The sequence below is a fragment of the Duganella sp. sic0402 genome, from assembly GCF_019219065.1.
Taxonomy (GTDB): domain Bacteria; phylum Pseudomonadota; class Gammaproteobacteria; order Burkholderiales; family Burkholderiaceae_D; genus Rugamonas.
Genome location: NZ_JAHUWK010000003.1, coordinates 339,830 through 397,500, shown reverse-complemented (window position 1 = coordinate 397,500; position 57,671 = coordinate 339,830). Strand labels below are relative to the sequence as shown.

Below are 57,671 nucleotides of genomic sequence, written 5' to 3'. Positions count from 1 at the left end.
ACTGAATGCTGCCGAGATTTCGCGCCGCGCGCTGGCCGGCGAATGCCCGCTGTGCGACCAGGCGATCGAGGCCTTCTGCTGCATGCTGGGCACCATCGCCGGCAATCTCGCCGTCACGCTGGGCGCGCAGGGCGGCATCTACATTGGCGGCGGCATCGTGCCGAAACTGGGCCAGCGCTTCGACCGTTCCGGTTTTCGCGCCCGCTTCGAAGCCAAAGGCCGCTTCCATCAATATCTGTCCGAGGTGCCAACTTGGGTGATCACGGCGGAATACCCGGCGTTCGTTGGAGTTTCGGCAATTTTGTCTGATCGGCTTGCCTCCGCGTAAGCTCAGTTACATTTCGATGACGCGAAATGCGCGTTTTGCGGTTTTATCAGGTACAATTCGCGTTGTTGGATGAAACGTCTGGCTTCCTGCCCACGTTTCACGTAGAAAGCAGCGGCTTCGGCCGTTGCCGGCATGTCCCTCTCTCCCGCCAGGTGCGCATAGACCTTGGCGTCGGAAAAGCAGCTTCAGCGAGTACTCCCGCCAGCCTCACTGAATGTGATTGATTTCTTTCGATTTTGCTTATGGATACTGTTGAGGCTAAAAAAGTCCTCGAAACCGCCTTGCTATGCGCTCGTGAGCCGCTATCGATCCACAGTCTGAAAAAACTGTTTGTCGAGCTGGATGATCAGGACCGGCCGCGCGGCGCCGGCGTGGGCGCCGATACGATCAAGGAATTGCTGGAAGAGTTGCGGCTCGACTGGGCCGGCAAAGGCGTGGAAGTGATCAGCCTGTCGACTGGCTGGCGTTTCCAGAGCCGCCCCGAGATGAAGCTGTATCTGGACCGGATGAATCCGGAAAAGCCGCCGAGGTATTCGCGGGCAACGCTGGAAACACTGGCCATCATTGCGTATCGCCAACCGGTCACGCGGGGCGATATTGAAGAAATACGCGGCGTTGCCGTCAATTCGCAGACGATCAAGATGCTGGAAGACCGTGGCTGGGTGGATGCAGTCGGTTACCGCGACGTCGTCGGCCGTCCTGCCCTGCTGGGCACGACAAAACAGTTTTTGGATGATTTGGGCTTGAATTCGCTGTCCCAGTTGCCGCCGTTGCAGCAAATCAGTGATGGTCAGAGCGCTATGGAAACACTGGAAGCGGCTCTACAAGAGAACTTTGAGAAGGCTGCGCAGCAGGACAGCGCTACCGAGCAAGAAGAAATTGAGCAAGAACAAGGCCCTGCGCCAGATTTAACGGTTGACGCTGAGCACAACCAAGAAACGAATAATGAACAAACCTGATACCCCTGAGACGAACGACGCAGCTGCGGCCGATGTGGTCGCCAAGCCTAAACGCCGCACCAAGGCCCAGATCGAGGCCGATAATGCCGCCGCCGCATCCGGCGACGCGCCCGCCGCCAAGCCGAAGCGCAAGGCCAAGGCGGAAGCCGAGAATACCGAGCCGGTCGGCGCCAACACGCTGGCGCCAGTGAAGAAAGCGCGTGCCAAGAAGGCCGACGCTGCTGCCGCCGCGCCTGTCGCGGAAGGCGAGGCGCCAGTCGCCAAGCCGGTCAAGCCGCGCGCCAAGAAGGCTGCGCCAGCCGCCGAGCCGGGAGCGCCGGCCACCGAAGCCGCCGCGCCAGTGGTTGCGGCCGAAACGCCGGCCGCCGCACCAGCCGAAGCCGGCGAGCGCAGCCCGCGTCCACGTGGTCCGCGCCAGATGCGCGAACTGCGCGCCGCGCGCCAGGCCGCCAATCCACGTCCGGAAGTTGTTGCCGCCGAAGCTGGCGATACCCCAGCGCCGAGCGCGGAAGAGGGGGCAGCGCCAGTGGTCGCCAAGCCACGCCACGAGCAGCGCAATGGCCAGCGTAATAATGAACGCAACGGCAAGAAAAAGAATGGCAAGCAACGCCAGGGCGGCCAGAGCGCCGGCGGCGCCAAGGGTAGCGATGCCGATGCGGCCTTCTCCTATGTCACTTCGGATGCGTTCGACAGCGACGAAGGCAAGGGCCGTCAGCCAGCCAAGGCAGTGCGCCGCGACCTGACCTCGGAAGATGACGCGCCGAAGCTGCACAAGGTGCTGGCTGAAGCCGGCCTGGGTTCGCGCCGTGACATGGAAGAACTGATCGTTGCCGGCCGCGTGTCGGTCAACGGCGAGCCAGCCCACACCGGCCAGCGCATTTTGCCGACCGATGCGGTGCGCATCAACGGCAAGCTGATCCAGCGCCGCGTCAGCAAAAAGCCGCCGCGCGTACTGATTTATCACAAGCCGGCCGGCGAAATCGTCTCGATGGACGATCCGGAGGGCCGTCCATCGGTATTTGATCGTCTGCCGACCATGAAGGCGGGCAAATGGCTGGCCGTCGGCCGTCTGGACTTCAACACCGAAGGCCTGCTGCTGTTCACCACGTCGGGTGACCTGGCCAACCGCCTGATGCACCCGCGCTACGGCATCGACCGCGAATACGCGGTGCGTACCCTGGGCGAGCTGGAAGAGGGCATGCGCCAGAAGCTGCTGGCCGGCGTCGAGCTGGAAGATGGTGTGGCGCAGTTCTCCAAGATCGCTGATGGCGGTGGCGAGGGCATCAACAAATGGTATCGCGTGATCATCGGTGAAGGCCGTAACCGCGAGGTGCGCCGCATGTTCGAGGCGATCGGCCTGACCGTGTCGCGCCTGATCCGTACCCGCTACGGCGCCATGACCCTGCCAAGCAGCCTGAAACGCGGCCGCTGGGAAGAGATGGAAGAAAACGCAGTGCGCGGCCTGATGGCTGCCTACAGCGTCGAGAAAAAGGGCGGCGCGCAGCAGCCGGCGCAGCCTGCCGCCAAAGCGCAGCAGCAAGCCAAGCCGGCGCAAAACAAGGGTCCGGAAAAACGTGGCCGAAATGCCAATAATGGCAGCCGCGACCAGCATGCCGAACGTGGCAATCGCCGTGACGAGCGTGATTTCGACGATGATGACGAAGACGACGACAACGAGCCGAACTTCAACCGCGCCGACCTCAGCAACGCAAATGCATTGCCGTTTGGTAAGCCTGCCCGTAATGGCGGCCGTGGCCAGGGTGGCGGTTTCGGTGGCGGCAACGGCGTCGGCAATGGCAACCGTGGTGGCAAGGGCCGCCCAGGCGGCCAGGGGCAAGGCCAGGGTTCCAGCCGTCCAGGCGGCCGGCCGCAAGGCATTGGCGGCTACGCCGGTGGACGTCCGCTGGGCGAAGGTCCGGCGCCGCGCGCGCAAGGCCAGGGTGGCCGTCCGCAAGGTCAGGGCCAGGGGCAGGGTCAAGGTGGGCAGGGCGCGCAAGGTCGTGGCCAGCAGGCCAAGGGCCCAAGCCGTGGTCCGCGTCAGCCAGATCCGTTGCAAACCACGTTCGGTTTCGGCGCCGCCAGTGGCGCGCCGCGTCGTGGCCAGCAACCGCGTGGCGGTGCGGCTGACCACGGTATGCCGCGTCGCCGCAAGGGCTGACCGATCAGCTTTCGCCTTGTTGTAAGTCTGCTATGCCGCCCGTGCGGCATTGCAGCGAAGTTCATATAAGGTTATAATATCCAGCCTAGTAGAAGTTCCTGATTGCGTCACTGCCAAGGAACTTTTCATCTGGCTAGGTGTTTTAGAAAGATGGGCAGATGCCCATTTTTTTTTTGTTGAACCGTTTTAAACGGCTTGTTTTGCACAAATTAACAAGCCTTAAACTGGAGAATTTCTTGCAGCTTCTGGATTTAATTGAAAAGACCGTGATTGGTCTGGGCTATGAGCTGGTTGATGTCGAACGGGCCGAGCGTGGACTGCTGCGCGTGTTTATCGATTTCAGCGCTGAAGATGCCGAAGAAAAAGGTCCGATCACCGTAGAGGATTGCGCCACGGTCAGCCATCAGCTGTCGCACGTGCTGACGGTCGAGAACGTCAATTACGAACGTCTCGAAATCTCGTCGCCGGGCCTGGACCGTCCGCTGCGCAAGCTGTCGGATTACACACGTTTTGCCGGCTGCGAGGTAGTCATCAAGCTGCGCGCAGCCATGCCGGGTACGAACAACCGGAAGTCGTTCACGGGGGTCCTGCTGGAACCCGAGGGCGAGAATTTGTCGTTGGAATTTGAAAGCAATGAAGGTCCGGCGCAGTTGGATTTCACACTCGCCGATGTGGATAAGGCACGCTTGGTGCCGCAGGTGGATTTTAAGGGACGCAAAGCATGAGTCGCGAAGTTTTGTTATTGGTAGACGCGCTGGCGCGTGAGAAGAACGTCGATAAAGATGTCGTTTTCGGCGCACTGGAGTTCGCGTTGGCGCAAGCCACGAAGAAACGTTATGAGGGTGAAGTAGACATCCGCGTTTCGATCGACCGCGAGTCGGGTGAGTTCGAATCCTTCCGTCGCTGGCACGTGGTGCCTGACGAAGCGGGCCTGCAACTGCCGGACCAGGAAATCCTGCACTTCGAAGCGAAAGAACAGATCGCTGACATCGAAGTGGATGACCACATCGAAGAGCCGATCGAATCCGTCGAATTCGGCCGCCGCTTTGCGCAAGACACCAAACAGGTGGTCCTGCAGCGCGTGCGTGACGCCGAGCGCGAGCAGATCCTGGCCGACTTCCTGGAGCGCGGCGATTCGCTGGTGACCGGTACCATCAAGCGCATGGAGCGCGGTGACGCCATCGTCGAATCCGGCAAGATCGAAGCCCGCCTGCCGCGCGACCAGATGATCCCGAAAGAGAATCTGCGTATCGGCGACCGCGTGCGTGCCTACATCCTGCGCGTGGACCGCAATATGCGCGGCCCGCAAGTGATCCTGTCGCGCACCGCGCCGGAATTCATTGCCAAGCTGTTCGAACTGGAAGTACCGGAAATCGAACAAGGCATGCTGGAAATCAAATCGGCGGCCCGTGACGCCGGCGTGCGCGCCAAGATCGCGGTCTACACCGCCGACAAGCGCATCGATCCGATCGGCACCTGCGTCGGCATGCGCGGTTCGCGCGTGCAGGCCGTGACCGGTGAACTGGGCGGCGAGCGCGTGGACATCGTGCTGTGGTCGGAAGATCCGGCGCAGTTCGTCATCGGCGCACTGGCCCCGGCCAATGTATCGTCGATCGTGGTCGACGAAGAGAAGCACGCGATGGACGTGGTGGTGGACGAAGAGAACCTGGCGATCGCCATCGGCCGCTCCGGCCAGAACGTACGCCTGGCTTCCGACCTGACCGGCTGGAAGATCAATATCATGACGGCCGAGGAATCGGCCGACAAGGCAGCCCAGGAAACCGCCGCGATCCGCGCGCTGTTCATGGAAAAACTGGACGTCGACCAGGAAGTGGCCGACATCCTGGTGGAAGAAGGCTTTGCCAGCCTGGAGGAAATCGCTTACGTGCCAATCTCGGAAATGCTGGAGATTGAATCGTTTGACGAAGATACGGTCAACGAACTGCGCACCCGCGCCCGTGACGCCCTGGTCACCGAAGCCATCGCTTCGGAAGAAGGCCTGGAAGGCATGGACGAGGCGCTGGTCGGTCTGGAAGGTATGGACCGCATCACCGCCGGCAAGCTGGGCCTGGCTGGTATCAAAACGGTAGAAGCTTTTGCCGGCCTGGCTTATGACGAGTTCGGTGCCATTCTGGCCCTGTCGTCTGACCGTGCACGAGCACTGATTACGAGTGAATTTGAAGATGTGACCGACGATGAGATGAAGTTGGTTGATGCGAAGTACGACGACCGCGCCAAAGGCCTGCAAGCCAAAGCCTGGAGTCTGACTGAATCTGCAAAGGCTTAATTTGAGTATTTTTATCATCTCCGCGACACATAGAAAAGAGGACTGAATGGCGAGTAACAACGTAGCCCAATTTGCCACCGAACTGAAGATGCCTGCAGATCTGCTGCTGACGCAGCTGCGTTCTGCCGGCGTCGAAAAAAGTTCGACGTCAGATCCATTGTCGAAAGATGATAAGGATAAGCTGCTCGATCACCTGCGCCGCACCCACGGCGCCGGTGCTGAAGAGAAGAAGAAAATTACGCTGACGCGCAAGGAAACCACCGAGATCAAGCAGGCCGACGCCAATGGCAAGGCCCGCACCATCCAGGTCGCCGTCAAGAAAACGCGTACCTTCGTACAGCGCGACGAACCGCTGACCACCACGCCGGCCCCAGCGCCAGCGCCGGTGATCGACGCGGCGGAAGTCGCACGTCGCGAAGAAGATGCACGCAAACAAGCTGAACTGATCGCCCGTCAGGAAGCGGATCTGCGCGAGAAGCAAGAGCGTCTGGCCAAGCTGGAAGCGGATAAAGCCGCCCAGGAAAAAGCCAACGCCGAAGCCGAAGCCGCCGCCAAGAAGGAAGCGGAAGCCGAAGCCAAGGAAGAAGCGAAGAAAGCTGCTGCCGCCAAGGCCGCTGCTGCGACAGCGCCGGCTGCTGCCGCTGCGCCTGCCGCCGACACCGCCGCTGAAGAAGCCAAGAAAAAAGCTGCTGCTGAAGAAGCCAAGAAAAAGACTGCCGCTGCCGCCAAGGAGGCTGCTGAACAAGCTGCCGCCACCGAGCGCGCGCGCCAGGCTGTGGCAGACGAAGTCGCCCAGATCAAGGCCATGATGAACGCGCCGCGCCGCGCCATCAAGGCGCCGGAACCGGCGCCGGCCCCGGTCAAGCCTAAAGTTGCCGAAGGCACGCTGCACAAGCCGGCGACTGCCGCTGGCGCCGCCAAGCCGGGCGACAAGAAAGACGACAAGAAGCCAGCTGCTGCTGGCGACAAGAAATCGATCAAGTCGGCCAATGTGTCGTCGACCTGGCAGGATGACGCGAAAAAACGCGGCGCCCCGGGCGGTGCGAACAAAGGCCGTGGTGCTGGCGCCAGTACCGGTCGCGACAGCTGGCGCGGTGGCAAGGGCGGCGGTCGCCGTCATCACCAGTCGGATGACCGCGAGACCAACTTCCAGGCGCCTACCGAAGCCGTCATCAAAGACGTGCACGTGCCGGAAACCATCACTGTCGCCGAACTGGCGCACAAGATGTCGGTCAAGGCTTCCGAAGTCATTAAACAGCTGATGAAGCTGGGCCAGATGTGCACCATCAACCAGGTGCTGGACCAGGAAACCGCGATGATCGTGGTGGAAGAAATGGGTCACAAGGCGCATGCTGCCGAGGAAGATGATCCGGAAGCGATCCTGGCTGACCAGGGTGAACACGCGCACTTCGAAGCCAAGCCGCGCGCGCCGGTGGTGACCGTCATGGGTCACGTCGACCACGGTAAAACCTCGTTGCTGGATTACATCCGCCGCGCCAAAGTGGCGTCGGGCGAAGCCGGCGGCATTACCCAGCACATTGGTGCATACCACGTGGACACCCCGCGCGGCATGATCACCTTCCTGGATACGCCGGGTCACGAAGCCTTTACGGCCATGCGTGCCCGCGGTGCGAAAGCAACCGACATCGTGATTCTGGTGGTGGCGGCTGACGACGGCGTGATGCCGCAAACCAAGGAAGCTATCGCTCACGCGAAAGCAGCTGGCGTACCGCTGGTGGTGGCGATCAACAAGATCGACAAACCAGGTGGCAACGTCGACCGTGTGACCCAGGAACTGGTCGCCGAGAGCGTGGTGCCGGAAGAATACGGTGGCGATTCGCCATTCGTGCCAGTGTCGGCAAAAACCGGCGTCGGCATCGACACCCTGCTGGAGCAAGTGCTGCTGCAAGCCGAGGTGCTGGAACTGAAAGCGCCGGTGGAATCGCCTGCGCGCGGCCTGGTGGTTGAGGGCCGTCTGGATAAAGGCAAGGGTCCTGTGGCCACCGTGCTGGTGCAGTCGGGTACGCTGAAGCGCGGCGACGTGATTCTGGCAGGTTCGTCCTTCGGCCGCGTTCGCGCGATGCTGGACGAAAACGGTAAGCCGATCACCGAAGCCGGCCCATCGATCCCGGTCGAAATCCAGGGTCTGACCGAAGTGCCGCAAGCTGGCGAAGAAGTCATGGTCATGGCGGACGAGCGTAAAGCCCGCGAGATCGGCCTGTTCCGTCAAGGTAAGTTCCGCGACGTGAAACTGGCGAAGCAGCAAGCGGCGAAACTGGAAAACATGTTCGACCAGATGGCCGAGGGCGAGGTGAAAAACCTGCCGCTGATCATCAAGACCGACGTGCAAGGTTCGCAAGAAGCGCTGGTGGCCTCGCTGCAGAAACTGTCGACCTCGGAAGTGCGCGTACAAATTGTGCACGCTGCAGTTGGTGGCATCACCGAATCGGACGTCAACCTGGCGGTCGCTTCGAAAGCAGTCATCATCGGCTTCAACGCCCGTGCTGATGCCCAGGCGCGCAAGCTGGCCGAGTCGAACGGTGTGGACATTCGCTACTACAACATCATTTACGATGCGATCGACGAGATCAAATCGGCGTTGTCAGGCATGTTGGCGCCAGAGAAGCGTGAAACCGTCACCGGTCAGGTTGAAGTACGCCAGGTTATCCTGGTGTCCAAGGTCGGCGCCGTGGCTGGTTGCCTGGTCACCGATGGTGTGGTCAAGCGTTCGTCGTCGGTACGTCTGCTGCGCAACAACATCGTGGTGTGGACTGGCGAGATCGACTCGCTCAAACGCTTCAAGGACGACGCGAAAGAAGTCCGCGCCGGTCTGGAGTGCGGCCTGTCGCTGAAGAACTACAACGACATCCAGGTGGGTGACTCGCTGGAAGTGTTCGAAGTACAGGAAATCGCGCGTACCCTGTAATTTACGGGTAGCACAGCAGTATCTGGTAAAGTGGACGGGCCTTCCCGTCCACTTGCCGTTTAGGGAATCATCATGGCAAAACATAGTAAAAACATCCCACAGCGCGGCTTGCGCGTGGCTGATCAGATCCAGAAAGATCTGTCCGAACTGATCGTCTTTGAATTGAAAGACCCGCGCATCGGCATGATCACGCTGGCCGAGGTGCAGCTGACCCCGGATTACGCCCACGCCAAAATCTACTTCACCATGCTGAAGGATGATGCGGAGTCGGTGAAAAACACGCTGGCCGGCCTGCATGCCGCCGCCGGCTATCTGCGCAACCAGCTGGGCAAGCGTCTGCACATCCACACGCTGCCGCAGCTGCATTTTGTGCACGATACCTCGGCCGCGCGCGGTATGGCGATGTCGGCGCTGATCGACCAGGCCAACAGCACCCGCTCGCTCGACGACGGCGAGGAATAATGAATCAGGCTCGTGTGAAACGCGTCCGCGATCTGGTGGACGGCGTACTGCTGCTCGACAAACCTGTCGGCCTGTCGAGCAACGATGCGCTGATCAAGGCCAAGCGCGTGCTGAACGCCAAGAAGGCCGGCCACACCGGCACCCTCGACCCGTTCGCCACTGGCCTGCTGCCGCTGTGCTTCGGCGAGGCCACCAAGTTCTCGCAGGACTTGCTGGAAGCCGATAAAAGCTACGACACCACCGTCCACCTCGGCCAGACCACCGACACCGGCGACACCGAAGGCCAGGTGCAGGAAAGCCGCGACGTCAACGTCACGCTGGAGCAGATCCATGCCGTGCTGGCGCAGTTCCGCGGCCCGATCAAGCAAGTGCCGCCGATGTATTCGGCGCTGAAGCGCGACGGCAAGCCGCTGTACGAATACGCGCGCGAAGGCATCACGCTGGAGCGCGAGGCGCGTGACGTGATCATCCACAAGCTGGAACTGATTTCCTACGAAGCGCCATTCCTGAAACTATCGGTCACCTGCAGCAAGGGTACCTACATCCGCGTGCTGGGCGAAGACATCGGCAAGGCGCTTGGCTGTGGCGCGCACCTGAACGCGCTGCGCCGCACCCAGGTTGGCGAGCTGACCACCGATCGCATGATTACGCTGGAAGAGCTGGCCGCGCACGCAGCGCCATTGACGCTGTTGTCGCCGGTGGACGCACTGTTGTCCAGCTTCCCGCGCGTGGATCTGGGCGAGGCGCTGGCCAAACGATTCCTGCAAGGCCAGCGTCTGCCGCTGGGCAAGGAGCCGGCGGTTGCCGTGCCGTCCGCCCATATCGGACGGGTGCGTGTCTACGATGGCGAGCGCTTGCTGGGGACCGGGCTGTTGCAGGAATACGCCATCCTTGCCCCCGAACGCCTGATCGCCGCCAGCCACACTTAAGCCACAGTTCAGCCACAGGAGCATCCATGGCCCGCAGTCTTGTCTCGTTTGTTGTGATACTGGCCTGCGCAGCGCCGGCCATGGCCCAGCTGACGCCGGAAACGGTGCTGCAAGTCGACGCCATTGCCACGCAAGTGCTGGCCGAGACAGGCGAGGCCAGCGTGTCGCTGGCCATCGTCCGCGACGGCAAGGTCGCCTACGCACAGGCTTATGGATGGGCCCGGCTTGAGCCGCGTTTGCCGGCCACGCCGCAGATGCGCTACAAGATTGGCTCCAACAGCAAGCAGTTCCTCGGTGCCGCCGTACTGCTGCTGGCGGAGGAGGGCAAGCTGTCGCTGGATGACAAGGTGGCGCGCTACTTCCCGCAGCTGAGCCGCGCCCAGGACATCACGCTGCGCCAGCTGCTGTCGCACACCGCCGGCTATAGCGACTACTACCCGCTCGACTACATCGCGCCATTCATGGCGGTTGCCACCACGCCGCAAGCCATCATGGCGAGGTGGGGCCGCCAGCCGCTCAATTTCACGCCCGACCAGCGCTGGGAGTACAGCAACACCAATTATGTGATCGCCGGCCAGATGGCGGAAAAGGCGGTGGGCCAGTCGCTGACGCAGATTATCCGCAGCCGCATCACCGATAAGCTGGGCATGCGCACCGCGATTGACATCAACAGCACCCCATGGAGCGCGGACGATCCGCTCGGCTACCAGCGCTACGCGGAAGGTCCGCTGCGGGTAGCGGTTTCGGAAGGGCGCAACTGGGCCTATGCGGCCGGACAACTGGCAATGAGCGCCGGCGATCTCGCGCTGTGGGATATTGCGCTGTTGCAGGGCAAGCTGCTGAAGCCGACGTCGCAGTCGCAACTGCTGGCCGAAGCGCGCCTGAGCGACGGCGGCGCTACCGGTTATGCGCTTGGCCTGGTGGTGGACCGCAGTCCCGAAGGGCGCGCGCGCTGGCATCACTCGGGTGGCATGTCGGGCTTTATTTCTTTCAACCGTATGTATCCCGATGACGGCATGGCGCTGGTGGTGCTGACCAATGGCCCCGGCCCGGCAGCGGGCAAGACCGTCGATCAACTGGAGCGACTGCTGCTGGCCCTGCCGAAGGCTGCGGCCACCACTGCGCCGCTGACGTCCAGCGCCGCCAGCCTGGCGGTGGTGCGCCAGCTGTTTGCCCAGTTGCAGGCGGGCCAGCCTGACCGCAAGCTGATGAGCAGTGACTTGAGCAGCTATTTCACCGCCACCGCCGTGGCCGATTTCGCCGCATCGCTGCAGCCATTGGGTGCGTTGCAGGACTTGTCCGAAAGCCGCAGCGAGGAACGCGGCGGCATGACCTCGCGCGGCTATCGCGGCATCGCTGGCGGCAAGCAGGTACGCATCAACACCTATTTCCGGCCGGATGGGTTACTGGACCAATTCCTCGTAAATATCCGCTAATGCGATATTTACGTTGAGTTGCAACGCAACATGCTATACTAGTGGGCTTTACGTACCTCCTGTACGTACCCGCAGTTTTTCCCCAAGATAACTACCATGTCTACTACTAAACGCGCAATTCGCAATATTGCAATCATCGCCCACGTTGACCACGGCAAAACCACGCTGGTTGACCAACTGCTGCGCCAGTCCGGCACCTTCCGCGAAAACCAAGCGGTTGATACCCGCGTCATGGACTCGAACGACCTCGAAAAAGAGCGCGGCATTACGATTCTGTCGAAGAATTGCGCTGTTGAGTACGAAGGCACCCACATCAACATCGTTGACACCCCAGGCCACGCCGACTTCGGCGGCGAAGTGGAGCGTGTACTGTCGATGGTGGACTCGGTTCTGCTGCTGGTTGACGCCCAAGAGGGCCCGATGCCACAGACCCGTTTCGTGACCCGCAAGGCGCTGGCCCTGGGCCTGAAGCCTATCGTGGTGGTCAACAAGGTGGACCGTCCAGGCGCGCGCGCTGACTGGGCTATCAACCAGACCTTCGAACTGTTCGACAAGCTGGGCGCTACCGACGAGCAACTGGACTTCCCTATCGTTTACGCTTCGGGTCTGAACGGCTACGCCGGTCTGACCGAAGACGTGCGTTCGGGCGACATGAAGCCGCTGTTCGACGCCATCCTGGAACACGTGCCAGTCCGTGACGACAATCCAGACGGTCCGCTGCAGATGCAAATTACCTCGCTGGACTACTCGTCGTATGTCGGCAAGATCGGCATTGGCCGTATCAACCGCGGCCGTGTGAAAACCGGCCAGGACGTGATCGTTCTGAACGGTCCGGATGCAACCCCGATCAAGGGCCGCATCAACCAGGTGCTGAACTTCAAGGGCCTGGAGCGCGTGCTGGTGGACGACGCTGTTGCCGGCGACATCGTGCTGATCAACGGTATCGAAGAAATCGGCATCGGTTCGACCGTGTGCGCACCGGATACCCCGGAAGCGCTGCCTATGCTGACCGTCGACGAACCAACCCTGACCATGAACTTCATGGTCAACAACTCGCCGCTGGCTGGCCGCGAAGGCAAGTTCGTGACCTCGCGTCAACTGCGCGATCGTCTGGACAAAGAACTGAAAGCCAACGTGGCACTGCGCGTTGCCGCTACCGAAGATGACACCACCTTCGAAGTATCGGGCCGTGGCGAGCTGCACCTGACCATCCTGATCGAAAACATGCGTCGCGAAGGTTTCGAGCTGGCCGTTTCGCGTCCGCGCGTAGTGTTCAAAATGGTGGATGGCGTGCGCCACGAGCCGTTCGAGCAACTGTCGGTTGACGTTGAAGAAGCCAACCAGGGCGGCGTCATGGAAGAACTGGGCCGTCGTCGTGGCGACCTGCAAAACATGGAATCGGACGGCAAAGGCCGTGTGCGTCTGGAATACCGTATTCCAGCACGTGGCCTGATCGGCTTCCAGGGTGAATTCATGACCCTGACCCGTGGTACCGGCCTGATGTCGCACGTGTTCGACGCGTACGCACCAGTCGACAACACCAAGGGTGAACTGGGTGGCCGTCGTAACGGCGTGCTGATCTCGCAAGATGACGGCGCAGCAGTTGCTTACGCTATCTGGAAACTGCAAGATCGCGGCCGTATGTTCGTGGTCCACAATGACCCAGTGTACGAAGGCATGATCATCGGTATCCACTCGCGTGACAACGATCTGGTGGTTAACCCGATCAAGGGCAAGCAGCTGACCAACGTGCGTTCGTCGGGTACCGACGAAGCCGTGCGCCTGGTGCCGCCGATCCAGATGTCGCTGGAATACGCAGTGGAATTCATCGACGACGACGAGCTGGTGGAAATCACCCCGAAATCGATCCGTCTGCGCAAGCGTCACCTGAAAGAGCACGAGCGTAAGAAAGCTTCCCGCGAAGCATAATCTTTCGCTGATCGCCAGATCAAGAAGCCGCCTTCGGGCGGCTTTTTTCATTTGCGTTTTCCTCCTTGCTGGGTTACTTTGGTGCATGGCAGCAAAACCGCATGGAGGATGATCTTGAGTGACGACAAGCAGAATTCCTGGCTCAACACCTGGCCTGGCAATCCCTTTAACCTGGCTCAGCAGGCGACCGATTACTGGGTCGATGCAGTCCAGCGCAGCGTCCTGTTCATGGACGTGCTGCGTGACCGTGGCGACGAGCGCAATCACCGCGCCGAGCAGACCGCTCCCCATGTATTGAGTTTCGCATTTGAAGTCGTGATGGATGGCCGCCACCTGGAGCGTCCTGTCAACTACGGCCTGCTGAAAATCCTGCAACCGGACGGCGTCGAGCCGGATCCGACCAAGCGCCCCTTCATTGTGTTCGATCCGCGTGCCGGTCACGGTCCCGGCATCGGCGGCATGAAGCATGACAGTGAAATCGGCGTGGTGCTGAAAGCCGGCCACCCGTGCTATTTCGTCGGCTTCACGCCGCATCCTGTGCCAGGCCAGACCATTGAAGATGTCTGCAAGGCCGAGGCCAAGTTCATCGCCAAGGTGGCCGAGCTGCATCCGCAGGCCGACGGCAAGCCTGCGCTGATCGGCAACTGCCAGGCCGGCTGGCAAATCATGATGACCAGCGCGCTGAATCCGGACCTGGTCGGACCGCTGGTGCTGGCCGGTGCGCCGCTGTCGTACTGGGCTGGCGTGCGCGGCAAGAATCCGCTGCGCTATCTGGGGGGGATCCTCGGCGGCACCTGGATGACGGCGCTGGCCGGCGACTTGGGCAACGGTGTCTTTGACGGTGCGGCACTGGTCGCCAACTTCGAGAAGATGAATCCGTCCAACACCTTCTGGAGCAAGAACTACAACGTTTATTCGAAGATCGATACCGAGGCGCAGCGCTTCCTCGACTTTGAAAAATGGTGGGGCAATCCGGTGCTGCTGAACGCCGAAGAAATCCAGTACATCACCGACTCGCTGTTTGTCGGCAACCGGCTCAGCGATGCGGCGTTGCTGGACAGTCAAGGCCACCGCATCGACCTGCGCAATGTGAAGTCGCCGATCGTGGTGTTCTGCTCGTGGGGCGATGACATCACGCCGCCGCAGCAGGCGCTGGGCTGGGTGCTGGATCTGTACGAGGATGACGCGGCGCTGGTGGCTGGCGGCCAGACCATCATCTACTCGATGCACCAGAGCATAGGCCACCTGGGCATCTTTGTGTCGGCCTCGGTGGCCAATAAGGAACACGAGGAATTCACCGCCGCCATGGACATGATCGACATCATGCCGCCGGGCCTGTACGAAGCGGTATTCCTCGACAAGGATGAGGAAATGCTGCAGGCGGAAATCGCCTCCGGCGATATGGCGGCTGGCGATTATGTGATGCGTTTTGAGCGCCGCAACCTGGATGCGCTGCGCGCGCTGGGCGGCAACGATGTGGCGGATGAACGCCGCTTCGCCACCGTCGCGCGCGTGTCGGAAATCAACAAGGGCCTGTACCAGACCTTTGCCAGTCCGCTGGTCAAATCGCTGGTGAGCGAGGACGTCGCCGAGCGCCTGCGCGAGGCGCATCCACTGCGCATGCGCTATACCGCTTTCTCCAGCAAAAATCCGCTGCTGAACCAGATCCCCGCGCTGGCCGAGAAGGTGCGCGCCGAGCGCAAGCCGGTGGCCAAGGACAATATCTTCCTGCATATGCAGGAAGCCTGGTCCAAGCAGATCGTTGATGCGCTGGATCGCTACAGGGATGCGCGCGACCAGGCGACCGAGAACATTTTCCTCGGCGTGTATGGCTCGCCGCTGCTGCAAGCGCTGGTCGGCCTGAGTACGGACGGCGGCAAGCCGCGCCGCATCGGCCGCGACATCGCCCGCGAGGCGACTTTCAACGCCAACCGCGCGGCGGCAGCGCTGCGCACCAAGGAAGGCGGCGTGACTGAAGGGATTATTCGCGGCTTGCTGTACATCTTCCGCAGTCCGGAAATGAGCGCGGCCGACGAACGCGCGTTTGCCGCGATGCGCCAGCTGCGTTTGCGTACTTCGGACAACAAGGAAATGAGCGTCACGCTGCTGAAGAAGATCTTGCGCGAGCAGTACCTGATCTTGCAGGTGGATGAAGAGGCGGCGCTGAATGACCTGCCGCTGCTGCTGCCGGAAGATCCGGAAGGCCGCGCCACCGCGCTGGGCATCGTGCGCCAGGTGGCCGGCGCCACCGGCACGCTGACCGGCGAGGCGGCAACGCGGCTGGACCGTGTCGCCGCCATCTTCGGGCCGCAGGCGCCGAAGCTGGCCGTGGTGCGTAAAAAGAAAGGCGCTTAACTAAGCGTTAGCGCGGCGCGCCTGGCGGAGCAGGGCGCCGCTATTGATGTCGGCGATGGTGGCGCAGCCCGCCATCGCCATGCAGATTTCCAGTTCCTCGCGCAGCAGCTTGAGCATATGCGCCACGCCCAGCGCGCCGGCCACGCTCAGCGCATACACTTGCAGCCTGCCGATGGCCACTGCATTCGCGCCTAGCGCCAGCGCCTTGAAGGCGTCGCTGCCGGACAGCACGCCGCCGTCATACATGATGGGGAAGTCCGGGCCGATTGCGGCGCGTATTGCCGGCAGCACGTCCAGTCCCGACGGCGCGCCATCCAGGCTGCGGCCGCCATGATTGGAGACGGCGACACCGGCCACGCCCGCATCGCGCAGTGCTACCGCATCGTCCGGATGCAGCACACCTTTGACCCATACCGGCAGCGTGGTCTGGCTCATCACCCAATGGATATCGTCCCAGCTTGGCGCGCCGCGCATGGCGCCCTGGAAGAAACGGCTTTCGCCAGGGCCGTTGCCGGCAAAGCGCGGCGTGGTGTCGTAGCCGCGCAGATTGAGGTTGACGCAGTCGGCCGGCAGCTGGAATTGCGCCGCCAGCGCACGGCGGTTGGCCACCTGGATCGGTGCGTCGACCGTCAGCACGATGGCGCGGTAGCCGGCCGCTTCGGCGCGGCGCAGCAGGTGCAGCGTGTCCTCCCGGCGCGGCAGCAGGTAGAGCTGGAACCAGCGCTTGGCAGCGACCGTCTCTTCCAGCAGACAGGACGATTGCGTGCTGGCGATCATGCAGGTATCGGTGGCGTCGGCGGCACGCGCGGTGTCGATCTCGCCGTTCGGATGCGCCAGCTTGTGGAAGGCCAGCGGCGCCAGGAATAGCGGATGCGCGTGGGTTTCGCCGGCCAGCGTGATGCGCGTGTGACCCTGGCTGACATCACGCAGCAGACGCGGATAGATCGCCCATTGTTCAAACGCGGTCACATTTGCCGCCACGCTCTGCCCGTAGCCACTGCCTCCCGCAATGTAAGCGTGGTGCGACGGCGGCATGAAGTGCGGCGCCAGCGCGGCGTAGTCCTGGGCGTTGCGGATCTCGGCGGGAATTGAATTGAGCGGCGGTGAAATGGTGGGCGCGGACATTTTTGATCAATGGAAGGCTGCGGGATTTTGAGTATATCGCGCAGCCCGGTTTTTCCATCGTTAAGCGATTTTCCCCAGCGGCTTGCGCATGAATACGCTGTGTGGATCGTCTGGATAGTCGCCGTAGGGACCGCACCGCTGGAAGCCGCTGCGCGTGTAAAAGGCCAGTGCTTCCGGCTGCGCCGGGCCGGCTTCCAGCACCATTTCCGGGCAGGCGGCGGAGACTGCGGTCTGCTCCAGCAGCCCGATCAGCTGGCTGGCGGCGCCGGTGCCGCGCGCGGCGGGACGCACGTACATGCGCTTGATCTCGCCATATTCCGGCGTCAGCAGCACGGCGGCGCAGCCGATGGCCGCGCCGTCGCTGTCGCGGGCCACGGCGAAACGGACGTTGGCTTGCAGCAGTGAACGGATGTCCAGCGCGTAGACCGACTCGGCCGGGTAGAGGGCGTACAGATACGCGTCCAGCTCGGCGATCAGCGTGTGGACGTCGGGCTGGTCCGGCGTTTCAAAAGCGATAGGCATGGCGTGTTAATTTATTGGATTTTAATCCAGTATAATGGAAATCATGGATATCAATCAACTCATTGCGCGCCGCGTGCAAGCCTTGCGCAACGCACGCGGCCTGTCGCTGGCGGCCTTGGCCGAACGCAGCGGCGTCAGCCGGTCCAATATTTCGCTGATCGAAAGGGGCGAGAGCAGCGCCACCGCCACCGTGCTGGACAAGCTTGCGGGCGCCTTGGGCGTCGCGCTGGCTTCGCTGTTCGCGGCTGACAGCGCGGCGCCGTCACGGCTCAGCACGCCCGACACGCAGCCGGTGTGGACCGATCCCCCCTCCGGCTACACGCGCCGCCAGCTGTCGCCGCCGGTGCGCTCCCCGCTGCACATGGTGGAAGTGGTGTTTCCGCCCGGCCGCCGGGTTGCCTATGACCAGACGCACAACGACGCCGACATCTACCAGCAGCTGTGGATGCTTGAAGGCCGTATCGAAGTCACCTCCGGCGAACAGCGCTGGCAGTTGATGCCGGGAGACTGCCTGGCCTTGCGCGAAGGCCCTGGCATCAGCTACGAAAACAAGCATGACCAGCCAGCACGCTACCTGGTCAGCCTGGTGACGCTACCGTTCTTGGCTTAAGGGCTGGCTGGCGTAATCGCCCTGGTGATCTTGCCAGTCTCGTCCAGCATGCGGATCTCCGGTGCGCCGTCCGCGCCGACGATCAGCATCATGCGCACGCGGCCCTGGGCGTCTTTGAGTTGCAGCGCCGAGCCTTTGTCGCGCGTGTTGCCCAGCCAGATGCGGTTGACGCTGAGGCGGCCTTCGCGGTTCAGTTTCTGCCAATAAGCCTCGCGTTCGCTCTCCGGCAACTGGCGAGCTTGCTCGCCATAGCGTTTGATGTCGTCCATGGAGGCGTGCTGGAAGTAGGGCACGTCGTTGATTTTGATGGCGGTCTGCTGCGCTGTGGCGCTATCGGTGTTCAGCAACTGCAGCGCCTGGTCCTGGCGGAAGCGGTCAAAGGTTAGCGACAGGCCGGACGACACCTTGCCATCTTCGCTGATACTGCCTTTCTGGATCAGACCGCCGTTTTCCGTGCCTTCCTCGTTCACGAAGATCATGCCGGCGAATGAACGGCGGTCGGGCCGCGCGCCTTCCTTGCCTTGCATGAAATCGCCAGGGAATTGGGCGCGGTTGGAAATCACCAGCCGCTTGGTGCCGTCCGGCTCAACGATGTTGATACGGCCGACTGTGATTTCGTCGAACTGCGGGTGGCGGTCTTCGCGCGCTCCGGTCAGCAGCACGACGGCGGCGAGGGCGCTGGCCATGGTGGCGGCGCCGGCGAAGAAGGTTTTAAGCTGCGGCATGCTGGCCTCCCGTGGCTTTGCGCATGCGCCATTCGACCACCAGCAACAGCAGTCCGCCAAACATCAGCAGGGCGCCGACATATCCCATGATCTTGTTCTGCGGCGGACGCACATAGGTCACGTCAGCCAGTTCAAATTTGCGCTGGCCGTTGGCGGCCGGCGCGAAGTACATGCTGCCACGGTTGCCCCAGACCTCGATGGTCTGCACCTTGACCCGGCTGGCATCGGGAGCTTGTTCAAATGTCTGGTCGGATTCGCCTTCCAGCAGCACGCCCTGCGATTTGTATTTATACAGATTGTTGGCGTAGAAGATGCCATCGTTGGCCGCCAGCATCAGCGCGAAACCCAGCAGTCCGGCGGCGGCCGCGCCCCAAATGTATTTGCGCGCATCGTGCAGGCGGCGTTGCACCTCGCCGTTCAGAAACTGGCTGACCTCCGGGATGTGGCGCAACGAGGTGTGCAGGACTTGGCGGTCTATGTCGGCCAGAAAATCGGCCGGTGCCAGTTGCAGCGATTTGATGATGCTGCTGAACATGTCCGCCGAAGGCTGCGACTTGTCATTTTCCAGCTTGGACAGATAAGACTGCTCGATGCCGATCGCCTCGGCAAACTGCGGTTGTGTCAGATTTCTCTGGGTGCGGAGTTGTTTTAACTTGTCGCCAAAATTCATCCTCAAGACCTTTCTGTGGGGAACTTAAAGCGTATTCTTGGGTATTCTTGCAAGAATAACCAGTTGAATATGGCGGAATATGCAAGAATTTTGGCAGAAGGGCGATCCCATCGCACAGCTTGAGGCAGCTTAGGGGAAGCGAAGTTGCGCTATAATGTCGACCCCAATCGATCAGCCTTGTGCCGCCATGACCACCATTCATCCGCCGACCGCCGACCAAGCACCTGTAGTGCCGAGCCGCCGCCTGTCCGTCGCGCCGATGATGGACTGGACTGACCGCCACTGCCGCGTGTTTCACCGCCACATCAGCAAGCACACCTGGCTGTACACCGAAATGGTGACCACCGGCGCGCTGGTGTATGGCGATGTGGAGCGGCATCTGCGCTTCAACGAGGAAGAGCATCCTGTGGCGCTGCAACTGGGCGGCAGCGATCCGTCCGACCTGGCCACCAGCGCCAAGCTGGGCGAGCAGTGGGGCTATGACGAGATCAACCTCAACTGCGGCTGCCCGTCGGAGCGGGTACAGAAAGGCGCTTTCGGCGCCTGCCTGATGGCCGAGCCGCAACTGGTGGCTGACTGCGTCAAAGCCATGCGCGACGCGGTGTCGATCGATGTCACCGTCAAGCACCGCATCGGCATCGATGATGTGCAGAGCTACGATTTCGTCCGCGATTTCGTCGGCCAGGTGGCGGACGCCGGCTGCAAGACCTTCATCGTGCACGCCCGCAATGCGATACTGAAAGGCTTGTCGCCGAAGGAAAACCGTGAAATCCCGCCGCTGAAATACGATTACGCATACCAGCTCAAGCGCGACTTCCCTGACTTCGAAATCATTATTAATGGCGGCATCAAGACCGAAGCCGAGATTGATGCACATCTGCAACACCTGGACGGCGTGATGCTGGGCCGCGAGGCCTATCACAACCCGTTCGTCATGGCCAACTTCGACCAGCGCTATTACGGCGACCACAGCGCGCCCAAGACCCGCGAACAAGTGCTGGAAGCCATGATTCCCTATATACAGGCACAGCTGGCCCAGTATGGCCCGCTCGGCTTGAAGCTCAATTCCATCACCCGCCACATGCTTGGCATCATGACTGGCCTGCCCGGCGCACGCGCCTTCCGCCAGACCTTGTCCGACTCCAAAAAGCTCGCCCTCGGCGACGCCAATTTGCTCCTCGAAGCCGCAGCCCGACTGCGTATTGCTCCGTAGAACTACGTATATTGACAAACTTTCATTGGCTGTGGTGGCATTTCCACACAGAAAGTTCGTTTGCGTATTTTCCGGGCAGTAATTGCTTGCTTTGAGGCAAAATTTGCATCTATAATTCCTGAATATACACACATATCCACCGACCTTCGTGCTGTATTGCGGTTCAAAAAAACTACATGCAAGCTGCTGGTGGAGCCGCAAATTTTGCATTCGCAGTCATTGTTTGCTACTGTCTAGCTTATTACTTAGCAGCAAGGGTTTTGTTTGGATGGCATCCTCAAACGCGATGGCTTCAAAGCAACTTCTATTAACGTGTCACTAAAGAAGAAGACGAAATGAATTTAGCAAAAATGAAAGTCGGTACGCGACTGGGCCTCGGATTCGCCCTGGTGCTCGTATTCCTGGTGGCAGTCACCGCTGTGGGCATCCTGCGCATGTCGCAGATCCAGAACCGCCTGGATCACGTTATCTCCGTCAACAACGTCGTGTCGCGCCTGGTGGTGGACATGCGTAACAACGTGACCGAGCGCGTCAATTCGCTGCGCGTGCTGACCATGATCGCCGATCCGGCCGACATGGAAACCGATATGAACCGCATCAAGGAACTGGGCGCAAAGTACACCGAGTTCCAGAACAAGCTGAGCGCACAATTCGCGGTGGAAGCCACCCCGGAAGAGAAGAACCTGCTGGCTACCGTGAAAGAATCGGAAGCGCTGGCCATGCCGGCCATCGCCAAGGCGTCGGAACTGTGGCTGGCCGCCAAGCCTGAAGAGGCAACCCGCGTGCTGGTGAAAGAAATCCGCCCAGCCCAGAAAAAATGGCTGACCGCGCTGGAACAACTGGGTTCGATGGAAGACAAGATGAATGCGCAGATGCAAGTGGATGCCGCCAACGGCTTCTCCAGCGCACGTACCTTCATGATCATCATGGGCCTGCTGGCCGTGGCAATCTCGGTGGCTGCCGCACTGGTCATCACCCGCAGCCTGCAGAAGCAGCTGGGCGGCGAGCCTGACTACACCTCGTCGATCGCTGGCGCCATCGCTGGCGGCGACCTGTCGATCTCGATCAACACCACCGGCGCTGACAAGAACAGCCTGGTATTCGAAATGCGTGAAATGCGCAACAGCCTGCGCGACATCGTCAGCCAGGTCCGCACCGGCACCGAAACCATCGGCACCGCCTCGCGTGAAATCGCCGCCGGCAACGTCGACCTGTCGTCGCGTACCGAAATGCAGGCTTCGTCGCTGGAAAAAACCGCCTCGGCCATGGATGAGCTGACCTCGACCGTTAAACAAAACGCCGACAACGCCCGTGAAGCCAACCAGCTGGCATCGGCGGCATCGGATGTGGCGGTCAAAGGCGGCCAGGTGGTATCGCAAGTGGTGGACACCATGAGCTCGATCGATGCTTCGGCCAAGAAGATCGTGGACATCATCGGCGTGATCGATGGCATCGCCTTCCAGACCAATATCCTGGCGCTGAACGCTGCGGTTGAAGCAGCCCGTGCCGGCGAACAAGGCCGCGGCTTCGCGGTGGTGGCATCGGAAGTGCGTAATCTGGCCCAGCGTTCGGCTGGCGCAGCAAAAGAAATCAAGATGCTGATCGATGACTCGGTCGAGAAAGTCGGCGCCGGCACCAAGCTGGTCGGCCAGGCCGGTGTGACGATGGACGAGGTAGTGACCTCGGTGCGCCGCGTAACCGACATCATGAGCGAAATCGCCAATGCCAGCCAGGAACAGAGCGCCGGTATTGCCCAGGTCAACCAGTCCATCATCGAGATGGATAGCATGACCCAACAGAATGCCGCGCTGGTGGAAGAAGCCGCCGCCGCAGCACAAAGCTTGCAAGATCAGGCCGGCGAGTTGGCTCGCGTAGTCAGCATCTTCAAGCTGGTGGAAGGTGAAGAGCGCACGGCTGCTGCAGCGCCAGCGCCAGCCGCCAAGCAAGCAGCAGTGGTCAAGCCGATCGCTGCCAGCCGCGCTCCTGTGAAGAAACTGGCCGCAAAAGCAACGCCAGCGTCTGCACCAGCAGCCAAACCGAAAAAAGTCGCCTCGGCAGCCAGCACCGCCGGTAGCGATGAGTGGGAAGAGTTCTAAGCAGTTTTTATTTGCCGCAGTCTGCCGTCCGCCCTTGTGGACATATGGCCCGCTGTGGAGTTCGTTTAACCAGTGTTTAAAAACAAATTGTTGGGAAATCGCATTATGAACAAATCTATTATCGCCGCCATCATCCTGTCCGCTACCACCTCGGCTTTCGCTGCTGAAGTGCCAGCTTCGCTGAACGACAAAAACTGCAAAGCAGAATATCCAAAAGCATCGCTGATGAACGAAGAGCAAGGCGACGTGACCATGGCTTTCCTGGTCGGCGCTGACGGCAACGTCGTCGAGTCGAAAGTGGAAAAATCGAGCGGCTACAAAAACCTCGACAAGGCAGCACTGAAAGCGCTGAGCGCATGCAAATTCAAGCCAGGCACCAAAGACGGTTCCGTGGCACAGACCTGGACCAAGGTTGACTATAGCTGGAAGCTGTAATTCGTCTCAAACGGGCCGTGCATGGGCATGGCCTGCACGCGTAATTCATACACTTGGGGAAATCAGATGTCTAAAAATAAGCGTTGGTTGAGTGTGATTGCAGCAGTTCTGGTGTCGGCCGCTCCGGCTGCCTTTGCCGCCGAAGTTCCGGCTGCGTTTGATGCAAAGACTTGCAAGGCTGAGTATCCGAAAGCCTCCCTGATGAATGAAGAGCAGGGTACGGTGTCGATGTCCTTCCTGGTGAAGGCGGACGGCAGCGTCGCGGATTCGAAAGTCGATAAAAGCAGCGGCTTCAAGAATCTGGACAAGGCTGCCATCAAGGCGCTGAGCGCCTGCAAGTTCAAGCCAGGCACCAAGGATGGCGCCCCGGCCGAAACCTGGACCAAGGTCGACTACGCCTGGAAACTGGACTGAGCTGTCGCGTGCAGAGACAAAAAAGGAACCGCCAGGTTCCTTTTTTTTCGCATGTACGGCCGCGGTGGCGAGTGTAATAATCTGTAATCGGGCGCGAACGGCGCCGCGCTTCCTTATATAGTAATATCTGGACAGAGGAGAACCGCCATGAAAACTATGATTGTCGCCATTGCCGCGCTGGCGGCCCTGACTGGCTGCGCCACGCAGCGCCCGGCCTATTACAGCGCCGCGCCGCGCGTGCAAGATCCTTACCAGTGGCATACCGTTGAGGTGTTGCCGGCCGGCGCGCAAACGCGCTCCGGCACCTGGACCGAGGAACTCCCGCCGCAGCCGCAATCGCGCGTGGTCTACACCAACGAGCCGGTCTATTCGACCTCGACCACCACCTACGTCAGCGCGCCGGTGTATTACGCGCCCGCACCGGTCTACTATGCGCCGGCCCCGGCGTATTACTATCCTCCGGTGTCGCTGAGCCTGGGCTTCTCGTATGGCCGCTGGTGCTGCGGTGGACGCTGGGGCGGACGAGGCGGTTACCGTCATCGCTGATACGTCCAGCGTATAAAAAATCCCGCTGGCCTTCGTGAGGGCCAGCGGGATTTTTCTTTGCTGCGGTGTTTAGCGCAGGGTGTAGATGGAGGCCTTGCTCAGCACGTTCTCCGAACACAGTTCGTAGGTCGACGCGCCAGCCAGCGTAATCAGCAGGGCGCCAAGTGCGATATGGAGATAGCGTGCCATGATGGACTCCTGGAAGAGGGGATCGGTATGTCTCCAGAATAGTCCACGGCCTTGGTTTCAGGCATCAGCCAAATGTCCGACTGAATGTAGGACAATTGCTCATCTGTATCTTTTCCCCAGCTTTACTTTGTTTTCCACAGGGTGATCGGGCTGGCCGGTGCGGTATCCAGCGCATTGGCCATCTCCAGCCAGTGCTGCAGGCGCTCCGGTTGCTTGAGGTGGATGCCCATGCCGTCGATGATGCCGATCTGTTCCAGCATATTGGCGGTGAGCTTGGCTTTGGACACGGTCGGAGCGCCCATCACCATGCGGTCATAGGCTTTGCGGGCCTTGTTCTCCCATTTGTGCAGGCTGCTGTCGTCGAAGCGGTTGGCTTCGAAGTACACGGTCAGCGTGCCGTCGGGATTGCCGAAGCCGACGATGCCCGCACCCTTGCGGATGGCCGCATTATTGCCTGCATCAAAAGTCTCAGTGGGAACAAAGACAGCGGCGCGGCCATCGGTATCCGGGCGGCCAATAGGCGTATCTTTGCTATAAGTGCTGACTTCAGCAATGGTTTTTTCTTGCGACATAGGACTTATACGGGGTTAGGGGATAAGCAGAAGTGGATGGTTTGCATGGGAATGCAAACGATCGTTCTATTGTAACGTTAACGTAGTTCCAACGGGCAATAAACATAGACAAAATATTGTATTGTTACTGAGCCGTAAGGAAACTGTCCGTTCTCTACATCATCCCCGACCCCGCAGTCCTGCCATCAGGCCTTGCGGTGCAGGCGCACGATCTGTTTGAGCTTTTCAGCAACAAAGCGCACGTCCTGTTCGGTGACATTCATGTGCATCGGCAGCGACAAGACTTCGTCGCTGGCGCGAGCGGCGTTCAGGCACTGGTTGGCGCTGTCGCGGTACAGCTGGTAGGCGGTATTGTCGCGATAGTGCACGCCTGGATAAATCTCGAACTCGTTCAGCGCCATCAGCACCTGGTCGCGCTGGGCCACGCGGACCTGGAACAGGTGGCGCGACGATTCACAGCCTGACGTCATCGGGATCAGGCCGATGGCCGGATCGCCGCTCAGGTGCTGTTCATACCAGGTCGCCAGCTGGCGGCGGTAGGCGTTGTCGCGGTCGAGGTAGCGCAGCGACACCAGCGCGACCGCAGCCATGATCGAGTTGCCGTGGTATTTGAAGCCCAGCTCCTCGACTTCGTACATCCATTTGTACGCGCCTTGGTTCATGCTGCGGCTGTAGGTGTCTTTATTGATGCCCAGCCAGGTCAGCTTGCGCGCGCGCGCGTCGCGTTCGGCGTCCTGGAAGCAGATCATGCCGGAGTCGGCGGTCGGCAGGTTCTTGACGGCCTGGAAGCTGAAGATGGTGCAGTCGGCGTCCCAGCCGACATGCTTGCCGTTCGAGCGGGTGCCCGCCATGTGGGCGGCGTCCAGGATCAGCACCAGTCCGCGCTCGCGGCAAATGCGCAGCACGTCCTGGTAGCGGCCGGTGTTGCCGCCCAGGCCGACAAACATGACAGCGCGCGTGCGCGGCGTAATTTTGGCCAGCAAGTCGTCCGGATCGATGCACAGCGTGTCATCGACATCGGCAAACACCGGCGTCAGGCCGGTTTGCAGAATTGCGTGGTTGGTCGAGACAAAGGTCAGCGGCGTGGAAATCACCTCGTCGCCTTCCTGCCAGCCTTTTTCTGTTCTGAACATGTGCAAGGCCAGGTGCAGGCCGGCGGTGTTCGAGCTCAGGAAGTGCGCATAGGGCAGGCCGGTATAGTCGCACCAGGCTTTTTCGATTTCCAGGGTTTTGAATCCCAGCCCGGTCCAGCCTTTTTCCAGGCACTCGCGAATGCCTTCGAGGCACTCGTCGACGCGGAAATTCGGGGTAAATAAGTTAATAGCCATGCAGGAAGCTCCAAGGTTGCGCTGGGCGCGGGATTAGGAAGATTAGCTCATCAAGGTCAGTTCGGCGATCACACGTTCCATCGTTTCCCTGACATGCGCGGCGTTGGCTGCGCGATTGGTAAATTGCATCGACTTTCTGGCGGCGGTCATGTGTACTTCCGGCGGCGCGTCAATAATCTCCTTGACCGCGCGGCCGAAGCCTTCGGTCGGGATGAACAGGATGCCGCTGTCCTGCCATTCGCCGATGACCGGCAGGGTGCTGACTTCTGAAATCACCGGAATGCCCATCGACAGCGGCCGGATGCAGCGGTTCAGCTCCAGGTGGTTGGTGTCGTAGGCGTGCATATTGATGACATAGCGGCAGTCGAGCAGATGGTCAGGCAGCGCATCGCCCCAGACATTCTGGATGACCTTGATACGCACCCCGGCATCGAGCATTTCATCGAACAGTTTCTGGCGGCGCTCGTTGAGCGAGCCATAGAACGCCACGTCATACTCGATTTGCCAGTCGGTGCGGGTGGTCTTGCCCATCGCCGGCGTCGGGAACAGCGGCATTTCAAAAGCGTGCAGCTTGATCCGGTGTTCGATGTCGCGCAGATTGGCTTCCCAGCAGTCGAATACGATGTAGCGCGACAGGAACTGCAAGTATTCATCGGTGATCAGCGCCGAGCCGCTGGCCAGCTGTTCGCCATTGAAGATGACGACATTGCGGGGGAGTGCGAGCGCGCCGATTTCTTCGTAGGAGTGTGCAAATGCGGAACCGACGCCAAACAGGATATTGGTCACAGCCGGGTCCGGATCGACGAAGTTCGCATTGATCTCCGCAGCGTAGCCCGCTTGCAGCAGCGTATTCTGCAAGGTCTTCATCGTATCCTCAAAGGTCCAGACGGTGCGTTGATGATATCGGTTGACCATGACCAGATTGATCTTTTGCATTTCTACCCTGTGTGATAAGTGAGCGGCACGAGCTTGGCGCGAGGCATTTCTCTATATGCCAGTGATTGTAGCCGCTTGGGATTGCCCCGCCTAGCTCAACGGGACGTGGCGATGAATTCCAGCAACATCCCGTTACGGAACATGGCGAAGGCGATGCAGCGGCCGCCGAAGGCAATTGCCGGTACGGGCGCGACGGTGACCTTGCCGCGATTGGTGCGCGCCCATGCCAGCGCTGCCGCCATGTCGTCGACCAGATAGGCAAAATGGTACATCTTGATGCCGGCGTTGAGCCATGGCGTCAGGGTGTCGCGGCCCGGCAGGTTTTCCAGCAGTTCGATGCGCGGACCGTGGCCGCTCAGGAAGCAGCCGGCTACGCCTTGCGTGTGATCTTCGAAAGCCTCTCCTTCCAGCTGATAGCCGAATGCAGCGAACTGCGTGCGTTCGCGCGCCATGTCGGCGCAAGCGTAGCCGATATGGTGGAAGGTATAGCCGGCTGGCAGTTCGGGTAAATCGCTCATGCGGGTCTCCGGCGCCGCATCAGTTGCGCCAGCTTGCTCAGCCGTTCGTTGATGGCGGGCCATTCCGCTTGCGTTACGCGGTGTTCGACCGCATCCAGCTGGCGGCCGCCGAGCGTGAAGTGATGGGGCAGGGTGCTGCGCGTGGTGATGCCGCAGGAGTCGTGGAAGGACACCACTTTAGCGTTCTCGGCCATGGTGCGGGAGTACAGGGTTTGCAGCTTCAGATGCTCGAAGGCGCACTGGTAAATCAGGCGTGCGCTTTCCACCGCAGCCAGCGAGCCTGGCTTCAATATCCAGCGCCCCCATTCGGCGCTGCCGCTGGCAGGGTCGAGGTCGTACACCGAGATCACGCCTTCGGCGGCCTGGTTGTCGCTACGCTCCACGATGAAGTAATAGTCGCCTTCGCGCTGGTAATAGCCAGCCAGCCAGGCCAGCTGGTTCTCCACGCTGGCGGTAATGGGCGGCAGAAAGCGCGTCAGTTCCGGATCGCTGCGCAGTGCGACCACGAAGGCCGCGTCGCTGTCGGTGATCGGACGCAGGCGGTAGCCATGGCCTTCGATGGCGATGTCATGCCGCATGGCGCGCTTCCACGGCGTTGACGATCCTGGCGACGCTGTTGAGTTCGGCCAGTTCCTCTTCGGAGAACTCGACCGACAGCTCGTCTTCCACGGCAAACATGATTTCCACATGCTTCAGCGAATCCCACTCCGGCGTGTTTTCCCGGCTGGTTTGCGCGCCCTCGGGCAGTTCCCGTTTGAGTACGGCGGCGATGGCGGTCAGGACGGTCGTTTCAATATGTGCGCGGTTCATAAGCGTGTTTTATCGTAGGTGAGTGTCAGGTTGGCGTCTGGAGTAAAGGCGCGCACGGTGGCTGCGGGCAGGCGGTGTTCGCCTTCGGCCGGCTGGCCGGGCAGGCCCAGCAGCTTGCCCAGCCAATCCAATGCCGGCTGGTTGCGCGGGCCGTGGCGTACTACGAATGCCACTTCATCGCAGCCTTCCAGCAGCGGCATGGCGGCCAGCGCGCCCAGCACCACGGTGTCTTCCAGCTGGCGGCCCATGGCGCGGCAGCTGATGCACAGTTCTTCCACGCGCAGCACGGCGCCGCTGCGTTCGGCGACCAATACGGCGATGCTGCCGCTGTCGGCCAGGCGATCGCGCATGTGCACGGTTGCCACGCAGGAGGATGGCGCGGCCATGTGCTGCGCCACTTCCGCTTCGTTGAAGCGGCGTAGCGCCAGGTTGAACTGGTTGGTTTTCTTGCACAGGTCGGCGGCGCGGCTTAATTGCTGCGCGGGATCGATGTAAAAGTCCAGCTGCACTTGCAGGCTGCGGAAATAGCTGCCCGCGTCGTTGGCGCCACTGAGCAGCGCGGCGCGCTGTGCGTTGGCTTGCAGGTCCTGTACCCGTTTGGCGTCATCGGCTTCGACGCGCCAGCGCCACAGGCCTGGATACCAGGCAATCGCCAGTTCGGTCAGGTGTGGATCGGCGCCGGCGTGCACTGTGTGCAGACCAGGCAGTTCGGTTTGCACACTGGCCAGCTCGCCGGGATTGTCGTCGACGAACAGCATCGCGTCCGGCGCGATGCGCAGGGCGGCGGCGATGCGGCGGATGGCTTCCGCCTTGGCGTCCCAGGAGACTTCGGTGACGGAGAAGTGCTCCCAGCGTAGCGGATAGTCGGCGCGTTCGGCAAACAGCGCTTCGACGTCGGCGCGTTCGTTGCGCGAAGCCAGCGCCAGGAAGATGCCGCGCTCGCGCAGCTTCGCCATGGCCTGTTGCAGATCGCCGTAGCCGTCGGCTATGGTTACGCCCTGGATGCCTTCCTCGCCCAGCACGCCTGCATGCAGCGTATGGTCGAGATCCAGCACCACCGCCTTGATCGGCGGCAGTGCGGCGCCAGGCAGCCAGTGGCAGGCCAGCTTGCGGGCGATCAGCAGCTGGGCGGCGTTGGCCAGTGGCGTGCCTGCCATCGCGGCGGTGCGCTTATCGGTCAGGTTGATCGCGGCTTCCGCGCACAGCGCCGACAGGTCGGCAAAATAGGCGCCGGGACAGGCATCTGCGGCAGCTTGCAGGACTGCTGCACCATCTGACTCTGCGGGCGCCCAGGTGGCCAGTACGACGGGGGCGCCGCTTACGGCGCGCAATGCGGCGAGGCGCTCGCTCAGCCAGCCAGCCCAGTCGGCAACGCTGCTGGCCGATAGATAGCGCTCGCTGTCCAGCCATAGCAGTTCGATGTCCGCTGGCTGATAATCTGCAAACGACAGGCTGTCATCGTAATGGCCGACATGCGATTGCGTGCCGATGCCGGCGAAGGCGAAGTAGGGTTCCGCCAGGTTCAGCACGTTTTCCACGGCGTGGTTGCGCCAGACGTTGACGCGCATGTTCTGGCGCGGCGCTGCGGCGAGTGCCAGGCCTTGCAGGGCCAGGCGGGACAGCTTGGGTGCGAACAGCAGGGGCTGCGCCTCCACGCGTTGTAGCAGATGGTCGAGCGTAGATTGCAGAGTCATGGAGTCAAGCTGATCAAATCGGAGTGACGATATTGTTGCTCGCATCATAACCCGAAGTCCAGCACCGGGGCGGGCTTTTTATTCCGAAGGCGCTGGACATTGCTGTATAGTTAATACAATAATAGTCGGGAGAATCGCATGCCATCTCACCAGAGACTCAGCGTTTTCATCATTGACGACAACGAAATGACCCGCAGCCTGTTGCGGGTGATTATTCAGGGCGATCAATATGATGTGGTAGGCGATGCGGGCACGGCGGAAGCCGCCCGTACCCGGCTGCGCTCGCAGCGCGCTGACATCATCTGTCTGGATGTGGTGATGCCGGATGGCGATGGCCTGGAACTGCTGAACTGGATACGCGACAAGCTGCCGGGAACCGAGGTGCTGATGGTCACCGCCAGCACCGACCGCAGCACGGTGGAGCAATCGCTGCGCAATGGCGCCAAAGGCTATATCGTCAAACCCTTCAATCCCGGCATCGTCATGGATACGCTGGACAAGATCGCCGCCCAGATCAAAGCGCAGCGCGCCGCCGGCAAGGCCTGGAGATAACGCACGAAAGCGGCCATCGCGCTGATGATAACCACGGCAAAGCCGGCCATGCGCCAGGTAAGCTGATAAACAGCATCGGAAAGTTCCGCCTTGGTGGCAAAGGTTTGTATCGCGTGCGTTTGAAAGGCCTGTTGATTGCTGGCGAGGACATCGATCTTGCCGCTCAGGATGGCAAGTTCTTCCCTGGTGGCATAGTTGGACTTGATGATCTCAATCGATGTGATGAGTTCTTGCATGGCGGAGGCCTTTGCGCCTGAGGATGAACGATCATCCGGCCGGCCCGATTCGATGTCAAGCAAGCTGGTGTGTGGCATAGCGATCTCCTTGCGGCTATCAAGGCAGCGTAGTCCCTTGTAAGCGGGGCCGGGTAGATGCACATCAACAGGGCGGCTAAAACGCAAAAAGCCCAGTCCGGAGACTGGGCTTTTCACTTAATTCTTTGGGGTGGCTGATGGGGCTCGAACCCACGACAACAGGAATCACAATCCTGGACTCTACCAACTGAGCTACAGCCACCGCTGATTTACTACCTGTTATTCAACTAGTGCTGAACAACGAGCCAGAATTATACAAGCCAGTTTCGATTCCTGCAAATTTAATTTCAGCATCCTTTCGATTCCGGCCAGCTGGCTTAAACATCAATCTTTTCAAGCTCTGGCGCCAGTCCCAGCAAATCGCCGAAGGCCTGCGCCAGCGCAGCGGCGTCGCCGGTGGTGTAGCCGCGCAGTGTGGCGTCCGGCTTCAGTTCCGGACGCAGCAGGCCGGCCGCTTCCAGCAGGCGGCCCAGCTGGCGCGCCACGGCGTCGCCGGTGTCGATCAGCGTCACGTCGCCGCGCGCATGCGCGCGCAGCACTTGTTCTATGCCGCTCTTCACGAAAGGGTAGTGGGTACAGCCCAGCACCAGCGTATCGGCGCCCTGTTCCAGCAGCGGCGCGACATATTTCTCCAGCATAGCGTGGATGGCTGGCGCTTGCAGATTGCCTTTTTCGATCTCGTCGACCAGGCCAATCGCCGGCTGCAACAGGAACTCGGCCTGCGTGGCGGCGCTGATCTGCTCGCGCAGTTGCAGGAATTTTTCGCCTTTCAGCGTGCGCGCGGTCGCCAGCACGCCGACCTTGCCATTGCGCGAGGCGGCGGCGGCCGGCTTCAGGCCAGGCTCGACGCCGACCACCGGCAACTCCGGATAGCGCAGCCGCACCGCCTTGATGGCGGCCACGGTGGCGGTATTGCAGGCGACCACCAATGCCTTGGCACCATGGGCCAGCAGGAATTCGGTCACCGCCAGCGCGCGCTCGACGACATACTCTTCGGTCTTGTCGCCATACGGCGCGTGGCCGGAATCGGCCACGTACATCAGATGTTCGTTCGGATACTGCGCACGGATATGGCGCAGTACCGACAGCCCGCCCACGCCGGAGTCAAAGACACCGATAGGCGCACCGGGAGAGCGGGCGCCGAGCATCAGGCCGTTACGACAGGCACGTTCAGCTGCTCGATGCGGGCTTTCCATTCCGCAGGGCCGGTGTTGTGCACCGAGGTGCCAGCCGAATCAACCGCTACGGTGACTGGCATGTCCACCACGTTGAATTCGTAGATGGCTTCCATGCCCATGTCGGCAAAGCCCAGCACGCGCGATTGCTTGATGGCCTTCGACACCAGGTAAGCCGAGCCGCCAACTGCCATCAGGTAAGCCGACTTGTGCTTCTGGATCGATTCGATCGCAGCAGGGCCGCGCTCTGCCTTGCCGATCATTGCGATCAGGCCAGTTTTTTCCAGCATCATGTCAGTGAACTTGTCCATGCGGGTGGCGGTGGTTGGACCGGCAGGGCCGACCACTTCATCACGCACTGGATCAACCGGGCCGACGTAGTAGATGACGCGGTTCCTGAAGTCCACCGGCAGTTCTTCGCCCTTGGCCAGCATGTCCTGGATACGCTTGTGCGCGGCGTCGCGGCCGGTCAGCATCTTGCCGTTCAACAGCAGGGTCTGGCCTGGTTTCCACGAGGCGACTTCTTCCTTGGTCAAGGTGTCCAGGTTGACGCGTTGCGATTTCTCGGTGTCCGGCGCCCACGACACATCCGGCCAGGTCGACAGCGGTGGCGGCGTCATGTAGGCCGGACCGGAGCCGTCCAGCACGAAGTGGCCGTGGCGGGTGGCGGCGCAGTTCGGAATCATCGCGACTGGCTTGGAGGCAGCATGGGTCGGGTGCATCATGATTTTCACGTCCAGTACCGTGGTCAGGCCGCCCAGGCCTTGCGCGCCGATGCCCAGTGCGTTGATCTTGTCGCACAGTTCGATGCGCAGTTCTTCCAGCTTGTTCTGCGGGCCGCGCTGTTTCAGCTCGAACATGTCGATGTCTTCCATCAGCACTTCTTTTGCCATCAGCATGGCTTTCTCGGCAGTGCCGCCGATGCCGATGCCCAGCATGCCTGGCGGGCACCAGCCTGCGCCCATGGTTGGCACGGTTTTCAGTACCCAGTCGATCAGCGAATCGGATGGATTCATCATGATCATTTTGGATTTGTTTTCCGAACCGCCGCCTTTGGCTGCGACTTTCACGTCGACGGTGTTGCCTTCGACCAGTTCCATGTGCACCACGGCAGGCGTGTTGTCCTTGGTGTTCTTGCGGTCGAAGTGCGGGTCGGCGACGATCGATGCGCGCAGCTTGTTGTCATCGTAGTTGTAGGCGCGGCGCACGCCTTCGTTGACGGCGTCGGTGACGGTGCCGGTGAAGCCCTCGAAGCGCACACCCATGCCGATCTTCAGGAAGACGTTGACGATGCCGGTGTCCTGGCAGATTGGACGCTTGCCCTCGGCGCACATGCGCGAGTTGGTCAGGATCTGCGCGATGGCGTCTTTGGCGGCCGGGCTTTGCTCGTGCTCGTAGGCGCGGGCCAGGTGCTCGATGTAATCAGCAGGGTGGTAGTAGCTGATGTACTGCAGCGCGGCGGCAACGGATTCAATCAGGTCTTCTTGCTTTATGATGGTCATGATGTTCTCGCGAGGATTGGACTTAGTGGTGCTTGGAATCGTGGTGCGTCATCGTGGTGATGCGGTCAGTGTAGGCGATGGCCATGGCGGACAACAGGAACACGATGTGGATGCCGGTCTGGGCGATCAGCGTTTTTTCAGTGTAGGCGGCGGCGTTGATGAAGGTCTTCAGCAGATGGATAGACGAAATGCCGATGATCGCCATCGCCAGCTTGGTTTTTAGCACGGATGCATTGACGTGCGACAGCCACTCCGGCTGGTCCGGATGGGTATCCAGGTTCATGCGCGAGATAAAGGTTTCGTAGCCGCCGATGATCACCATCACCAGCAGGTTGGAAATCATCACCACGTCGATCAGGCCGAGGACCACCAGCATGATGGTGGTTTCGTTCAGTTTTTCCGGTATTGGCGCGTTCGGCACGGTCACCGCCTGGATGATGTGCTGCAGCGCGGCGTCGTTACCGAAGGCGGCGCCGATCAGGTCTTTTAGCTCGACCCAGAAATGGAATACATAGACGCATTGCGCCAGGATTAATCCCAGGTACAGCGGCAGCTGCAGCCAGCGGGTCATGAAAATAAAAGCGGGCAGGGGGCGCAGCTTTTGTTTAGGCTCGGTCATTATCGGCAAAACTCCTGGAAATAAGGCAGACTGTAAAAACTGCCGACATTTTACACGCGCCGCCGGGCGACCGCACCGGGAGGCTGCATTGAAATATTGGTAAAATTGTTTTGCAGGCCATCCTCCGCCGGGGATGGGCTGGCTGTAAGGGCGCAGTAAGCGATCACGTTTATGTTGATAGCAAACGATTACTACACTGGAGACACCATGAGCGGCACTACTACCCAAGGACCACAAGAATCCCGTATCTTCGCGCCACCGGCGGCGTTCGCAGCGCAGGCTGCGGTATCCGGCATGGACGCCTACAACGCGCTGTGTGCGGAAGCCGAGGCCGACTACGAAGGCTTCTGGGCACGCCTGGCGAAAGAACACCTGGACTGGCAAACGCCGTTCACCCGCACCCTCAACGAAGACAACGCGCCGTTCTACCAATGGTTTGAAGACGGCAAGCTGAATGTCTCGTACAACTGCCTGGATCGCAATCTGCAGAACGGCAACGCCGACAAGACCGCCATCATCTTCGAGGCGGACGACGGCAAGGCGACCCATGTTTCGTATAAAGAACTGTACGAAAAAGTCTGCAAATTCGCCAACGGCCTGAAAGCGCGCGGCATCAAGAAGGGCGACCGCGTCATCATCTACATGTCGATGTCGGTGGAAGGGGTGGCCGCGATGCAGGCTTGCGCGCGCATCGGCGCCACCCACTCGGTGGTGTTTGGCGGCTTCTCGGCCAAATCGCTGCAGGAGCGCATTATCGACGCCGGCGCGGTAGCCGTCATCACCGCCGACGAACAGCTGCGCGGCGGCAAACACCTGCCGCTGAAAGCCATCGTTGACGAAGCGCTGGCGCTGGGCGGCTGCGACAGCATCAAGGACGTCATCGTCTACCAACGCACCGGCGGCGCGATCAACTTCAAGGAAGGCCGCGACCTGTGGCTGCACGATCTGGTCGATGGCCAGTCGGCGGAATGCGAGCCGGAGTGGGTGGAAGCCGAACATCCGCTGTTCATCCTCTACACCTCCGGCTCGACCGGCACGCCCAAGGGCGTGCAGCACTCCAGCGGCGGCTACCTGCTGTGGGCTGCATTGACGATGAAATGGTCGTTCGACCTGAAGCCATCGGATGTCTACTGGTGCACGGCCGATATCGGCTGGGTGACCGGCCACAGCTACATCGCTTACGGCCCGACCGCAGTCGGCGCGACGCAAGTGGTGTTTGAAGGCATCCCGACCTTCCCGAACGCCGGCCGTTTCTGGGAAACCGTGGCCAAGCACAAAGTCAACATCTTCTACACCGCGCCGACCGCGATCCGTTCGCTGATCAAGGCATCGGACGTGGACCCGAAAGTGCATCCGAAAAACTACGACCTGTCGTCGTTGCGCCTGCTGGGCACGGTGGGCGAGCCGATCAATCCGGAAGCGTGGATGTGGTACTACACCCAGGTCGGCGGCGAGCGTTGCCCGATCGTCGACACCTTCTGGCAGACCGAAACCGGCGGCCACATGATCACCCCGCTACCGGGCGCGACGCCGATGGTGCCAGGCTCGTGCACCTTGCCGCTGCCGGGCATCATGGCGGCGATTGTCGATGAGGCGGGCGCGGATGTGCCGAACGGGCAGGGCGGTATCCTGGTGGTGAAACGTCCATGGCCGTCGATGATCCGCACCATCTGGAACAATCCGGAGCGCTTCAAGACTTCCTACTTCCCGGAAGAGCTGGGCGGCAAGATGTACCTGGCTGGCGACGGCGCGATCCGCAACAAGGACACCGGCTACTTCACCATCACCGGCCGTATCGATGACGTGCTGAACGTGTCGGGCCACCGCATGGGCACGATGGAAATCGAATCGGCGCTGGTGGCGAATCCGCTGGTGGCCGAGGCGGCGGTGGTCGGCAAGCCGGATGACACGACTGGCGAATCGATTTGCGCGTTCGTGGTGCTGAAACAGGCGCGCCCGACTGGCGAAGACGCCAAGAAACTGGCACTGGAGCTGCGCAACTGGGTGGCGAAAGAGATTGGTCCGATCGCCAAGCCGAAAGAGATTCGCTTCGGCGACAACCTGCCGAAGACCCGCTCGGGCAAGATCATGCGCCGCCTGCTGCGCGTGCTGGCCAAGGGCGAGACGATTACGCAGGATGTATCGACCCTGGAAAATCCGGCGATTCTGGAGCAGTTGAAAGAGACATCCTAATAAGTTTTGTACTCTGAGGAATCTTTGCTATAATTCGGCGCTTCCTGATGTTTAGGAAATGCAGGAGAGGTGGATGAGCGGTTGAAGTCGCACGCCTGGAAAGCGTGTATAGGGTCAAACCTATCGGGGGTTCGAATCCCCCTCTCTCCGCCAAGATTAGTACCAATAGGTACAAAGAAGTTCAAAAAACCGCAGTTCTCCTAGGAGACTGCGGTTTTTTTTGTGCGAGGACGTGCGCCAACGTCCGAGGAGGTCCGATACTTCAGGGTCCCAAAATGGGTCCATGCTGACCTCTAGCAAAACTTCATGGACCCAAAACGGTCAAATTCTCCTGTAATGTAAAGGCACCTTTGCCTTCCCAGGGAGACGAACATGAGCAAGCGCGTATTGCCGTTATCCGACCAGCAAGTCCGCACCGCCAAGCCCCGTCACAAGATCTACACGCTCTCCGATGGCGGCGGCCTTTATCTTGAGGTCAGCCCAGCCGGGTCGAAGATATGGCGCATGAAATTTCGCCAACAGGACGGCAGAACCAATCGCCTGACGTTCGGACCTTATCCAGAAATTACCTTGGCTGCCGCGCGCGACAAGCGCCTGGACGCGCGTCGGTTGATGCTGGAAGGAGTCGATCCGGCGGAGCATCGGGAGGAGAAGAAGCGGAAGGCGCTGGAGAAGGCCTCCAATACCTTTGAGAAGGTCGCGCGCGAGTGGCATAGCAACAAGGTGCCAACCTGGAGCGAACGCACCGCGACCAACACATTGCGCCGGCTGGAGCTCGACATCTTTCCGGAAATCGGCCGGCGGCCGATTCACGAGATCACGCATGCGGAGCTGATCGCCACGCTGCGTAAGATCGAGGGACGCGGCGCGCACGAAATCGCCCACCGTCAGAAAGCCATCTGTTCATCGATCTTCAGCTATGGCATCCAGATAGGACTGTTGGAGCGCAACATCGCCGTCGACATGAAAGACGTATTGAAGACGATGCGCGGCAGCCATTTCGCCGCCATCGACAACGACGAGTTGCCGGCGTTCCTCGACGCGCTCAGGCGGAATGAAGCGCGCATGCTTAAGCCCACTCAGATCGCATTGCGATTAATGATGCTGATCTTCGTACGCACGAGTGAACTGATCGAAACGCCCTGGAGCGAGATCGATCTGGAGAAAGGGGAGTGGATCATTCCCTGGCAGCGTATGAAGCGCGGCAAGCTCACGGTAAACCCGGATACCACCGACCATCACGTTTGCCTCTCCAGGCAGGCTCTGGACCTCTTGCGTGAGCTCTATGCGATTACCGGAGGCGGCACTTACGTGTTTCCGAATCAGCGTGATCCAGGCAAGCCGCTTAGCAACAATGCCATTCTGAAATCGTTGGAGCGCATGGGGTACAAAGGCAGAATGACAGGGCATGGATTCCGCGCATTGGTAATGAGCGCCATTAAAGAACGGTTAGGGTATCGCCATGAGGTGATAGATCGTCAGCTGGCTCACGCTCCACGAGACAAGCTGTCCTGCGCATACGACCGGGCAAAGTATTTGGCTGAACGAAAAATGATGATGCAGGCGTGGGCCGATTATCTCGATAGTCTTTAATGTTGTCGATGAGGTCTTACGTTGCGGATGGCGGACACGACTAGGCTGTTTGTTCAGGCGAATTGAGGGGCGTTAATGCTGAGCTTCCGCTTGAAATTTTCAAGCGGATTTACTCTTTTAACGCTAGTGCAGGATAGGCAGTCGCCGGTAAATGTGCTCCACAATTTTTACTTCGGTGAATCAAAGAAATCTAGAGTTTTTAAGCCGGTCCGCATGTCTGCATGTTTTTTTTAAACGCTCGCTATGCTCGCCCCTGATGCGACGACGTACGAACGCAAATGGACCGCGTGGATCGAAAAAAAATCTGCAACGAGATCACGTTTCCAACTGTGCCCAGCCCTATTGGAAGCTTGATATGAATCAGCTTTGCCGCCATCGCGACGGCCAAATCCGCGCACTCGATCTACAGTAATTCCAGCATCGTACCGAGCGAGATTGTCATGGCTAAAATCATCCTACCCCTAGCGGAAATACAAGTCAGGAATGCCAAGCCCCGCGACAAACCGTACAAGCTGTTTGACGGTGGAGGGCTGTTCCTTGATGTCGCATGCAGCGGCTCGCGTACCTGGCGCTTCAAGTTTCGCCAGAAGAACGGCAAGGAAAACACCCTCACGTTTGGGCGCTACCCCGAAATCTCGCTGCTGGAGGCACGCGAGAAGCGCCTTGAGGCGCGTCGTCTGCTGGCCCATGGGATTGACCCGGCCAAGCATCGCGACGACGCCAAGCGCCTGGCGCTTGAACAGGCCTCGAATACCTTTGAGAAGATCGCGCGGGAGTGGCACGCCAACAAAGTTCCCACCTGGTGCAAAAGCACGGCCAAGAACATACTGCGTCGGCTGGAGGTCGACATATTCGACGAGATCGGTGACAGGCCTATTGGCGAAATCAGACACCGCGAGCTAATCGCCGTTCTGCGCAAAATCGAACAGCGCGGCGCCGGCGAAGTCGCGCACCGCATGAAGGCGGTGTGCGCGCAAATCTTCAGCTACGCCATCCAATGCGGCCTTGCCGACCGCAACCTGGTGGTGGACATGAGGGACGTTCTCAAAACCCGGCGTGGTTCCCATTTCGCCGCGATCGACGCCGACGAACTCCCCGCTTTCCTCGATGCGCTTGAACGGCAGGCGGCCCGCATGTATATGCCCACCCGCACGGCCCTGCGCCTGATGCTGCTGGTCTTCTTGCGCACAAGTGAGTTGATCGAAACGCCCTGGAGCGAAATCGATCTGGAGAAAGGGGAGTGGATCATTCCGTGGCAGCGCATGAAGCGCGGCAGACTGACCGTCAATCCCGACATGACGAACCATCATGTTTGCCTGTCACGCCAGGCTTTAGCGTTGCTGCGCGGGCTGCACGCCATCACCGGCCGCAGCAAGCATCTTTTTCCAAACCAGCGCGACCATGAGAGGCCGATCAGCAACAACACTATTTTGGTGGCGCTGGAACGCATGGGATACAAAGGACGCATGACAGGCCACGGCTTTCGCGCGCTGGCGATGAGCACGATCAAGGAGCGGCTGGGCTATAGGCACGAAGTCATTGATCGCCAGCTGGCGCATGCGCCGAAGGACAAGGTCGCCAGTGCATATGACCGCGCGCAGTTCTTGGCCGAGCGCCGCAAGATGATGCAGGGCTGGGCCGACTACATTGATGCTGTTGTCAAGGACTCCCACCGATAGACTCCGTTCCATTTCACGCACCGATAGCGCTCGCCACATTGGTAGTAAAGCTGAGCCGGCGTTTTATCGATGAGACTCGTACTCCTGTACAAGAACGAAGTAAAGCGGCGCACAGGCGGGCTTTTTTGTGCAAACATTGTTTGTAACTTGTAGTGATAGTGCTAAGACTGTATTGTCTAGTGTCACATCACCATTGGAGCAGAACTACGATGGAAGTCTATTCACCCTATGAACGAGTAAGTGAGAATGTCGTAAAGGCCGGACAGATCGTAATGTTCGATGTTGCGGAAAGCTGGCCTTGTTTCTTGTCGTCTCCTACAAGAATGGCAAAGTGGGGTACTTCGGATTGGATGGAGAATGTGTTGGCAAGATCGAGTATCCTACTATTGGCAAGGTATTCCTGTTCAAGAAGGACGTGAAACTAGTGTTGCCGCACGAAGCCTCTGGCAGGTCTGGTGTAAAACAGCCAACGGGACCTTTACTCGTGGCGATCGCTTCAGGGGCCACGTACTTTGTTTACTCGCAATACGATAAGCCGGCTGCGGCCAATATTGTTACTGGTGAAATTACAGACTCGCCGTATCAGGCGAATTATGTGAATTGGGCTATTTTCTCCAGTGCATCTGAACATCCACTTGTTCAGGGAGTTATTCCTGACTAAGCCCAGGGTGCCCATGTTCCGCTGCAAAAGCCGTAGTTTTTTTGGGTGGTTGCCAAGCACGGCGGCGTTGAGCGAAAAGAAAAGCGCCAATTGTGAACGATAAAAGTGGCGATCTGTCTCGACTTGCTAATAGTAGTGGATAGCCGCCGGTCGCATCGTTTAGCCCGGATATGATTGTGACTAACTTAGCGCGAAGGCAGGAGCGACGGCTCATGTCACTTGTCCATCGTAATAAATCTGCTACCCTTGCCTAGGTGGAGGAAATGCGCTTCAGTCGTATTCGGATGTGCGGCCATGAACATGGCCAGTCCTCGTTTTTCGCCCATTCTAGTTTCGTGATTCCCGAAGTGTGCCCAAGCACTTTTGTCTTTAACAGCTCCGCCATATACGCAAATCATGCAAATAGAGAGCACGCCGCAATCCTAAGCCTGAAAGTTGATAAAGCAGAAATATTGGAAATTATTGGCGCTAGCAAAAAAATAGTGTTACCCCATCATTGCATTGCATGCTTGAGAGTCGATGCGATGATTGTCGCTAGCTTTTTATAAAAATAACTAACCCACTCTAGGCATCGATAATGAAATACTGGTGGATAAATCAGAGCGCAACCTATAAAACTGCAATCGCCGCAGGTTTTGTTTGGGCTCCAATGCTTACTAAAAACGGAAGGCGCCACCCCGCAGTAAAGTTTATACGTGAGCTGTCGATTGGTGATATCGTTTTTTCGAACCACCTTGGTGGGATTTCGGCAATAGGACAAGTTGACGGCTTGCCGCGCGCGGCTAAACGACCTTATGATGAGGTTGACAGCAGTGATGGCTGGTTAGTGCCGGTGACATTTATGGAGTTATCAACTCGCATCCGGCCCAAAGATCTTCTCGGGGAGCTTTTACCATTTGTTGAGCAGCGGCCATTTCCTTTAAGTAAAATTGGCAATGTGTTGCAAATCTATCTGTGCCCGATTCCTTTTGGCTTTGCCGAAGTTTTGATTCAGTATATTGGTTCGGAATATGGCGATGTGATAAAAACACTAAGTAATCGCGAAGTCAGAAATACCTACGAAATCGGCGATGTATCGGCGTTTAATAACCCGACCAAGATAAATGTATCTTCGGCGACTGGAATTTTTCCTTATCTTCCGCAAAAAGGAAAGTTTCATATTATTACTGGTGAAAATGGGACGGGGAAGACGCGATACCTTGAAAAACTGTCTGCTGACGTATTGCATGGACTTTCGATTGGGCCGAAATTTTACTCGAGTATGATATGCTTCGCCGGCACCATTTACGACAAGTTTCCGCGGCCACCAAAATCTGACTCTGAGCATGCATACCTATATTTTGGGAATAAGACAAACAATAATATGTTCTCCGAAATATCGCCGTTCAGGCAATTGTACGCACACTTGTTTGCGCCTAAACGGGATTATTCCCAACGCAGTAAGCTGGCAGGGGAAGTTATAGAATCGATCGGATTAGAGCCGACTATTGAATTGTTACAGTCGGCAATAAGTAACAGCGAATCCAATCAGTCCGCCCCGGTAATCTTGCGTACGAAAGTTTCGTTAGATGGTCGTTATAGTCGCGACCCCTTTCCTCAAGAGTTCAACTTAACGAATATCGTGTTTGAAAAAAATGGTTCCAAGGTCAACTTAGAGAACCTCAGTTCCGGTGAGCGGCTGTATGTGCTAGTGGTGCTGGGGCTGTGTTTCTGTTTATCCGAAGATTCATTGGTTCTTTTTGACGAACCGGAAAATTCGCTTCATCCAAAATGGCAAACTAAAATCATTAAGGATATACACGTCATCACAAGCAAATTATCTGGCACATCTACTGTTGTGATTGCAACCCATTCTCCGCTCGTGGTTTCCAGTATCCCCAACGTCAATGCTCTGGTTCGAGACCTGCCCTCGACTGAAGATTGGCTAAGCTCTGATCTCTACGGCAAGAACAGTGATTCGGTGCTGGAGACTCAGTTTGGTCTCTTCTCGCCACGTTCACTTGCCGTGACGTCAGCAATTCAGGCGTGCCTGCACTCCTTGGTGATGTCGGAGTTCGAGCCTGACGCCTTCAAGCTGGCGGCCGACCGGCTGGCAACAATGGAAATCGAGCTCGACACTGCGGATCCACTTTATGCCGCAGTGAAGGAGATCACGCGTATACGGAGTGAAATGGCATGAATTTTGGCCCATCACGCCTATATCCGACCCACAGATACTTGCTGAAGAATGGGGTCAGCAAGCTAGATCGATTACTTGTCTTAAATGGAACAATCGCTTGGAAAGACAACCGATTTAAACGGGTTAAGCTCAATCTGCGTCATGCGCTACGCGAGCAGCAGCAGGGCCGCTGTATATTTTGTCGTCGAATGATCACTATCGAACGCCGGAACGCGCTGGAAGATATCGAACACTATCTGGACAAGTCAAAACCGCATTACAAGAAATGGATCTTTTGTCCGGTAAATCTGACGATTGCGTGTCGGCCTTGTAATTTTGTCAAATCCACCGCTGAACTTGGGGATGCTGCGGTTGTTACCGCGAACGAATATGTAGCGACAATGGGTGTTTTCAAGTGGATACATCCCTATTTTGACGACTATCATCAAAACATCGAAATATTAAATGGCTGGGTATATCGGGTGCGACCGGCTGCACCTAATCCGCAAGCTGCCAAAAATATGATTCGGGATTTGCAGTTGGACAATCTGGCAACCATGCACGCCTACGCTACTGAAGTGAAGGGAAAGATTTTACGGCTCACAGAACTTGCATCTAAGGCAGTGCAAATGAATAATTTGCCAAGAGCCCAAGCGTTGCTCCAAGCGTCAAAAGTCTATCAGCAACAGGTATGGCCGGATTACTGAGTGAGCAGCGCTCCAATGGAGCCTGAGCGTCCGAAATTGGGGGCGATTTCTAAAGTGGACCTGTCAGTAAAGACACTTGCCGGTTAATTTAAGCTGTGTCCAATTCCACTTTATTAGCTGCTCGACGCTGTCCCATCTGCTTTTTTCTACAGCGTCTTGCCGTCGTTGCCGAGCAGGTCACGATCAGCGCAGCGCGGCCAAACCAGCCGTGACAGACTTGGTCGGGCGCCTGGAAGCTCAGCGACGGGTGCGCTCGGCGTTGTAGAAAGTATCAGGCTGCGCTAGGCCTACCTTCAGTTCAGCCATATTTGCGTATTCCTTCAGGTACCGACGCGCCCATGCTATTGCTGATGCGACGGACAGCCCCTTGCGGCTGTGCCAGTCGCTGATAGCCACCAGATACGTGACGCTCCGCGCCAACCGGATGTAGGTGGTATTATTGACCATACTTGGTCGGGCCGCATCACCGGGACGTCGTGCAACAGGTACGGATAGAACTTGTGCCAAGGATGCGTGCGGCTCATGTCAGTCCCGGCGCAATGCCCGCTAGACCGATACTGCATATCAGGCGCTGCGCGCGCTTGCGGTTGACCACGTGGCCCGCCGTGTGCCAGAAAACCAGCATGCGCCTGCTGAAATAGAAAGGCGGGCTAGTGCATTTCCTCGTCAATCAGCGCGCAGCTTCAGCGCAGTCTCGTCCCCACATGCCTGCCGCGATGCCGTATCGATCCCGGAGTAACCGTCGCGCGAGGCGGGCTCGCCGGATCGTATTACCGCCTTAGTGGTAGCCAAGTAAGTGTCGTGGGAAGCAACCTCTTAGCTGGCGATAAACTCACTTTACAGCGGACTTCGCGTCGCGATGTTCTCATTCTGGCTGAATTTATTTACATGAGTTATAGACCGGCTAAACCCAAACGTCTGGTACAAGCCCCCTGCCACGCCATTCCTCGACGAGATGAACGTTGTTAAGTCCGCCCCAAACCTCTTCGTCGGCATGGTCGAGAACAATGATTTGGAGTCGTCCTTTTGTCTTGGCGATGATTTCGTTGAACAGTGTGAAGACCTTCCTAACTGCGACCACGTCTTCATTCTTCCAAGCGGGATCAAGCTCGTCGTCCACCATTTTTCCAGCGCGACGTGCAGGGAAGTAAACTTGGCTTGGCTGATCATAGATCAGTAGCGCGGGAACAGGGTGCTGCGGCAAGCGCAAGAAGTATCCTTGCAGCGCGAGACTGAGCGCAATGTGGTATGCAAGCCAGTTTGCACCGCTACCGATCTCCCAAAGGAAGTCGTCGCGCGTTTCGCGAATAACTTTTACGGTGAGGTCTTGGATGACAAGACGAATTGGTGCATCAGGCCACTCACCGTCGAGCTGTGGAATTAGCCTGCCAGAGATGTCTTGGATAGTGTTGAGCGCGTTCTCCAGCTTCCGTCCAATCTCATGCTCGGACACCAACTTGACCAGTCTTTCGACCTCTACCCTTAACGTCGAAATCTCTTGGTTCAGTTCAGAGGATGTGTCAGCAGCGTCGTACAGCCTGAGAGCCTCCTGCAACCGTCCAAGGAATCGGGAAATTTCCTCCCCTCGCGTGGTGACCTTCCGAGCCTCATCAGATTGTCCCTCCAGCGTGCGAATCTCCGTCCGCACGGCGGCCAAGTTGCTGAGCACGGTGTCGACCGCCTCACGTTGGCGCAGTGTTTCTTTTCCAAGCGATTCTGCAACCTCAGGATAGGACCTCAGCCTCAACTCAATGCCTTCGAGTGCTTGACACAGCTGGTCTATTCGCGCGCGACCAGCTTCGCTGGGCTCAAGAACTGCGGCTGGATGTTCTGAAGCAAGGTCTCGAATCCAAGCCGATAAGCTCAAGCGGTCACGTTGTATGTGGAGGCCATCACGGTACTCGTCGCTACTTTCGTCGAGACGACGCATTTCATGGAGGCGTTGACGGGACTGATTGAGTTCCATCGCCAGCTTCGACTCCGCTGCACGCAGTTCGGTAAGCCGGCTCATAATGACGTCCATCGCAGCCAAAGTAGGCGTAGCGAGCCGCATGTCGCTGTGGAGCGCCTCTCGGAGCAGATCGACAGTAGAGGGCCAGTCATCCGGAACCACTGTGAATGCTGGTAAAAGCCCATATTCAATCGCTAGACGGGCCCAGGCGAATCCTTCGCGCTGCCAAGCGGAACCTGTATCCCGACGCGCTTTCAATTCCCCCTCTTTGCGACGAAGGAGCCGCGACAGCCGGTCAAGGTTATGCCGAGCCTGAAGCAGTTCAGGGCTAATCGCGCCGAGCACGTAAGGGAAGATGGTCTTCAGCTTTTCCCGGTGTTCAGTAGTGTCAGCCTTGAAGAACAGCACATCGGGGTTGGCAACGATGTTCTGGGGCTGGAAGAGGAAGGCCATCAGGTCGCGGAAGCTCACTCGCGACTTGAACCGCTCATCTGTGCTAGCCTCCACTGGCAAATTCGACAGACCCGAGAGCCTGTTCAAGACGGCCTTCACATAATCGACATTCTGGTTTTTCGCCGTGATGGTTGATGGGACCTCAACGACAGGGCTTTCCAGTAGCAGCATTTCGCCGGACGCTTTCAGGCCACCGGGCTCCTTTCGAGCTAGCAGCTTCTGCCCTTCGAGCGTGTCGACTAAAACACCAAACCATGAACACGTATCTCGAATTACGCCCACGGGAATTGCACACTTTTCTGAACCCAAGCAGTAGTCAATGATCGGGATGACAGAAGACTTCCCTGTCTTGGATGCGCCGCTGATGACATTCACCATGCTGGGCTCGAATTTGACTATCCTCGGTTCACCGCCTTTTCGCGGCCACAAAATGACCTGCAACAGTTGGAAGTGCATTAGAACCCTACCTTCAATGTGTGAGCGACCTGCTGGTCGGATAGGCCGGAAAACCAGTACCCGACCTTTTCACAGGCCGGTGCGATTCGTCGAATTCGCTCAGGAAGCGACGGAGCCAGCAGTTCATGGTGCGGACTGAATGCTCGGACCGTTGCGGCACTGGGTTCGATTCTAACCAATCGAGACTGCTCGGCGACGATGAGTGATTCAAACGTTAGTTGACGGAACGCCAAGGCCCGACCGTGCACCGCCAAAAGGTCTTCGCGCTGCTCGCCAAGTTTGCCGGCGAAAAGATGCAAGCCAGAAGCTTTCTGCGTGCTCAGCACCATAGCTAGGGTCGGCCCGTGAAGGACCAGTGGCAAAAGCAAGAATGTGAGAGGTAAGGGCACAGCCTGTCCATCGCGCTCCTGAAATCCAAGACCGAATCGCCAGATCGCGTACGCGCCCAGCGCCTCATTCTGAACAACTGCAGCCTCACTTAGGCGTGATGTGCGAGTGCTATCCGTCACTTCTTGTCCTCCTCATTCAGAAGCGTCTGGTACTCCGCGTGCCAACCCAATTCTCGCCTATCGGCCAGATCGTGGAAGCCACCATGGGTAAAATGACCTGGTACTGCCCGACTATCGAGCGGTACTTCCATACCGGCACAGCGGCTGTAAATGATTCTTCCTTGAGCCTCCTGAGTTTTTTCGGAGTAAGTGTCATTGACCTCGCTCCGAGCCGCATCGTGCTTGCGCAGTAAGGTGACTTCCCAGTCCTCAACGGTGCGGTTAAAGACGAGGCCTTGTTCCGCCCACTTCACCTTATCGCCCGAAGTGCGCATGAGGTCACTGGCCGCTCGGAGCTGTTGTTCTTCAGTCGCCTCTATCAGCTGCAGTTGCCGCACAAATACAGGGCGCCTATTTAGGAGAGCCTTTGCGGCATCTTTGGATGGGGTGGCCGTGAAGGTCGGCAGATAGCCCGCCATGTTGTTCTGCTGGACAAAGGCGTGAAAGTTTGTTTGGAACTCCGCTACGGCTAACAGCGCTGGAACCTTCCTGCGAATGCATTTGTCGGCAGCCTCCTTGGCTTGCCCAATCGCAGAGGCGCAGATCACATCAAGCAACGCCTCTGGGATCGCGGGCCTCAACAGCCGACGAATGGGCTCTACTGGGTCAGTGTCTGTGGCAGAGACGATGGTCTTGCCGATAACCGCTGAGCGCAGGGTGTCAGTTGCATTGATAAACTTCTCAACATAAGGTAAGCATTTTGGCGAATTGGCTTTTTTCTTCAGCTTGTCTTTGATGTGTTTAACAAGCGCGTCAATAGATTTTGCGTCGGCTGCTGTATGAATCGCAGTACTCAGCTTGCCTGACTTCGAAGGTGTCACGTAGAGTTGGAATGATGCTTTAGCACCATCTACCTTCTGCGTTTCCACCGCGTCAAGCCAATTTGCGATCGTCTTCCAAAGATCATCCGACCAGTCAGAAAGCGGGTTGTGCGCCAGAGCACTTTTGCATTGCTCCAGCAATAGCGTACCGTCAGCATAATGGACAGCAACATCGTCCAAGTATTCAAGAGACACGCTTGCGTCACGCGGACTGCTCAGAAGGTAGTAGCATAGCCTCACTGGCTGCAACGCAAATCCAAGATACGGTCCGGCCGCCGCATGTTTAACGAGTTGAGGCAGCGTCTCGCTCATGCGGTAGCTTTCACCAGCGACCGAGTTACGGAATTCACCTTTCGAGACGTGGATTTTTTGACGCTTCCATGCGTGATTTGGTATGACCAGAAGTCATAATCATTGACAGATATGCCGCCCATAGCTAGTCCGTATCGAATGTTTTGTTTATTATATAATCATTTCCTGATGGATATGGCAATTCCTTTTGGTTTTACTATTGGGTATGTGAGGATCTGGAGGTCTTGTAGCTCCTGGCCGTCGCGACTGACGGAAGGCATCTCCCTTACGGCCGCGCCACTGCTTGCACCTCATAATTCCAAAAGGAGTCCAATGGCCATTGATGTCTCCGCAGCAGTAGCCGTCCGCGTTGCTGCCACCGAGGCCGTTTGGGCCCCATCGCGATCCACGACTATTGCGCGGAACTCGAGGCCCTCACGGGCGACGTCGACGCGCTCACGCCCGCTGAGCGACGTGGCTGCTCCGCTGAGATTCAATCGCATCGTTTGTCGGGAAGATGATTGTGCGGCTTTGCATTGGACGATGCAATAATTGGTTGAAGACTTGACCACTAGCGCGGTCAAAAGATTCATAACAATTCAGATTTATCCCGACAACTTCTTAGAGTTTTTTTTGCATGCTTAACAAACCAATTTTGAGCCGTACGGGTCTCAACAGTCATCAAATCAAGGCTTTGCAGGTTGCGCTCGACCAGAAGCGACGCGGGGAAGTTATCGATGTACCTGCCGGCAAGTCGTATGGTGCTGAGCTAGAAGTGTTAGTAAAAATGGGCGAGGACATGACTAAGAGATTTACTCGGGACTTTCAGGCCGAGTCCTGGCCAGTACATTTCGTGCTTCTGGATAGTAAAATTAGTAATGCCTACGCTTACTGGATGGCCAGCTTCGAAGTCATTTGCATGACCACCACGCTTGCGCGCGAAATCGACGAACTGTGCGACGACGTTGCACGTTATCTGGTGAATCACGCTGGTAATGTGAGCGGCTTTTCCTATCTACGGGATATAGAGTTAACAATCGAAGTCAAAAGTGCTTCGCTGAAGGGGCTTTTAGTTCAAGGAGTCATGGCATTTTTTGTCGGTCACGAAGCAGGGCATCTTCTCGCAGGACACAAGCCGGTAGTGCTTGCGGCAGCGGCTGGCGCGGGTGGCGATCTTCAGGGTGAAAAAGATCCTGAGTTTGAGTTTTTCGTGGATGATTTTATTGCGGAGGTAGCCTCTAAAAATGAGGGTGCTGGCGTTCATTCGCTGCGCTTGAATGCACATGAGATTGATGCTGATGTCCAGGGATTCTCTCTGACCGCGAGGTTTTGGTTAGAGCTGCAGGAGGTGACTCAATCAGGGGTTAAATGGCCAGCAGAGGCCGCGTTACTTCCCGCAGTATCTTCAAAACCGGATCGGTTATTGCTACTGGCAAGTACAGGTGCGGCCATAGCGATGTCTCTCATGGGATTCAAGCAGTTCAAAGGTGACTGGAACAAACAGGAGACCCATCCGTTGACGGCCGTTCGATGTGTCGTTGGCTTGGCCGTGTTAGCCAATAGGTTGGCGGACAGACCACAAGAGCGTTTGACGCTGCAGCTTCAGGGAGAATGCATCGAGGCCCTGTCGCTGGTCCATTCACGCCTAGCGAGTATCTTATTAATGGCTGCTAAAGCCGATGGCGAGTATTCTCAAGTAGCCCAGATGTTAAAAGACAAACCGGAAGACCAACAATTGGGCGTAATGTTCCACGCGACAGGCGTAGCACAGGCAGTCGCCCTTTCTAATGATGTGGTTAAGTTCTTAGCGGAACTGCTCAGGGAATTTAAAGCATGTGCTCCGGAGCGAGCTAAGGCGATACGCGTCCCGCAGGAAATGCTGGTTGAGTGGTCTGCCGTGGTGTCCACGCCATGAGTTTGGTAACGCAGCCTTCGGATGCAAATCAATGGAATCGAAGAGACCTTGTCAAGCTACTGTCGTCGCTATAAAAATTTACCGTCTCATACGTTCCGTTGCCGGCGTCGGGCTGATACTGGCGGCCGTGCGTGCTACGCTGGGCGCGTGTTGTTGTGTTGCTGCGCGAAGCGCGCCCAGCGTAGCACGCACGGCCGCCACTGTCAATCCATACGGTATTTTTACTTAAAAGCAATACTGTCATGAAAAAAGACGTTTAGAAACATCATTTCCTATGTTTTTGATGTATCTAAGCGACATTGATGATAGCATGAGAGCCATCTGTCTTATCACTATCAATCATGCGACACGATCAAACCTTTAATTCTATTGCTGTCCAGAGTGCTGCTCAGCGTCTTGGTGAGCGTATTCGCACGGCTAGAAAAGCACAGAAGCGCTCGTTGGTCGATTTAGAAAGCGCGTGCCGCGTACACCGGCAAACACTTACCCGCCTCGAACGCGGCGATCCTGGTGTTTCCATCGGTGTCTTTTTGAGTGTGCTTGAGGCGTTGCGGGAACTGTCCGGTGTCGAATTGCTCGTCAGCCAGCCAAATACGCCTGCGCATTTGCGCTCGGGCGACGATGTGCCTCTTGAGCGAGATTTCTAATGGCGATCGAGTCCTGTATAGTCTTCGACTGCTCCAATCCCGAAGCTTCGATTCCGATCGGACGCTTTGGACTTGATGCGCATGGCAACGGGCGCTTCGGATATGGTTTGCGATATCTGCAAACTTTGGGTGCGTTTTCGCTTGATCCAATACATGTGCCCTTGCAAACGCATGAAATCGCGATCCCCCGCAGAGGAGACGGGACGTACGGCATTTTCTCCGATGCCGGTCCTAACGCCTGGGGGGCCCAGCTCACCCTCAAGCTGTTGCGTGAATCCAATCGCCGCGCGCCGCAGAACGCCGTTGAATGGTTCCTAAGTTCGCTCCATCACGGTTCGGGCTGCCTTGGGTTCTCCACTGATCCCCACACGCCACCGCAGCTCAAGAATGACATCCAATCTTCGCGTGCACTGTCAGCGAGAGCGTTGCGAGAAATGGAGGCCTACACTGCCGATCCGGCGGTGCGAATCGATGCAGAAACGGCACACCTACTTTTCCCCGGCAGTGGCTTAGGCGGCGTCCGTCCTAAAACGGTTGTCATACACGACGGCACAGAACACATTGCGAAGTTCAGCCGGCCAGATGATCTATTCGACGTACCGGCCGCAGAATATGCAACGCTGAGACTGGCGACTAGGGCAGGTATCAATGTGCCCAGTTTCGAGCTCATCAAGATTTTAAACCGGTCTGTTCTGCTTATTGATCGATTTGATCGGGTGGAGGGCAGCCGCGTTCACTATGCAAGTGCGCACAGCTTTCTCGATCCGAAGCCATTCAGTCCAGACGGTCGCGAGTACGTGACCAGCTTTTCATACGCGGGAATCGCCGAGGTACTGCGGCCCTACGGGGCTGATGCGCGCGCGGATGCCCATGAGCTGTACCGGCGCATGGTGCTCAACATCATGGTGGGTAATGTTGATGATCACTTACGCAATCACGCTTTCCTGATGCTCCAACCTGGTAAGTACAGTCTTTCTCCAGCTTTCGATATCGTCCCCCATATCGAAGCGGCCGGCCGACCACAGAGCATTGGTGTCGGTGAATTCGGACCTGCAAGCACTATGGCGAACGCACTCTCCCAATGCGGCCGCTTTCTGCTCACGCAGCCTGAAGCACGTGAGATCATTCGCGAAGTGAAGGACATCGCCTCCACCTGGCGGGACGAATTCCGGGAAGCAGGCATTGCACAACGCGACATCCATACGCTCGCGGGCTGTTTCAGTGTTGCTGACGAAGCTGAACGGCAGCAGGTACAGGTTAATGCCGTGCTTGCTCACGGTCAGGTCGTGGAGTTAAATGAGACAGCGCAATCAATCCGCAAGCGCTCGAAGCCCAGATAATGTGGCTATGCCAATCTAAGTCCGAGATTTCCCAGTGGGCCAAAACGAGAGTCGAGGATACTTGGCTTCTCGTACCTAACGCGAAGCGGACCTAGGAAGGCCAACAGGATATGCGCACACAGCCATCTGTATCAATCCTGGACAGATCTCCTAGCAAGGAGAGAGATATCTCTGATGCCCGCAATCACGTGAGAAAAACTGGAGATCAATGAGTACGCCTATCACTTTGACCGTTGGAGACATCTTACTAACCTGCAATTCGATGGATGTAGGAATTGATCATGGGATGTTATTTCAAGAGTCGGACCGTCGTCGACTTCCAAAAATATTTCCGATCGACGGCAACGCCGAATCTACAGCGATCAATGATCTGGAGGTAGGTGAAATCTGCTTTTGCCGGTCATTGCGATCAATGGTCCCTCGTCTTGAATTTCTTGGCTACACCTTAGGCACAGTGAAAGCTGACTATTCCCGTGTCGTCAAAAGTGATATGGATGCGCGCCTGATCGCACACGAACTTGATCCATCGGAAAAGCAGCAACCAATAAGCTTTGAACAGTTCATCCTATTCATTAAAAGATATTCGGTAGCCAGGCTAAGTGATAAGTACGTGAAGAATTACGACGAAGAACATATAGCTAAGCAAGGAGTTTTCGCGCACGATCCCGCAATTGAACAACTTCCAGAAGGAGGTTCCTATCGTGACACTGGCGGGCACTCTGAGAGGAGCCACTTCGGAAATCTACTGGGGTTCCTTACCCCTTATTCGATACTACGTGTCCTGGCTGAAAACCCCGAAAATTTGGATCTAAACGTTGTTTGGGATTATGGAAATTTTGTAGAGGCTGGCTGGGCGGATGACTACGAATTCATCGCATGCGCAAGAAGAACGCAAACTTACCTGGTAGGGACAGAGGGGAAATCCGACACAAGCATCCTGAAGCGCGCCATTGAATTTCTTCATCCCGAAATTAAGGATTTCTTCCGATTCGTAGACGCTGGAGATTGGCATTCATTTTCCGGTGCCGGCAGTTTGGGAAAGTTTGCCGAAGGGCTTGCCAAAATAGATGTACACAACCGGGCAGTATTCGTTTTCGATAATGATGCTGAAGGTCGAGAGGCTCATCAAAGCTTGTTGCGGCATGCATTGCCGCCTAACATGGCGGCGATGGTTCTGCCGGATATAGAGGAACTTAGGAGTTTTTCCGCATGCGGGCCTGAAGGCGTTTCAAATGTGGATATAAACGGCCGAGCGGCAGCAATCGAGTGCTACCTGGACTTACGACTCAACGATCGCAAACCACCGCAAGTCACATGGACAAATTACAAGGAAAAGCAGCAGGTTTATCACGGGACATTAGATTACAAGGAAACATATGCTGCAGCGTTTTACAACGCGTCCCTTGAATCCATCAAGGCTGGCCAATAGATTGGTTCTCGATACTCTCGTTGAGCAATGTACTCAAATTGCGGAGCGAATGCATCCATTTCATGACACTGACGGGGCCAGATAAGGCCGATACGGTTGCCTGACGTGCAGTCAGGAAAAGCATCCCGGCTGTCAAATTTGATGGAGGGGCAGTCATATCGGCCGGCTCTAGGGTTTCCTCTGACTAGCGGCTGCAAATTCTAGACCGTGCTGGTTAAGTAATTACTGCGTAAATATGGACCAGCTCCTACTGGGTTATGAACGACAGCGAGAAAGAAACATCTTCTTCCTCGCAGCCATCAATCCTGGTTCGTCTACGACACGCTGGTAAGGTGTTCGTTTGCTGGGCGGGCCTCTAACCAAGTAAGCAGCACTGGGGCAGCGATAAGATTGTCGGTCAAAGCTTGTGCAGCTTGAGCACGCCACATCAGATCCCCCTGTTGCCGGAAGTCCCTGCGGAGGTCACGGATGACTATGAGAGCTTGCTCAGCCCATTCGCGGAACTGCACCACGTCCCAATGAGCTACCTGCTTCAGGCTAGGCATAGCGCCTTCTTTTGCTCGTTTGGCAGGCGTGACCAACACCGGAAGGATTCGAGCATCCTTGCAGCCTGGCACATTCTCCCGCATCCAATTAGGATGTGAGGCTGCCTGGCGAGCCTTGGTAGCATCCACGATTGTAGATTCGCCCTTGGCATTTGCATGGTCTTCGAAAACAATTACGATGTCACCAACCATCCACCATGGATCTGGCGATGCATCTTCCTCACGCTTACCTGCGGAAAAGCCAAGGTGCTCGCCGAGAAGAACTTGGGCTTGCTCAAAGCGCTCGCCATCTTGAAGCCCCTCCCTGATCGTTTTTTCGCGCGCAGAAAAGTCTCGGTTATGTAGTGTCCCCAGCTTGACCAGCCGAGCTTCCAACTGCTCAACCTGCATGAGCACTGTGCTGTCCTGGTCAGCGTCACGATCAGGACCAGAGGGGGTATCTCCCCGAGCGAGAGTAATCAACCAAGGAATGCCATTGGCGGCCTCTTTGGCTTTTCTATACTGCGTACGCGCCATAGTATCGAAACCAGAATTTCCAGCCTTCGCAGCGGCTTCCGCTGATGATCCGGCCAGGTAATGCCACAAGGCCCGATATCCTCGCAGTTCTGCGTGATTCAGCCCGCCAAGCACCTCACGTGCGGCATCGTAGGCTTTCTCATAGTCCTGATTCCAGCTCGCGGCCTGCCAAGCGATTTCATGGCTTACCACGTTTTCTAGCTGATCCATTGCAGGGAAAATCTTCTGAGTCGCTGCTGCACGCACTTCAAGAATACCTTCGTTGGCGTCCTCCCATGCTTCTTCATGTTCCAAGAAAATATCGAAGTTATCCAGGAATTCATCTGCGGTCATATTAGTGGACTGCTCAAGCCCGAACCGTAACTCAGCTTGCAACTCAGGATGGAAATAGGTCCGGCGCTCGCGGTCTGTAAGATAAGCAGGGAGTTCATTGCCGGTCACAACCACAGCAGAATAATCATTCAACCCGCGTGTGCATCGACCGATGGCCTGCAAGACGCGCGTCTGAATGCGTTCGTTGAACAGAAGGTTGGCGCCCATCCGGTTGATGAGAAAACGCTCTTGCAAGTTTGTAGTGCGCGACAGTCCTTCGACGAATAGCAGCCTGCAGTCGTCTTCGGGGAAGTCGATACCATCATACCTGTTCGCTATCACCGCGACGGCGTTACGCGAGCCGGTAAATTCGGTCTTGCTTACTTCCAAGTCGGCTGCGGTGAAGGTCGCGTAATTCAAATTTTCCTTTACATCCTCTATCACAGCGTCCGCCTCTGCTTTGCTCGGTGTAAGAACGAGGCTTCTGTGCGCCTTACGCATCAGGCGACGACGCAATTCAACAGTCTCATCCTCGGTCAACGACTTCTCTGGAAACAGGAAAAACCGCCGGCCAATGCCTTGCTTGTCCCAGCCTTCAGGAATCGGCAAGCGCATAATGCTTGGGCGCCCGGTGAGCCGTTCGAGATCGCCACCAGCACCAAGTGTGGCAGACATAAAAATCCGCTGTTTTGCCCCGATAAAAGGCGCGTGAGACCACGTTGGCGGGATCAATGGTCGAAGCATGATCTCACTGGACGAAACGTAGAGCTGGCATGCATGCAAATGGTTCGACAGCATCTTCCACGTGTACCGCTGCTTAGACTCGCTAACATTGGCGTTGATCGTTGCCCGTAGCTCATCTGCGATCTGGACAAGTTCATGGGTCGGAATTTTATCCGTCCAAGACATATCATCCACGCCTTCCCAGACTCCAAGCAGTCGCGAATAATTCTGCGTCGAAAGCAGTGGTTTCAGTACTGCGGCGACCGCCTTATGAAGTACCTCGTCTTTTTCCTCGTAGCGATCGATCCTCATTGTCCATTGACTTGCCATGTAGCTTTCAGCAGCATGGGCATCATCAACGATGATGACGTCTGGGTTCTCAAAGTACGGGTTTGTGTTGAACAGACTGTTATAGGTGGTTACCGCGACCCGATTCGCATCCTCATAAGCTGCCTTAGCATCCGGGCTGTAGTCCCTCCGTGCGCCGGTGAATGGCTGAACCGTTATTCCATATTTCTGGGACGCTTCTTCAGCAACTTGGTTGACCAGTTGCCGTGTGGGGCAAAGATAGAGGACACGTTCGCCGTACTTGCGCCGACGCCATTCTGCCAACAACAACCCAACGAGCGTTTTACCGCTGCCTGTAGGGAGCTGCAGTGCAACGTCCGAAGCTTTAATGGCTTTTGCGGCGTAGTTACGAAGCATCTGCCCTTGGTGATCGAACAAGCTAGCTAATTTTCGACGCGGCAGGTCAAGAAATAGACGGTCCGGACTGTCGGGCACGGTCGCCTGAGTGGTGAGTTTTTTAAATGCCATGAGAGCAATATCCTGGAAGTGAGGAAGACTATCAATTATTTGCTCTATAGTGAACTAGATTGGTATTTTTACCAATTATAATTTCCTTAAGGTAGCCAAAATTAACCAGTAAGAAAATTTTGGAACCATACTAGCGACATGAGCCGCGTAAGGGGATCAAGAAGGATTTTTAGATGGCTTGGGTCATAGTGGATTCGATTCCGTCAGGATCAAGGAAAATCCGCCACCAATTCAGTTATTCGCATCGTTCTAGTTTGCTGGACGCTTGATACGAATCAGCGCTTGGGCTCGTTGGAAACCCATCCCAAGATACCTGATCCAATTGGCGCACGCACCCAAGGACAAGGTTGCGAGTGCATATGACAGCGTGCAATTCCTTGCGGAGCAGCGCAGGATGATGTAGGAGTGGCCGACATTGATGCCGTAGTCAAGGACGCCTGCCGATAAAATAGGTCCGTGCCTGTTGCATCAGCGTTGCGCACGCCTTGAACGCTTTACCAAAGCAAACCTGCGGATGAACGGGAATTACGCGCAGCCCCCTCAAGGTTTAGTTGTGCTTCTGTAGCATTTAGCGTTTCTATTGCGGCTTAGAACATATAAAAAGGTTTATTACATTACGCTGTGGCCACAATGACTTCTGGTTAAAAATCGGGTTGTCACAAGCAATTTATTCTGCGATTAAGTTTATATTAACTGGCTGTTTGTCGAATTTATTACATAAAATTCTACTGCTGAGTGCATTTATCAAAATATTGTTTGAACAATGCGATTTGGGGGCGCGATTGGGGTGAAATCTGAGTCTGACTCGCTGGGAAGCCTAATTTAGAGCGGCCTACTGCTGAGATAGGACTCCCCCTCTCCCAGGAACACAAATGTAAAAAAGGCCACCTTCGGGTGGCCTTTTTGCATTTGTTTCATGGCGGAGAGAAGTGAGCCCCCCCCCCTGCAGGGCTCACGCGGGGGATTCGAAGGCATCGCCCCTGCTGGGACGAGCCGCTCCGAATCGTCCGATTGCCACCGCTATGCGGTGGCGCGCCGAAGGCGCTGCGTGCAGCGCCTATAAAATTTCCCGTAGGTACTATTTAAAATCAAGAGCGCTTCAGCTGCCCAATCACGCTAGCCACCTTGGTGGTAATCATATCCACCGCCGGGCCATTGGCGCCGTGGGGAATGATGATGTCAGCGTTGCGCTTGGTTGGCTCGATGAATTGCTTGTGCATGGGGCGCACGGTTTCCAGGTACTGATTGACAACACTCTCGACCGAGCGGCCACGCTCGGTGATATCGCGCTGCATACGGCGAATAAAGCGGATGTCCGAGGCAGTATCGACGAAGATCTTCAGCGACATCATGTCGCACAATTGCGGGTCGTACAGCGCAAACAGGCCTTCAATCACGATCACCGGCGCCGGCTTAACCGGGATGGTGCGGTCGGAACGGTTGTGGATGGTGAAGTCGTACTCTGGCATCTCGATCGCCTGGCCAGCGCGCAAGGCTTGTATATGTTGCACCAGCAGCGACCATTCAAAAGCTTGTGGATGGTCGTAATTGGTCTGGTTACGGACTTCAGGGGGGAGGTGAGT

General features: G+C 57.8%; 48 protein-coding genes, 2 tRNA genes and 1 pseudogene (2 of these 51 running past the window's edge). 29 read left to right on the top strand and 22 right to left on the bottom strand.

Annotated elements, in window-relative coordinates; genetic code table 11:
* The 11 genes from KW842_RS10855 to KW842_RS10805 all read left to right on the top strand — a co-directional run.
* A protein-coding gene (locus KW842_RS10855) for a glucokinase (RefSeq protein ID WP_218304092.1) crosses the window boundary here: on the top strand, positions 1–328 show its end. The gene continues 698 nt to the left of window position 1, outside the view; 328 of the gene's 1,026 nt are visible here — the last part of the coding sequence; its start codon lies beyond the left edge, outside the window; the stop codon is at positions 326–328.
* A gap of 242 nt (positions 329–570) precedes the next feature.
* Entirely contained in the window at positions 571–1,287 is a 717-nt protein-coding gene (gene scpB, locus KW842_RS10850; RefSeq protein WP_218304091.1) for an SMC-Scp complex subunit ScpB, read from the top strand.
* Positions 1,274–3,445: a pseudouridine synthase gene (locus KW842_RS10845; RefSeq protein ID WP_218304090.1), complete on the top strand. Its 2,172-nt coding sequence runs from the start codon at positions 1,274–1,276 to the stop codon at positions 3,443–3,445. The genes scpB and KW842_RS10845 overlap by 14 nt, the downstream gene beginning before the upstream one ends.
* A 236-nt stretch (positions 3,446–3,681) precedes the next feature.
* A complete protein-coding gene (gene rimP, locus KW842_RS10840; protein ID WP_218304288.1) occupies positions 3,682–4,170 on the top strand; it encodes a ribosome maturation factor RimP in 489 nt (162 codons plus the stop codon).
* Positions 4,167–5,732, top strand: coding sequence for a transcription termination factor NusA (gene nusA, locus KW842_RS10835; protein ID WP_110847054.1), 1,566 nt, complete (start codon positions 4,167–4,169; stop codon positions 5,730–5,732). The genes rimP and nusA overlap by 4 nt, the downstream gene beginning before the upstream one ends.
* A gap of 46 nt (positions 5,733–5,778) precedes the next feature.
* Positions 5,779–8,658 (top strand): translation initiation factor IF-2, encoded by a 2,880-nt coding sequence (gene infB / locus KW842_RS10830; protein ID WP_218304089.1) that lies wholly within the window; start codon positions 5,779–5,781, stop codon positions 8,656–8,658.
* Positions 8,659–8,730: 72 nt separating this feature from the next.
* Entirely contained in the window at positions 8,731–9,120 is a 390-nt protein-coding gene (rbfA, locus tag KW842_RS10825; protein WP_218304088.1) for a 30S ribosome-binding factor RbfA, read from the top strand.
* Positions 9,120–10,049 carry a tRNA pseudouridine(55) synthase TruB gene (gene truB / locus KW842_RS10820; protein ID WP_218304087.1) on the top strand — a complete coding sequence of 310 codons (930 nt, stop codon included), beginning with the start codon at positions 9,120–9,122 and terminating at the stop codon, positions 10,047–10,049. The genes rbfA and truB overlap by 1 nt, the downstream gene beginning before the upstream one ends.
* A gap of 26 nt (positions 10,050–10,075) precedes the next feature.
* Positions 10,076–11,485 (top strand): serine hydrolase, encoded by a 1,410-nt coding sequence (locus KW842_RS10815; protein WP_218304086.1) that lies wholly within the window; start codon positions 10,076–10,078, stop codon positions 11,483–11,485.
* Positions 11,486–11,581: 96 nt separating this feature from the next.
* The gene (typA, locus tag KW842_RS10810; RefSeq protein WP_218304085.1) at positions 11,582–13,414 is read left to right on the top strand and encodes a translational GTPase TypA; all 1,833 of its coding nucleotides are present in this window, start codon (positions 11,582–11,584) and stop codon (positions 13,412–13,414) included.
* Between the two features lie 114 nt (positions 13,415–13,528).
* Positions 13,529–15,769 carry a DUF3141 domain-containing protein gene (locus KW842_RS10805; RefSeq protein WP_218304084.1) on the top strand — a complete coding sequence of 747 codons (2,241 nt, stop codon included), beginning with the start codon at positions 13,529–13,531 and terminating at the stop codon, positions 15,767–15,769.
* Here the strand turns inward: KW842_RS10805 and KW842_RS10800 are convergent, their stop codons facing one another.
* Together KW842_RS10800 and KW842_RS10795 are read right to left on the bottom strand one after the other, a co-directional pair.
* Positions 15,770–16,894 (bottom strand): alpha-hydroxy acid oxidase, encoded by a 1,125-nt coding sequence (locus KW842_RS10800; protein WP_218304083.1) that lies wholly within the window; start codon positions 16,892–16,894, stop codon positions 15,770–15,772.
* 60 nt (positions 16,895–16,954) lie between these two features.
* Positions 16,955–17,416, bottom strand: coding sequence for a GNAT family N-acetyltransferase (locus tag KW842_RS10795; RefSeq protein ID WP_218304082.1), 462 nt, complete (start codon positions 17,414–17,416; stop codon positions 16,955–16,957).
* A 43-nt stretch (positions 17,417–17,459) separates the two neighbouring features.
* Here KW842_RS10795 and KW842_RS10790 point away from each other — a divergent pair, with 43 nt between their 5' ends.
* Complete coding sequence (locus KW842_RS10790) at positions 17,460–18,026, top strand: XRE family transcriptional regulator (RefSeq protein WP_218304081.1); 567 nt, start codon at positions 17,460–17,462, stop codon at positions 18,024–18,026.
* On the opposite strand, the gene KW842_RS10785 is transcribed toward KW842_RS10790, so the two are convergent.
* Both KW842_RS10785 and KW842_RS10780 read right to left on the bottom strand, forming a co-directional pair.
* Positions 18,023–18,751, bottom strand: coding sequence for a hypothetical protein (locus KW842_RS10785; RefSeq protein WP_218304080.1), 729 nt, complete (start codon positions 18,749–18,751; stop codon positions 18,023–18,025). The two genes, KW842_RS10790 and KW842_RS10785, sit on opposite strands and share 4 nt — an antisense overlap.
* Complete coding sequence (locus KW842_RS10780; RefSeq protein ID WP_218304287.1) at positions 18,738–19,421, bottom strand: helix-turn-helix domain-containing protein; 684 nt, start codon at positions 19,419–19,421, stop codon at positions 18,738–18,740. The genes KW842_RS10785 and KW842_RS10780 overlap by 14 nt, the downstream gene beginning before the upstream one ends.
* 187 nt (positions 19,422–19,608) lie before the next feature.
* Between KW842_RS10780 and dusA the strand changes: the two genes are divergently transcribed.
* From dusA to KW842_RS10755, 5 genes are all read left to right on the top strand, one after another.
* Positions 19,609–20,634 (top strand): tRNA dihydrouridine(20/20a) synthase DusA, encoded by a 1,026-nt coding sequence (gene dusA, locus KW842_RS10775; RefSeq protein WP_218304286.1) that lies wholly within the window; start codon positions 19,609–19,611, stop codon positions 20,632–20,634.
* Between the two features lie 335 nt (positions 20,635–20,969).
* The gene (locus KW842_RS10770; RefSeq protein WP_229223615.1) at positions 20,970–22,730 is read left to right on the top strand and encodes a methyl-accepting chemotaxis protein; all 1,761 of its coding nucleotides are present in this window, start codon (positions 20,970–20,972) and stop codon (positions 22,728–22,730) included.
* 105 nt (positions 22,731–22,835) lie between these two features.
* Positions 22,836–23,165 (top strand): energy transducer TonB, encoded by a 330-nt coding sequence (locus KW842_RS10765; protein ID WP_218304079.1) that lies wholly within the window; start codon positions 22,836–22,838, stop codon positions 23,163–23,165.
* A gap of 66 nt (positions 23,166–23,231) precedes the next feature.
* Entirely contained in the window at positions 23,232–23,579 is a 348-nt protein-coding gene (locus tag KW842_RS10760; RefSeq protein ID WP_218304078.1) for an energy transducer TonB, read from the top strand.
* Positions 23,580–23,726: 147 nt separating this feature from the next.
* Positions 23,727–24,125, top strand: coding sequence for a hypothetical protein (locus KW842_RS10755; protein WP_218304077.1), 399 nt, complete (start codon positions 23,727–23,729; stop codon positions 24,123–24,125).
* Positions 24,126–24,436: 311 nt separating this feature from the next.
* Here KW842_RS10755 and KW842_RS10750 read toward each other — a convergent pair whose 3' ends face one another.
* From KW842_RS10750 to KW842_RS10720, 7 genes are all read right to left on the bottom strand, one after another.
* Positions 24,437–24,886 carry a hypothetical protein gene (locus tag KW842_RS10750; RefSeq protein ID WP_218304076.1) on the bottom strand — a complete coding sequence of 150 codons (450 nt, stop codon included), beginning with the start codon at positions 24,884–24,886 and terminating at the stop codon, positions 24,437–24,439.
* 185 nt (positions 24,887–25,071) lie between these two features.
* On the bottom strand, positions 25,072–26,214 hold the full coding sequence (locus tag KW842_RS10745; protein ID WP_218304075.1) for a DegT/DnrJ/EryC1/StrS aminotransferase family protein: 1,143 nt from the start codon (positions 26,212–26,214) through the stop codon (positions 25,072–25,074).
* Positions 26,215–26,256: 42 nt separating this feature from the next.
* The gene (locus tag KW842_RS10740; protein ID WP_218304074.1) at positions 26,257–27,150 is read right to left on the bottom strand and encodes a hypothetical protein; all 894 of its coding nucleotides are present in this window, start codon (positions 27,148–27,150) and stop codon (positions 26,257–26,259) included.
* 95 nt (positions 27,151–27,245) lie between these two features.
* Positions 27,246–27,668, bottom strand: coding sequence for a VOC family protein (locus tag KW842_RS10735; protein ID WP_218304073.1), 423 nt, complete (start codon positions 27,666–27,668; stop codon positions 27,246–27,248).
* Positions 27,665–28,246 (bottom strand): GNAT family N-acetyltransferase, encoded by a 582-nt coding sequence (locus KW842_RS10730; RefSeq protein WP_218304072.1) that lies wholly within the window; start codon positions 28,244–28,246, stop codon positions 27,665–27,667. The genes KW842_RS10735 and KW842_RS10730 overlap by 4 nt, the downstream gene beginning before the upstream one ends.
* Positions 28,236–28,478, bottom strand: a complete 243-nt coding sequence (locus tag KW842_RS10725) for an acyl carrier protein (protein WP_218304071.1) — start codon at positions 28,476–28,478, stop codon at positions 28,236–28,238. Before KW842_RS10725 ends, KW842_RS10730 begins: the two co-directional genes overlap by 11 nt.
* Entirely contained in the window at positions 28,475–30,172 is a 1,698-nt protein-coding gene (locus KW842_RS10720) for an HAD-IIIC family phosphatase (protein ID WP_218304070.1), read from the bottom strand. Before KW842_RS10720 ends, KW842_RS10725 begins: the two co-directional genes overlap by 4 nt.
* Positions 30,173–30,310: 138 nt before the next feature.
* Between KW842_RS10720 and KW842_RS10715 the strand changes: the two genes are divergently transcribed.
* On the top strand, positions 30,311–30,724 hold the full coding sequence (locus tag KW842_RS10715) for a response regulator (RefSeq protein ID WP_218304069.1): 414 nt from the start codon (positions 30,311–30,313) through the stop codon (positions 30,722–30,724).
* Here KW842_RS10715 and KW842_RS10710 read toward each other — a convergent pair.
* The 5 genes from KW842_RS10710 to KW842_RS10690 all read right to left on the bottom strand — a co-directional run bounded on the left by KW842_RS10710 (position 30,622) and on the right by KW842_RS10690 (position 34,334).
* The gene (locus KW842_RS10710) at positions 30,622–31,038 is read right to left on the bottom strand and encodes a hypothetical protein (protein ID WP_218304068.1); all 417 of its coding nucleotides are present in this window, start codon (positions 31,036–31,038) and stop codon (positions 30,622–30,624) included. The genes KW842_RS10715 and KW842_RS10710 overlap by 103 nt on opposite strands.
* Before the next feature lie 126 nt (positions 31,039–31,164).
* A tRNA-His gene (locus KW842_RS10705) sits at positions 31,165–31,240 on the bottom strand.
* Positions 31,241–31,355: 115 nt separating this feature from the next.
* The gene (murI, locus tag KW842_RS10700; RefSeq protein WP_218304067.1) at positions 31,356–32,186 is read right to left on the bottom strand and encodes a glutamate racemase; all 831 of its coding nucleotides are present in this window, start codon (positions 32,184–32,186) and stop codon (positions 31,356–31,358) included.
* On the bottom strand, positions 32,186–33,715 hold the full coding sequence (locus KW842_RS10695) for a fumarate hydratase (protein ID WP_218304066.1): 1,530 nt from the start codon (positions 33,713–33,715) through the stop codon (positions 32,186–32,188). The genes murI and KW842_RS10695 overlap by 1 nt, the downstream gene beginning before the upstream one ends.
* 22 nt (positions 33,716–33,737) lie before the next feature.
* Positions 33,738–34,334: a YqhA family protein gene (locus KW842_RS10690; RefSeq protein ID WP_218304065.1), complete on the bottom strand. Its 597-nt coding sequence runs from the start codon at positions 34,332–34,334 to the stop codon at positions 33,738–33,740.
* Between the two features lie 207 nt (positions 34,335–34,541).
* Between KW842_RS10690 and acs the strand changes: the two genes are divergently transcribed.
* The 7 genes from acs to KW842_RS10655 all read left to right on the top strand — a co-directional run bounded on the left by acs (position 34,542) and on the right by KW842_RS10655 (position 43,325).
* Positions 34,542–36,527 (top strand): acetate--CoA ligase, encoded by a 1,986-nt coding sequence (gene acs / locus KW842_RS10685; RefSeq protein ID WP_218304064.1) that lies wholly within the window; start codon positions 34,542–34,544, stop codon positions 36,525–36,527.
* A gap of 63 nt (positions 36,528–36,590) precedes the next feature.
* Positions 36,591–36,680, top strand: a tRNA-Ser gene (locus tag KW842_RS10680).
* Between the two features lie 219 nt (positions 36,681–36,899).
* Positions 36,900–38,120 (top strand): integrase arm-type DNA-binding domain-containing protein, encoded by a 1,221-nt coding sequence (locus tag KW842_RS10675; RefSeq protein ID WP_218304063.1) that lies wholly within the window; start codon positions 36,900–36,902, stop codon positions 38,118–38,120.
* A 440-nt stretch (positions 38,121–38,560) separates the two neighbouring features.
* The gene (locus KW842_RS10670) at positions 38,561–39,799 is read left to right on the top strand and encodes an integrase arm-type DNA-binding domain-containing protein (protein ID WP_218304062.1); all 1,239 of its coding nucleotides are present in this window, start codon (positions 38,561–38,563) and stop codon (positions 39,797–39,799) included.
* Between the two features lie 298 nt (positions 39,800–40,097).
* The gene (locus tag KW842_RS10665; protein WP_218304061.1) at positions 40,098–40,460 is read left to right on the top strand and encodes a hypothetical protein; all 363 of its coding nucleotides are present in this window, start codon (positions 40,098–40,100) and stop codon (positions 40,458–40,460) included.
* A 577-nt stretch (positions 40,461–41,037) separates the two neighbouring features.
* The gene (locus KW842_RS10660; RefSeq protein WP_218304060.1) at positions 41,038–42,639 is read left to right on the top strand and encodes an AAA family ATPase; all 1,602 of its coding nucleotides are present in this window, start codon (positions 41,038–41,040) and stop codon (positions 42,637–42,639) included.
* Positions 42,636–43,325 (top strand): hypothetical protein, encoded by a 690-nt coding sequence (locus KW842_RS10655; protein ID WP_218304059.1) that lies wholly within the window; start codon positions 42,636–42,638, stop codon positions 43,323–43,325. The genes KW842_RS10660 and KW842_RS10655 overlap by 4 nt, the downstream gene beginning before the upstream one ends.
* Before the next feature lie 88 nt (positions 43,326–43,413).
* On the opposite strand, the pseudogene KW842_RS27470 reads toward KW842_RS10655, so the two are convergent.
* The 4 genes and pseudogenes from KW842_RS27470 to KW842_RS10640 all read right to left on the bottom strand — a co-directional run.
* A pseudogene (locus KW842_RS27470) lies at positions 43,414–44,005 on the bottom strand (hypothetical protein); the annotation flags it as partial.
* 224 nt (positions 44,006–44,229) lie between these two features.
* The gene (locus KW842_RS10650) at positions 44,230–46,107 is read right to left on the bottom strand and encodes a DUF3732 domain-containing protein (protein WP_229223614.1); all 1,878 of its coding nucleotides are present in this window, start codon (positions 46,105–46,107) and stop codon (positions 44,230–44,232) included.
* Positions 46,108–46,184: 77 nt separating this feature from the next.
* On the bottom strand, positions 46,185–46,694 hold the full coding sequence (locus KW842_RS10645) for a three component ABC system middle component (protein WP_218304057.1): 510 nt from the start codon (positions 46,692–46,694) through the stop codon (positions 46,185–46,187).
* A complete protein-coding gene (locus tag KW842_RS10640) occupies positions 46,691–47,866 on the bottom strand; it encodes an ABC-three component system protein (RefSeq protein ID WP_218304056.1) in 1,176 nt (391 codons plus the stop codon). The genes KW842_RS10645 and KW842_RS10640 overlap by 4 nt, the downstream gene beginning before the upstream one ends.
* Before the next feature lie 616 nt (positions 47,867–48,482).
* Here KW842_RS10640 and KW842_RS10635 point away from each other — a divergent pair.
* The 4 genes from KW842_RS10635 to KW842_RS10620 all read left to right on the top strand — a co-directional run bounded on the left by KW842_RS10635 (position 48,483) and on the right by KW842_RS10620 (position 53,176).
* The gene (locus KW842_RS10635) at positions 48,483–49,760 is read left to right on the top strand and encodes a M48 family metalloprotease (RefSeq protein WP_218304055.1); all 1,278 of its coding nucleotides are present in this window, start codon (positions 48,483–48,485) and stop codon (positions 49,758–49,760) included.
* A 341-nt stretch (positions 49,761–50,101) separates the two neighbouring features.
* Entirely contained in the window at positions 50,102–50,407 is a 306-nt protein-coding gene (locus KW842_RS10630) for a helix-turn-helix domain-containing protein (RefSeq protein WP_218304054.1), read from the top strand.
* The gene (locus KW842_RS10625) at positions 50,407–51,747 is read left to right on the top strand and encodes a type II toxin-antitoxin system HipA family toxin (RefSeq protein ID WP_218304053.1); all 1,341 of its coding nucleotides are present in this window, start codon (positions 50,407–50,409) and stop codon (positions 51,745–51,747) included. The genes KW842_RS10630 and KW842_RS10625 overlap by 1 nt, the downstream gene beginning before the upstream one ends.
* 208 nt (positions 51,748–51,955) lie before the next feature.
* Positions 51,956–53,176 (top strand): HEPN/Toprim-associated domain-containing protein, encoded by a 1,221-nt coding sequence (locus KW842_RS10620; protein ID WP_218304052.1) that lies wholly within the window; start codon positions 51,956–51,958, stop codon positions 53,174–53,176.
* Between the two features lie 314 nt (positions 53,177–53,490).
* Here KW842_RS10620 and KW842_RS10615 read toward each other — a convergent pair whose 3' ends face one another.
* Positions 53,491–56,088 (bottom strand): DEAD/DEAH box helicase, encoded by a 2,598-nt coding sequence (locus KW842_RS10615; protein WP_218304051.1) that lies wholly within the window; start codon positions 56,086–56,088, stop codon positions 53,491–53,493.
* Positions 56,089–57,176: 1,088 nt separating this feature from the next.
* On the bottom strand, positions 57,177–57,671 hold the 3' portion of the coding sequence (gene udk, locus KW842_RS10610; RefSeq protein ID WP_218304050.1) for a uridine kinase. Its footprint extends 147 nt past the window's final position; 495 of the gene's 642 nt are visible here — the last part of the coding sequence; its start codon lies off the right edge, out of view — the gene reads right to left on this strand; it ends in the stop codon at positions 57,177–57,179.

What these genes read in the sequence shown, in the direction of transcription:
- scpB (WP_218304091.1), top strand. Translation starts at nt 571, where the DNA reads ATGGATACTGTTGAGGCTAAAAAAGTCCTCGAAACCGCCTTGCTATGC.
- KW842_RS10845 (WP_218304090.1), top strand. Translation starts at nt 1,274, where the DNA reads ATGAACAAACCTGATACCCCTGAGACGAACGACGCAGCTGCGGCCGAT.
- nusA (WP_110847054.1), top strand. Translation starts at nt 4,167, where the DNA reads ATGAGTCGCGAAGTTTTGTTATTGGTAGACGCGCTGGCGCGTGAGAAG.
- infB (WP_218304089.1), top strand. Translation starts at nt 5,779, where the DNA reads ATGGCGAGTAACAACGTAGCCCAATTTGCCACCGAACTGAAGATGCCT.
- rbfA (WP_218304088.1), top strand. Translation starts at nt 8,731, where the DNA reads ATGGCAAAACATAGTAAAAACATCCCACAGCGCGGCTTGCGCGTGGCT.
- truB (WP_218304087.1), top strand. Translation starts at nt 9,120, where the DNA reads ATGAATCAGGCTCGTGTGAAACGCGTCCGCGATCTGGTGGACGGCGTA.
- KW842_RS10815 (WP_218304086.1), top strand. Translation starts at nt 10,076, where the DNA reads ATGGCCCGCAGTCTTGTCTCGTTTGTTGTGATACTGGCCTGCGCAGCG.
- typA (WP_218304085.1), top strand. Translation starts at nt 11,582, where the DNA reads ATGTCTACTACTAAACGCGCAATTCGCAATATTGCAATCATCGCCCAC.
- KW842_RS10800 (WP_218304083.1), bottom strand. Translation starts at nt 16,894, where the DNA reads ATGTCCGCGCCCACCATTTCACCGCCGCTCAATTCAATTCCCGCCGAG.
- KW842_RS10795 (WP_218304082.1), bottom strand. Translation starts at nt 17,416, where the DNA reads ATGCCTATCGCTTTTGAAACGCCGGACCAGCCCGACGTCCACACGCTG.
- KW842_RS10790 (WP_218304081.1), top strand. Translation starts at nt 17,460, where the DNA reads ATGGATATCAATCAACTCATTGCGCGCCGCGTGCAAGCCTTGCGCAAC.
- KW842_RS10785 (WP_218304080.1), bottom strand. Translation starts at nt 18,751, where the DNA reads ATGCCGCAGCTTAAAACCTTCTTCGCCGGCGCCGCCACCATGGCCAGC.
- KW842_RS10780 (WP_218304287.1), bottom strand. Translation starts at nt 19,421, where the DNA reads ATGAATTTTGGCGACAAGTTAAAACAACTCCGCACCCAGAGAAATCTG.
- dusA (WP_218304286.1), top strand. Translation starts at nt 19,609, where the DNA reads ATGACCACCATTCATCCGCCGACCGCCGACCAAGCACCTGTAGTGCCG.
- KW842_RS10770 (WP_229223615.1), top strand. Translation starts at nt 20,970, where the DNA reads ATGAATTTAGCAAAAATGAAAGTCGGTACGCGACTGGGCCTCGGATTC.
- KW842_RS10765 (WP_218304079.1), top strand. Translation starts at nt 22,836, where the DNA reads ATGAACAAATCTATTATCGCCGCCATCATCCTGTCCGCTACCACCTCG.
- KW842_RS10760 (WP_218304078.1), top strand. Translation starts at nt 23,232, where the DNA reads ATGTCTAAAAATAAGCGTTGGTTGAGTGTGATTGCAGCAGTTCTGGTG.
- KW842_RS10755 (WP_218304077.1), top strand. Translation starts at nt 23,727, where the DNA reads ATGAAAACTATGATTGTCGCCATTGCCGCGCTGGCGGCCCTGACTGGC.
- KW842_RS10750 (WP_218304076.1), bottom strand. Translation starts at nt 24,886, where the DNA reads ATGTCGCAAGAAAAAACCATTGCTGAAGTCAGCACTTATAGCAAAGAT.
- KW842_RS10745 (WP_218304075.1), bottom strand. Translation starts at nt 26,214, where the DNA reads ATGGCTATTAACTTATTTACCCCGAATTTCCGCGTCGACGAGTGCCTC.
- KW842_RS10740 (WP_218304074.1), bottom strand. Translation starts at nt 27,150, where the DNA reads ATGCAAAAGATCAATCTGGTCATGGTCAACCGATATCATCAACGCACC.
- KW842_RS10735 (WP_218304073.1), bottom strand. Translation starts at nt 27,668, where the DNA reads ATGAGCGATTTACCCGAACTGCCAGCCGGCTATACCTTCCACCATATC.
- KW842_RS10730 (WP_218304072.1), bottom strand. Translation starts at nt 28,246, where the DNA reads ATGCGGCATGACATCGCCATCGAAGGCCATGGCTACCGCCTGCGTCCG.
- KW842_RS10725 (WP_218304071.1), bottom strand. Translation starts at nt 28,478, where the DNA reads ATGAACCGCGCACATATTGAAACGACCGTCCTGACCGCCATCGCCGCC.
- KW842_RS10720 (WP_218304070.1), bottom strand. Translation starts at nt 30,172, where the DNA reads ATGACTCTGCAATCTACGCTCGACCATCTGCTACAACGCGTGGAGGCG.
- KW842_RS10715 (WP_218304069.1), top strand. Translation starts at nt 30,311, where the DNA reads ATGCCATCTCACCAGAGACTCAGCGTTTTCATCATTGACGACAACGAA.
- KW842_RS10710 (WP_218304068.1), bottom strand. Translation starts at nt 31,038, where the DNA reads ATGCCACACACCAGCTTGCTTGACATCGAATCGGGCCGGCCGGATGAT.
- murI (WP_218304067.1), bottom strand. Translation starts at nt 32,186, where the DNA reads ATGCTCGGCGCCCGCTCTCCCGGTGCGCCTATCGGTGTCTTTGACTCC.
- KW842_RS10695 (WP_218304066.1), bottom strand. Translation starts at nt 33,715, where the DNA reads ATGACCATCATAAAGCAAGAAGACCTGATTGAATCCGTTGCCGCCGCG.
- KW842_RS10690 (WP_218304065.1), bottom strand. Translation starts at nt 34,334, where the DNA reads ATGACCGAGCCTAAACAAAAGCTGCGCCCCCTGCCCGCTTTTATTTTC.
- acs (WP_218304064.1), top strand. Translation starts at nt 34,542, where the DNA reads ATGAGCGGCACTACTACCCAAGGACCACAAGAATCCCGTATCTTCGCG.
- KW842_RS10675 (WP_218304063.1), top strand. Translation starts at nt 36,900, where the DNA reads ATGAGCAAGCGCGTATTGCCGTTATCCGACCAGCAAGTCCGCACCGCC.
- KW842_RS10670 (WP_218304062.1), top strand. Translation starts at nt 38,561, where the DNA reads ATGGCTAAAATCATCCTACCCCTAGCGGAAATACAAGTCAGGAATGCC.
- KW842_RS10660 (WP_218304060.1), top strand. Translation starts at nt 41,038, where the DNA reads ATGAAATACTGGTGGATAAATCAGAGCGCAACCTATAAAACTGCAATC.
- KW842_RS10655 (WP_218304059.1), top strand. Translation starts at nt 42,636, where the DNA reads ATGAATTTTGGCCCATCACGCCTATATCCGACCCACAGATACTTGCTG.
- KW842_RS10650 (WP_229223614.1), bottom strand. Translation starts at nt 46,107, where the DNA reads ATGGTGAATGTCATCAGCGGCGCATCCAAGACAGGGAAGTCTTCTGTC.
- KW842_RS10640 (WP_218304056.1), bottom strand. Translation starts at nt 47,866, where the DNA reads ATGAGCGAGACGCTGCCTCAACTCGTTAAACATGCGGCGGCCGGACCG.
- KW842_RS10635 (WP_218304055.1), top strand. Translation starts at nt 48,483, where the DNA reads ATGCTTAACAAACCAATTTTGAGCCGTACGGGTCTCAACAGTCATCAA.
- KW842_RS10630 (WP_218304054.1), top strand. Translation starts at nt 50,102, where the DNA reads ATGCGACACGATCAAACCTTTAATTCTATTGCTGTCCAGAGTGCTGCT.
- KW842_RS10625 (WP_218304053.1), top strand. Translation starts at nt 50,407, where the DNA reads ATGGCGATCGAGTCCTGTATAGTCTTCGACTGCTCCAATCCCGAAGCT.
- KW842_RS10620 (WP_218304052.1), top strand. Translation starts at nt 51,956, where the DNA reads ATGAGTACGCCTATCACTTTGACCGTTGGAGACATCTTACTAACCTGC.
- KW842_RS10615 (WP_218304051.1), bottom strand. Translation starts at nt 56,088, where the DNA reads ATGGCATTTAAAAAACTCACCACTCAGGCGACCGTGCCCGACAGTCCG.